The sequence below is a fragment of the Paenarthrobacter sp. NPDC089675 genome, assembly GCF_044749185.1.
Classification (GTDB): Bacteria; Actinomycetota; Actinomycetes; order Actinomycetales; family Micrococcaceae; genus Arthrobacter.
Window position 1 is genome coordinate 57672 of the sequence record NZ_JBIVHM010000002.1, and the last position, 55919, is coordinate 113590.

Annotated in this window: 50 protein-coding genes and 1 tRNA gene (2 of these 51 cut by a window edge); 24 read left to right on the forward strand and 27 right to left on the reverse strand. The window is 63.2% G+C overall.

What is annotated here, in order from left to right:
* Window positions 1–98: the end of a DUF5703 family protein gene (locus ACIPY2_RS04385; RefSeq protein WP_400265161.1), read on the forward strand. The gene continues 136 nt to the left of window position 1, outside the view; only the last 98 of its 234 coding nucleotides appear in the window; the start codon falls outside the window, past its left edge; the stop codon is at window positions 96–98.
* A 16-nt stretch (window positions 99–114) separates the two neighbouring features.
* Here the strand turns inward: ACIPY2_RS04385 and ACIPY2_RS04390 are convergent, their stop codons facing one another.
* Together ACIPY2_RS04390 and ACIPY2_RS04395 are read right to left on the reverse strand one after the other, a co-directional pair.
* Window positions 115–1275, reverse strand: a complete 1161-nt coding sequence (locus ACIPY2_RS04390; RefSeq protein ID WP_400265162.1) for an acyl-CoA dehydrogenase family protein — start codon at window positions 1273–1275, stop codon at window positions 115–117.
* A gap of 25 nt (window positions 1276–1300) precedes the next feature.
* Complete coding sequence (locus tag ACIPY2_RS04395; RefSeq protein ID WP_400265163.1) at window positions 1301–2605, reverse strand: M20/M25/M40 family metallo-hydrolase; 1305 nt, start codon at window positions 2603–2605, stop codon at window positions 1301–1303.
* Between the two features lie 264 nt (window positions 2606–2869).
* On the opposite strand from ACIPY2_RS04395, the gene ACIPY2_RS04400 reads away from it, so the two are divergent.
* Window positions 2870–2955, forward strand: a tRNA-Leu gene (locus tag ACIPY2_RS04400).
* 184 nt (window positions 2956–3139) lie between these two features.
* Here ACIPY2_RS04400 and ACIPY2_RS04405 read toward each other — a convergent pair.
* Genes ACIPY2_RS04405 through ACIPY2_RS04415 form a run of 3 tightly spaced genes read right to left on the reverse strand, consistent with a single transcriptional unit; the run spans window position 3140 to window position 6749 of the window.
* Entirely contained in the window at window positions 3140–4063 is a 924-nt protein-coding gene (locus ACIPY2_RS04405; protein ID WP_400265164.1) for a MaoC family dehydratase, read from the reverse strand.
* Window positions 4060–5400: a 3-oxoacyl-ACP reductase gene (locus tag ACIPY2_RS04410; RefSeq protein ID WP_400265165.1), complete on the reverse strand. Its 1341-nt coding sequence runs from the start codon at window positions 5398–5400 to the stop codon at window positions 4060–4062. The genes ACIPY2_RS04405 and ACIPY2_RS04410 overlap by 4 nt, the downstream gene beginning before the upstream one ends.
* Window positions 5401–5408: 8 nt before the next feature.
* Window positions 5409–6749: an acetyl-CoA C-acetyltransferase gene (locus tag ACIPY2_RS04415; RefSeq protein ID WP_400265166.1), complete on the reverse strand. Its 1341-nt coding sequence runs from the start codon at window positions 6747–6749 to the stop codon at window positions 5409–5411.
* Between ACIPY2_RS04415 and ACIPY2_RS04420 the strand changes: the two genes are divergently transcribed.
* Together ACIPY2_RS04420 and ACIPY2_RS04425 are read left to right on the forward strand one after the other, a co-directional pair.
* The gene (locus tag ACIPY2_RS04420) at window positions 6748–7569 is read left to right on the forward strand and encodes a TetR family transcriptional regulator (protein WP_400265167.1); all 822 of its coding nucleotides are present in this window, start codon (window positions 6748–6750) and stop codon (window positions 7567–7569) included. The genes ACIPY2_RS04415 and ACIPY2_RS04420 overlap by 2 nt on opposite strands.
* A 47-nt stretch (window positions 7570–7616) precedes the next feature.
* Window positions 7617–9725, forward strand: coding sequence for an acyl-CoA dehydrogenase (locus tag ACIPY2_RS04425; protein ID WP_400265168.1), 2109 nt, complete (start codon window positions 7617–7619; stop codon window positions 9723–9725).
* 130 nt (window positions 9726–9855) lie between these two features.
* Here ACIPY2_RS04425 and glgA read toward each other — a convergent pair whose 3' ends face one another.
* Window positions 9856–11052 carry a glycogen synthase gene (glgA, locus tag ACIPY2_RS04430; protein ID WP_400265169.1) on the reverse strand — a complete coding sequence of 399 codons (1197 nt, stop codon included), beginning with the start codon at window positions 11050–11052 and terminating at the stop codon, window positions 9856–9858.
* Between the two features lie 99 nt (window positions 11053–11151).
* Between glgA and glgC the strand changes: the two genes are divergently transcribed.
* Both glgC and ACIPY2_RS04440 read left to right on the forward strand, forming a co-directional pair.
* Complete coding sequence (glgC, locus tag ACIPY2_RS04435; protein WP_400265170.1) at window positions 11152–12558, forward strand: glucose-1-phosphate adenylyltransferase; 1407 nt, start codon at window positions 11152–11154, stop codon at window positions 12556–12558.
* A 66-nt stretch (window positions 12559–12624) separates the two neighbouring features.
* Window positions 12625–14076, forward strand: coding sequence for an SDR family NAD(P)-dependent oxidoreductase (locus ACIPY2_RS04440; RefSeq protein WP_400265171.1), 1452 nt, complete (start codon window positions 12625–12627; stop codon window positions 14074–14076).
* A gap of 15 nt (window positions 14077–14091) precedes the next feature.
* On the opposite strand, the gene ACIPY2_RS04445 is transcribed toward ACIPY2_RS04440, so the two are convergent.
* From ACIPY2_RS04445 to ACIPY2_RS04455, 3 genes are all read right to left on the reverse strand, one after another.
* Window positions 14092–14943, reverse strand: coding sequence for a transglutaminase N-terminal domain-containing protein (locus ACIPY2_RS04445; RefSeq protein ID WP_400265172.1), 852 nt, complete (start codon window positions 14941–14943; stop codon window positions 14092–14094).
* The gene (locus ACIPY2_RS04450) at window positions 14940–15866 is read right to left on the reverse strand and encodes an alpha-E domain-containing protein (RefSeq protein WP_400265173.1); all 927 of its coding nucleotides are present in this window, start codon (window positions 15864–15866) and stop codon (window positions 14940–14942) included. Before ACIPY2_RS04450 ends, ACIPY2_RS04445 begins: the two co-directional genes overlap by 4 nt.
* A 64-nt stretch (window positions 15867–15930) precedes the next feature.
* Window positions 15931–17487: a circularly permuted type 2 ATP-grasp protein gene (locus ACIPY2_RS04455; RefSeq protein ID WP_400265174.1), complete on the reverse strand. Its 1557-nt coding sequence runs from the start codon at window positions 17485–17487 to the stop codon at window positions 15931–15933.
* 111 nt (window positions 17488–17598) lie between these two features.
* Here ACIPY2_RS04455 and pepN point away from each other — a divergent pair, with 111 nt between their 5' ends.
* Window positions 17599–20214 (forward strand): aminopeptidase N, encoded by a 2616-nt coding sequence (gene pepN, locus ACIPY2_RS04460; RefSeq protein WP_400265175.1) that lies wholly within the window; start codon window positions 17599–17601, stop codon window positions 20212–20214.
* 7 nt (window positions 20215–20221) lie between these two features.
* Here pepN and ACIPY2_RS04465 read toward each other — a convergent pair whose 3' ends face one another.
* The 5 genes from ACIPY2_RS04465 to ACIPY2_RS04485 form a co-directional block, all read right to left on the reverse strand.
* A complete protein-coding gene (locus tag ACIPY2_RS04465; protein ID WP_400265176.1) occupies window positions 20222–21316 on the reverse strand; it encodes a biotin/lipoate A/B protein ligase family protein in 1095 nt (364 codons plus the stop codon).
* Window positions 21317–21402: 86 nt separating this feature from the next.
* Complete coding sequence (locus tag ACIPY2_RS04470; RefSeq protein WP_009358283.1) at window positions 21403–21660, reverse strand: type B 50S ribosomal protein L31; 258 nt, start codon at window positions 21658–21660, stop codon at window positions 21403–21405.
* 137 nt (window positions 21661–21797) lie between these two features.
* Entirely contained in the window at window positions 21798–22607 is an 810-nt protein-coding gene (locus tag ACIPY2_RS04475) for a TrmH family RNA methyltransferase (protein ID WP_400265177.1), read from the reverse strand.
* Window positions 22608–22613: 6 nt separating this feature from the next.
* A complete protein-coding gene (locus ACIPY2_RS04480) occupies window positions 22614–23399 on the reverse strand; it encodes a sulfite exporter TauE/SafE family protein (RefSeq protein ID WP_400265178.1) in 786 nt (261 codons plus the stop codon).
* Window positions 23400–23414: 15 nt separating this feature from the next.
* Window positions 23415–24200: an ABC transporter ATP-binding protein gene (locus ACIPY2_RS04485; protein ID WP_400265179.1), complete on the reverse strand. Its 786-nt coding sequence runs from the start codon at window positions 24198–24200 to the stop codon at window positions 23415–23417.
* A 111-nt stretch (window positions 24201–24311) separates the two neighbouring features.
* Here ACIPY2_RS04485 and serB point away from each other — a divergent pair, with 111 nt between their 5' ends.
* Both serB and ACIPY2_RS04495 read left to right on the forward strand, forming a co-directional pair.
* A complete protein-coding gene (serB, locus tag ACIPY2_RS04490; protein ID WP_400265180.1) occupies window positions 24312–25205 on the forward strand; it encodes a phosphoserine phosphatase SerB in 894 nt (297 codons plus the stop codon).
* 492 nt (window positions 25206–25697) lie between these two features.
* On the forward strand, window positions 25698–26285 hold the full coding sequence (locus tag ACIPY2_RS04495; protein WP_400265181.1) for a hypothetical protein: 588 nt from the start codon (window positions 25698–25700) through the stop codon (window positions 26283–26285).
* A 92-nt stretch (window positions 26286–26377) separates the two neighbouring features.
* On the opposite strand, the gene ACIPY2_RS04500 is transcribed toward ACIPY2_RS04495, so the two are convergent.
* The 3 genes from ACIPY2_RS04500 to ACIPY2_RS04510 form a co-directional block, all read right to left on the reverse strand.
* The gene (locus ACIPY2_RS04500) at window positions 26378–27880 is read right to left on the reverse strand and encodes a sugar ABC transporter ATP-binding protein (RefSeq protein WP_400265182.1); all 1503 of its coding nucleotides are present in this window, start codon (window positions 27878–27880) and stop codon (window positions 26378–26380) included.
* Window positions 27881–28164: 284 nt separating this feature from the next.
* A complete protein-coding gene (locus ACIPY2_RS04505) occupies window positions 28165–28917 on the reverse strand; it encodes an SDR family oxidoreductase (protein ID WP_400265183.1) in 753 nt (250 codons plus the stop codon).
* Between the two features lie 131 nt (window positions 28918–29048).
* Entirely contained in the window at window positions 29049–29774 is a 726-nt protein-coding gene (locus ACIPY2_RS04510; protein WP_400265184.1) for a beta-ketoacyl-ACP reductase, read from the reverse strand.
* A gap of 155 nt (window positions 29775–29929) precedes the next feature.
* Between ACIPY2_RS04510 and ACIPY2_RS04515 the strand changes: the two genes are divergently transcribed.
* From ACIPY2_RS04515 to ACIPY2_RS04525, 3 genes are read left to right on the forward strand one after another with little or no spacing between them, the layout of a single operon-like run.
* Window positions 29930–30445 carry a DUF3099 domain-containing protein gene (locus tag ACIPY2_RS04515; protein WP_400265185.1) on the forward strand — a complete coding sequence of 172 codons (516 nt, stop codon included), beginning with the start codon at window positions 29930–29932 and terminating at the stop codon, window positions 30443–30445.
* On the forward strand, window positions 30442–30705 hold the full coding sequence (locus ACIPY2_RS04520; protein ID WP_400265186.1) for a hypothetical protein: 264 nt from the start codon (window positions 30442–30444) through the stop codon (window positions 30703–30705). The genes ACIPY2_RS04515 and ACIPY2_RS04520 overlap by 4 nt, the downstream gene beginning before the upstream one ends.
* The gene (locus ACIPY2_RS04525) at window positions 30706–31572 is read left to right on the forward strand and encodes an SURF1 family protein (RefSeq protein ID WP_400265187.1); all 867 of its coding nucleotides are present in this window, start codon (window positions 30706–30708) and stop codon (window positions 31570–31572) included.
* A gap of 3 nt (window positions 31573–31575) precedes the next feature.
* On the opposite strand, the gene ACIPY2_RS04530 is transcribed toward ACIPY2_RS04525, so the two are convergent.
* Window positions 31576–33174 (reverse strand): ABC-F family ATP-binding cassette domain-containing protein, encoded by a 1599-nt coding sequence (locus ACIPY2_RS04530; RefSeq protein ID WP_400265188.1) that lies wholly within the window; start codon window positions 33172–33174, stop codon window positions 31576–31578.
* Window positions 33175–33434: 260 nt separating this feature from the next.
* Between ACIPY2_RS04530 and ACIPY2_RS04535 the strand changes: the two genes are divergently transcribed.
* Genes ACIPY2_RS04535 through ACIPY2_RS04545 form a run of 3 tightly spaced genes read left to right on the forward strand, consistent with a single transcriptional unit; the run spans window position 33435 to window position 35420 of the window.
* Entirely contained in the window at window positions 33435–34049 is a 615-nt protein-coding gene (locus ACIPY2_RS04535) for a biotin transporter BioY (protein ID WP_400265189.1), read from the forward strand.
* Window positions 34050–34065: 16 nt separating this feature from the next.
* Window positions 34066–34785: an energy-coupling factor ABC transporter ATP-binding protein gene (locus tag ACIPY2_RS04540; protein WP_400265190.1), complete on the forward strand. Its 720-nt coding sequence runs from the start codon at window positions 34066–34068 to the stop codon at window positions 34783–34785.
* On the forward strand, window positions 34782–35420 hold the full coding sequence (locus ACIPY2_RS04545) for an energy-coupling factor transporter transmembrane component T family protein (RefSeq protein ID WP_400265191.1): 639 nt from the start codon (window positions 34782–34784) through the stop codon (window positions 35418–35420). Before ACIPY2_RS04540 ends, ACIPY2_RS04545 begins: the two co-directional genes overlap by 4 nt.
* Here the strand turns inward: ACIPY2_RS04545 and ACIPY2_RS04550 are convergent.
* Window positions 35417–36619, reverse strand: coding sequence for a thiolase family protein (locus ACIPY2_RS04550; RefSeq protein ID WP_400265192.1), 1203 nt, complete (start codon window positions 36617–36619; stop codon window positions 35417–35419). The two genes, ACIPY2_RS04545 and ACIPY2_RS04550, sit on opposite strands and share 4 nt — an antisense overlap.
* Complete coding sequence (locus ACIPY2_RS04555; protein ID WP_400265193.1) at window positions 36612–38003, reverse strand: class I adenylate-forming enzyme family protein; 1392 nt, start codon at window positions 38001–38003, stop codon at window positions 36612–36614. The genes ACIPY2_RS04550 and ACIPY2_RS04555 overlap by 8 nt, the downstream gene beginning before the upstream one ends.
* A gap of 61 nt (window positions 38004–38064) precedes the next feature.
* Between ACIPY2_RS04555 and ACIPY2_RS04560 the strand changes: the two genes are divergently transcribed.
* Entirely contained in the window at window positions 38065–38967 is a 903-nt protein-coding gene (locus tag ACIPY2_RS04560; RefSeq protein WP_400265194.1) for a neutral zinc metallopeptidase, read from the forward strand.
* 85 nt (window positions 38968–39052) lie between these two features.
* Here ACIPY2_RS04560 and ACIPY2_RS04565 read toward each other — a convergent pair whose 3' ends face one another.
* The 6 genes from ACIPY2_RS04565 to ACIPY2_RS04590 are packed head-to-tail and all read right to left on the reverse strand — an operon-like array spanning window position 39053 to window position 44206.
* Complete coding sequence (locus ACIPY2_RS04565) at window positions 39053–39385, reverse strand: metal-sulfur cluster assembly factor (RefSeq protein WP_144658786.1); 333 nt, start codon at window positions 39383–39385, stop codon at window positions 39053–39055.
* 13 nt (window positions 39386–39398) lie between these two features.
* Window positions 39399–40184 (reverse strand): Fe-S cluster assembly ATPase SufC, encoded by a 786-nt coding sequence (gene sufC / locus ACIPY2_RS04570; RefSeq protein ID WP_400265195.1) that lies wholly within the window; start codon window positions 40182–40184, stop codon window positions 39399–39401.
* Between the two features lie 43 nt (window positions 40185–40227).
* Entirely contained in the window at window positions 40228–40584 is a 357-nt protein-coding gene (locus ACIPY2_RS04575) for a non-heme iron oxygenase ferredoxin subunit (RefSeq protein ID WP_400265196.1), read from the reverse strand.
* 36 nt (window positions 40585–40620) lie between these two features.
* Window positions 40621–41925, reverse strand: coding sequence for a Fe-S cluster assembly protein SufD (gene sufD, locus ACIPY2_RS04580; protein ID WP_400265197.1), 1305 nt, complete (start codon window positions 41923–41925; stop codon window positions 40621–40623).
* Window positions 41926–41927: 2 nt separating this feature from the next.
* Window positions 41928–43403: a Fe-S cluster assembly protein SufB gene (gene sufB, locus ACIPY2_RS04585; protein ID WP_144658782.1), complete on the reverse strand. Its 1476-nt coding sequence runs from the start codon at window positions 43401–43403 to the stop codon at window positions 41928–41930.
* Window positions 43403–44206 carry a helix-turn-helix transcriptional regulator gene (locus ACIPY2_RS04590; RefSeq protein WP_400265737.1) on the reverse strand — a complete coding sequence of 268 codons (804 nt, stop codon included), beginning with the start codon at window positions 44204–44206 and terminating at the stop codon, window positions 43403–43405. Before ACIPY2_RS04590 ends, sufB begins: the two co-directional genes overlap by 1 nt.
* 128 nt (window positions 44207–44334) lie before the next feature.
* Between ACIPY2_RS04590 and ACIPY2_RS04595 the strand changes: the two genes are divergently transcribed.
* Genes ACIPY2_RS04595 through ACIPY2_RS04605 form a run of 3 tightly spaced genes read left to right on the forward strand, consistent with a single transcriptional unit; the run spans window position 44335 to window position 47031 of the window.
* The gene (locus tag ACIPY2_RS04595) at window positions 44335–45294 is read left to right on the forward strand and encodes an ABC transporter ATP-binding protein (RefSeq protein ID WP_400265198.1); all 960 of its coding nucleotides are present in this window, start codon (window positions 44335–44337) and stop codon (window positions 45292–45294) included.
* A complete protein-coding gene (locus ACIPY2_RS04600; protein WP_400265199.1) occupies window positions 45291–46055 on the forward strand; it encodes an ABC transporter permease in 765 nt (254 codons plus the stop codon). The genes ACIPY2_RS04595 and ACIPY2_RS04600 overlap by 4 nt, the downstream gene beginning before the upstream one ends.
* Before the next feature lie 31 nt (window positions 46056–46086).
* The gene (locus ACIPY2_RS04605; RefSeq protein ID WP_400265200.1) at window positions 46087–47031 is read left to right on the forward strand and encodes a heme A synthase; all 945 of its coding nucleotides are present in this window, start codon (window positions 46087–46089) and stop codon (window positions 47029–47031) included.
* A 269-nt stretch (window positions 47032–47300) separates the two neighbouring features.
* Here the strand turns inward: ACIPY2_RS04605 and ACIPY2_RS04610 are convergent, their stop codons facing one another.
* Window positions 47301–48260 (reverse strand): heme o synthase, encoded by a 960-nt coding sequence (locus tag ACIPY2_RS04610; RefSeq protein WP_400265201.1) that lies wholly within the window; start codon window positions 48258–48260, stop codon window positions 47301–47303.
* A gap of 439 nt (window positions 48261–48699) precedes the next feature.
* Between ACIPY2_RS04610 and tkt the strand changes: the two genes are divergently transcribed.
* The 5 genes in view from tkt to ACIPY2_RS04635 are tightly spaced (at most 30 nt apart) and all read left to right on the forward strand, a layout consistent with a single transcriptional unit that may run on beyond the window.
* Window positions 48700–50817, forward strand: coding sequence for a transketolase (tkt, locus tag ACIPY2_RS04615; protein ID WP_400265738.1), 2118 nt, complete (start codon window positions 48700–48702; stop codon window positions 50815–50817).
* Between the two features lie 30 nt (window positions 50818–50847).
* Entirely contained in the window at window positions 50848–51966 is a 1119-nt protein-coding gene (gene tal, locus ACIPY2_RS04620; protein ID WP_400265202.1) for a transaldolase, read from the forward strand.
* A 6-nt stretch (window positions 51967–51972) separates the two neighbouring features.
* Window positions 51973–53604 carry a glucose-6-phosphate isomerase gene (locus ACIPY2_RS04625; RefSeq protein ID WP_400265203.1) on the forward strand — a complete coding sequence of 544 codons (1632 nt, stop codon included), beginning with the start codon at window positions 51973–51975 and terminating at the stop codon, window positions 53602–53604.
* Window positions 53605–53619: 15 nt separating this feature from the next.
* On the forward strand, window positions 53620–55176 hold the full coding sequence (zwf, locus tag ACIPY2_RS04630; protein ID WP_400265204.1) for a glucose-6-phosphate dehydrogenase: 1557 nt from the start codon (window positions 53620–53622) through the stop codon (window positions 55174–55176).
* A protein-coding gene (locus tag ACIPY2_RS04635; protein WP_400265205.1) for a glucose-6-phosphate dehydrogenase assembly protein OpcA crosses the window boundary here: on the forward strand, window positions 55173–55919 show its 5' portion. 195 nt of this gene lie beyond the right edge of the window; only the first 747 of its 942 coding nucleotides appear in the window; its start codon is at window positions 55173–55175; the stop codon falls past the right edge of the window. Before zwf ends, ACIPY2_RS04635 begins: the two co-directional genes overlap by 4 nt.

Genomic DNA, 55919 nt, shown 5'->3' on the forward strand with positions numbered 1-55919 from the left:
ACGGGAAGTGGGAACTCGAGCGCAGCAGGCTGTACGTGGGCGGTGGCAGGCGGTTCTGGTTGCGCCGCAAGGTGTACTCCGTCCAGCGCACAGTCTGACCTCGCCTGCGACCCCTCAGTTCTCCAACGGCCCCAGCCAGGCGCTGGCAACTGTGTTGTGCGCAGACTCGTCATTGGAGGGATGGAACATCCCGGCAAGCACATCGCGGTAGAGCCGCTCCAGCTCAGAACCGCGGAAGTAGCTCGAGCCTCCCGAGACCCGGATAGCCAGATCCACCACGTACCGTGCATTCTCGGTGGCACGGGACTTCAAGCCCACCAGCTGGGGAAACCACTGGGATCCGTGATCCACCAGGTTGTCCACGTCGCGCGCCAACCCGGCGAGCTGGGGACGGATCCCGTCCAGGGCCATGGCCGCGTCGGCGATCTTCCATCGGATATCGGGATCCTGGGCAAAACTGCGTCCGCCGTACTTGGCTGAAATCCTGCGCTGGACGGACTCCACGCCCAGGGCGAAGGCCCGTTCCGCCAAACCTGTATAGACGGCGGCCAGGAGGGTTTCAAAACAGGCAAAGATCGCGAAGATCAGCAGGTCCCTGTTTGGCCCTACAGGAAGTTTCCGGAAAATGCGTTCGGCAGGGACCACGGCTCCGTGAAGCAACGTGGTGTTCGAAGCGCTGGCACGCATGCCGAGCGTGTTCCAGTCGTCGAGGGTCTCATGCCCGGGATCGTCCCTGTGCACCCAACCGAAGACGAGTTCACCTTCACCATCCCTGGCCGAAGCGTCCTTGCCGAAAGTCCCCAGCCGGGTCCATCCGCGCGACAGGCTCGTGAAGATCTTGCGGCCGGTGAAGCTGTATCCGCCGTCGCCCAACGGCTGCGCAACGGTGCCGGAATCGAAGAGCATCGAATCGTTGCCGGGTTCTGATATCCCGAAAGCAAAGATCTCGCCCTGTCCCGCCTCCTTCAGGACTGTGGCCAGGGAGTCGTCGCCGCGGGCGGCAAGGACACGTGCGACGCCGGTCCACACCAGGTGCATGTTGACCGCCAGGGCTGTGGCCGGGGCCGCTGTGGCGAGCCGGCGCTGCAGCGCCGCTACCGCTTCGAGGCCAAGTCCGGATCCGCCGTCGTTCTCCGGGACGAAGACCTTGAGGTAACCGGCTGCTGCAAGCTCCTCGAGGTCTTCGTGGAAGAACTGGTTCTCCTGGTCGTAGCGGGCCGCGCGGCCACGGAGCCGCTCCAGCAGTTCGTCCGGAAGGATGCGCTCGGCGTCCATGGAGATCCTCTTCCTCCGGGCAGTCTCAGTAGTTGGTGAGCAGGCGGTTCAGGACGCGGGCGCCGAACTTCAGCGATTCCGCGGGGACGCGCTCGTCCACTCCGTGGAACATGCCCGTAAAGTCCAACTCGTCCGGCAGCATGAGCGGCGCGAAGCCGTAGCCGGTGATGCCGATCTTGCTCAGGGACTTGTTGTCCGTACCGCCTGAGAGCGTGTACGGCAGTACCTTGGCGCCCGGATCTTCCGAATGCAGGGCATCAATCATGGAGTCCACGAGGTTACCCGCGAAAGGCACCTCAAGTGACACATCCTTGTTCACATAGCTGATATCGATGCCCTCGCCGGCGAGTTCCTTGATGGTTTCGAACACCAGTTCCTGCTGGCCGGGCAGGGTACGGCAGTCAACGAACGCCTCAGCCGATTCGGGGATGACGTTGTGCTTGTAGCCCGAACGCAGCAGGGTGGGATTGGAGGTGTTCTGCAGGGTTGCGCCGACAAACCGGGCCACCGTTCCGAGCTCCTTGAGCAGGATGTCCGGGTTGTCGGCATCGAATTCGACGCCGGTCAGCTCGGTGACACCGTCCAGGAACTGCCGCGTGGTGGGGGTCAGTTCGATGGGCCACTTGTATTCGCCTATGCGCGTCACGGCGGCGGCGAGCCGGGTCACGGCGTTGTCGGTGTTGATTTGCGAGCCGTGGCCGGCGCGGCCGTGCGCCACGAGACGGAGCCACGAAATTCCCTTTTCCGCCGTCTGGAGCAAGTAGGTCCGTTGTCCCCCGATGGTCGCGGAGAAACCGCCCACCTCGGAGATCGCCTCCGTTGCGCCCTCGAAGAGTTCACGACGGTGCTCCACTGCGTAGCGCGCGCCGTAGGTGCCGCCTGCTTCCTCGTCGGCGAAGAAAGCAAAGATGATGTCGCGCTTGGGCTTCCTGCCCGTCCTGGCGAAATCACGGAGGACCGACAGGATCATGGCGTCCATGTCCTTCATATCCACGGCCCCGCGGCCCCAGATCAGGCCGTCCTTCAATTCGCCGCTGAACGGGTCCACTGACCACTGGTCCTTCAATGCCGGCACCACGTCCAGGTGGCCATGCACCACGAGGGCGTCCGCCGAGGGGTTTTCGCCCGCCATCCGGGTCACCACGCTGGCCCGGCCCGGTTCGGACTCGAAGATCTCCACGTCCAGGCCGACTTCGCTGATCAACCCGGCGGTGTACTCGGCGGCGGCCCGTTCCCCCGGTCCGCTGCCATCGCCGAAGTTGGAGGAATCGATGCGGATGAGCTCCTGGCAGATCCGGACAACTTCGTCCTCGGGACGGATGACAGACATTGATTCTCCTTGCGTCGCTGGGCTGCAGGTGCCGGTGACGTTCAGCGCGGATGCCGCAGCTGCACTGTCCCGTATTCCCTTCAGCCTACTCACAGCCACGCCCGGGAAGGGAGCAATCATGCCGCGGTGCCGTTCCTGGTTCAGCGGTCCGACACCCGCCGTCGTCCGATTTTTCCGCAGCTTGAAACCGTGTTAGAGTTTTTCTCGCTGCTTCGGAGGGAACTGAAGTGCGGTATAGCACCAAAATCCTCCGAAATACCACCTGCGCGGGTGGCGGAATGGCAGACGCGCTAGCTTGAGGTGCTAGTCCTCGAAAGGGGGTGGGGGTTCAAGTCCCCCTCCGCGCACCAATGCAAAGGCCTGGAATCATGATTCCAGGCCTTTGCTGTTTTGGCTGAAGCCTGCCAATGCGTAGTGCGAGCTTTCTCACACTTATTCCGTAACAGTTCATGCCGCGACACGTGCGGGCCTGAAACTGACGACGGCGGCGGTCTCCACGCGTGGAAACTGCCGCCGTCGTCGTCGGATACCCCTTTAGTCCAATGCCGCCACGCTGCCGGTGAAGTGCCGCCGCCCTCCGCGGGGATTCCAAGCGACGTACTCTGAGCGCTCCCAGGCCCCTGAATCGGCCTGCACGTTGGAGATATCCAGTGCCACCCTCGCCGGCAGGAACACGGGCGCCTCGAAAACGACGTCCCAAGTGAACGCGTCGGCCTTGACGGCCCCGACGTCGGCCAGCGCACGGGATGCAAGGTACATGCCGTGCGCAATGGATCCCCGCAAGCCGAGGGCCTTGGCCGAGAGGGCGCTTAGATGGATCGGGTTGAAGTCGCCGGAAACAGCCGCGTAGGTCCGGCCGGTGTCCACGCCGAGTTGCCAAAGTGCAGTGGGAAACGGCGGGGAGAAATCGGCGCCGGTTGTTCCGTTGGGGCTTCCCGGCTTATCGATTCCGGGCAGGAACACCCCCTTGGCCAGGTAGCTGGAGACTCCACGCCACAACAGCGCACCTGTATTGCCCGAGCGGGCCTCGGCGACCAAATCCACCTGCGTGCCCGCGCGGTGCCCGGAGAGGTTCTCCGCCCACGACCGGATATCCAGAACTTCCTGGAAGTGGATGGGTGCGTACTGTTCCACATGGTTGCGCAGGTGGATCATTCCGAGCAGCGGCAAGGGGAAATCGTCGCGGTTCATGACGCTCATTGCCACGGGAAAGGCCAGTGCGTGCACAAACCCGGCGGGCAGGACATCGCTTGCGGACTCGCCGATCAGGTGCTGGTAGGCAGTCAGGTTTTCGACGTCGGCAGTGATGCCCCGTACTTCGTGGCTGGCCTTCGGCAACTTCGAGCCGCCGGGACCGCTGCCAAGGACCCGGCGCCTGGCAGCGTTGGCGGCCGCATTGACGTACAGCTTGGACAGCGAGGGCAGTTCCCCGAGGACCACCGGCTGGGTGCTGATCATGCGCCCACCAGTTGCTGTCCGCAGACGCGCAATACTTCACCCGAGATCCCGCCGGCGGCATCGCTGGCCAGGAACGCTATTGCTTCGGCCACGTCACCGGGCTGGCCGCCCTGCTTGAGGGAGTTCAAGCGGCGGGCCGTTTCCCGGATGGCCAGGGGCATCCTTGCCGTCATTTCCGTCTCGATGAATCCGGGGGCAACAGCATTGATTGTGCCGCCGAAAGACTCCATGAGGGGCGCAGTGGAGCGGACCATGCCGATCACGCCGCCCTTGGAAGCTCCGTAGTTGGTCTGGCCCCTGTTTCCCGCGATCCCGCTGGTGGAAGCAACGGAAACGATCCGGGGTGAATCCTTGAAGTGCGGCGAGCCCAACAGTGCCTCATTGATCCGCAGTTGCGCCGCAATGTTGACGGCGATTACGGACTGCCAGCGGCCCGGGTCCATGTTGGCCAGAAGGCGGTCGCGGGTGATGCCCGCGTTGTGGACCACGATATCCAGCCTTCCGTGGCGCTCCACGGCGTGGTCGATGATCCGCTGGCCGGCGTCACCGTGGCTGATGTCCAGTTGCAAGGCGGTGCCATGGATCTCGTTGGCCACAGCCGCCAGGTGGTCTCCCGCTGCGGGTATGTCCACGAGCACCACCTTGGCACCGTCGCGATGAAGGGTGCGGGCGATTGCTGCTCCAATCCCCCGCGCAGCTCCGGTCACCACTGCCACCTTGCCCTCGAGCGGCTTTTCCACGTCGGCGGGCAGTGCCCCGGCCTCCGTGCCGACCGTGAGGAATTGGCCATCGACGTACGCGGAACGGCCTGAGAGGAAGAAGCGCAGGGCGCCCAGGGCCGAAGGGCTGGTGGTGGCAAGGTCCTCTGCGAGCAGGATGCCGTTTGCTGTGGCACCGGAGCGGAGTTCCTTGGCCAGCGAACGCAACAGCCCGTCAATTCCCTGACGGACAGCCGCAACGGCCGGAGACGGGGCTGAACGCGGGGCGCGGGAGACGGTGATGACGCGGCCGTTAGGTGCCAGGTCGCGCAGTGAGGCGCTGATGGTCAGGACCGGCTTGCTGAGGTCTTCGGGGTGCTGGACGGCATCGAGGACAAGGATGATCGCACCCAGCTTTTCCTTGGGGAGCGCATTACGGCGTACGTCCAGGCCCCAGCCCAGGAGCGTGGTGGCGAGGTCGTCCGCTCCTACGCTGTCGCCGTTGACCAAGACAGGCCCGGTGATGAGCGGATCGCCGGGCTGGTAGCGGCGGAGGATCACAGGCTGCGGCAAGCCGAGCCTCTTGGCCACATCCTTGCCCAGCCCGCGGCTGACGAGTTGTGTGTACTTGTCTGTCATCGGTCCTCCTATGCTCCTTCCAGGATGGCCACAACGCCCTGGCCGCCGGCCGCGCACACCGAGATCAAGCCCCGCGCGGGACGGCCGTCGACGCTTCCCTTTTCATGAAGCATCTTGGCCAGTGACGCCACGATCCTGCCACCTGTGGCGGCGAAGGGATGACCTGCGGCGAGCGAGGACCCGTTGACGTTGAGCTTGGCGCGGTCCACCTTGCCAAGTGCACCGTCGAGGCCCAGTCGCGTACGTCCGAACTCCTCGTCCTCCCAGGCAGCCAGGGTGCTCAGTACGGTGCCGGCGAATGCTTCGTGGATTTCGAAGAAGTCAATGTCCTCGAAGGTGAGGCCGTGGCGTGCCAGGAGCCGCGGTACCGCAAAGACGGGCGCCATGAGCAGTCCGTCCTTGCCGTGGACAAAGTCGACGGCGGCAGCCTCACCATCCAGGACGGTGGCAAGCTTGGGAAGGGCATGGGCATCTGCCCACTCGCTGCTGGCGAGCAGCACCGTGGACGCGCCATCGGTCAGCGGCGTCGAATTGCCTGCGGTCATGGTCGCCTCGGAGCCCAGGTTCTTGCCGAAGACCGGCTTGAGGGTGGCCAACTTCTCAAGGCTGGTATCCGGACGCAGGTTGGAATCACGGTTGAGGCCCCGGTACGGCGTGAGGAGGTCATCGAAGAAGCCGCGTTCGTAGGCTGCCGCCAGGTTTCGATGGCTATTGAACGCGAGCTCGTCCTGGGCTTCCCGGCTGATGTTCCATTGGGCCGTGGTCAGTGCCTGGTGTTCACCCATGGAAAGCCCTGTCCGGGGCTCCCCCGTGTTCGGCGCATCCGGTGCCAGGTCCTTGGGCCGCAGCTTTCCGAGGACGCGAAGCTTCTGGACGGTTGACTTTGCCCGGTTCAGGTCCAGGAGGACTTCGCGCAGCCCTTCACTGACGGCGATGGGGGCGTCCGAGGCGGAGTCGACGCCGCCGGCGATGGCCGAATCGATCTGACCCAGTTTGATCTTGTTGGCCAGCCCCAGGACTGTTTCCAGTCCGGTGGCGCAGGCCTGCTGGAGATCGTAGGCGGGGGTCTCCGGCGAGAGCGCCGATCCAAGGACAGCCTCGCGGGTGAGGTTGAAGTCGCGCGAGTGCTTCAGGACCGCTCCCGCAGCAACTTCCCCGATCCGTTCGTCCTGCAGTCCGAAGCGCGCAATCAATCCGTCCAGGGCGGCAGTAAGCATGTCTTGGTTGGAGGACTTGACGTAGGCGCCGCCGGTACGGGCGAACGGGATCCGGTTCCCGCCGACAATCACTGCCGGACGTACCTGCTGGGAATTCCGGCGTGCGTCCGGGGTTGCGTCTGCTGCAGCCATGCTCGTCTCCTTTGAAAAGTGCCAGTTACTGATACCCAGCGTACCTGATACGCTGGGTATCGTGAATAACCGCCACGCAGATTTACCGCGCTCCGGCGCGGACCGGCGCCCCGCCCAGCCAACCGCCGTCGAAGGCTCCCCGTCCGCCGACGGGGAAGCTGCCGCCGACGCGGAAGCCGCCGTCGTCGATGGCAGGGCCGCACGCTGGCAGTCCCATCGGGAAGAGCGGCGCCGCGCACTGATCAAGACCGCGCGCAAGGCCGTGCACGCCCTTGGCAGCGAGGCGTCCATGGAGGACATCGCCGGCGCCGCCGGCACCTCGAAATCGGTGTATTACCGGTACTTCGGGGACAAGGCAGGCCTTCAGCAGGCCATGGGCGAAGTTGTCCTGAGCCAGATGCAGCGCCGGATGAAAGAAGCCGCCCAATCGGCCGGGACGCCACGGGAGGGTCTCTACGCCATGGTGTCCGCGTACCTCCAAATGGCGGAGTCCAGCCCCAACGTCTACGCCTTCGTCACACGGCTAACGCCCGGTGAAGCTTCGGCCCAGGACGCCATCGCAGCCTCCGGAGCCCTTGGCCACTTCTTTGAGCAGATCACCGGAATGATTGCCACTCCCATGCGCCAATATCTGGGCGGCGAGCAGGAAGCGGTGATCGACTACTGGCCCACGGCCGCGATCGGGCTGGTGCGGAACGCCGGCGAGATGTGGCTGGGTAGTCCCCCTGGGCCCGGCAAGCCTGACCAGGCCACCATGGCTGCCAACATCACGGACTGGCTCTGCCTGGGCATAGCTCCGCAACTAAAGACCATTACCTGACACCAGCAATGACGCACCAGTTGTCCGGAACCACAAGAAGGAAGAACATGACAGACGTAGTGGACCACGCAGGATCGGCCGCGGCATCACAGGGAGCACGGGTCGCCGGCAGTTTCGGAAACGCTCCCGAACCCGAAGTGAATGTAGAGGCCCTGGGCAGGCAACTTCTCGGGAAATGGTCCGCCGTGCGCCGCCAGGCCAGGGAGCTGGCCGGGCGTCCCGAAGTGCGGAAAATCGAGGGATTGACGCACACTGACCACCGCGAGCGGGTTTTCGACCAGCTGAAGTACCTGGTGGACAACAACGCCGTGCACCGCGCTTTTCCGGTCCGCCTGGGGGGATCGGATGACCACGGTGGAAACATCGCCGGCTTCGAGGAACTTGTGACGGCCGACCCTTCCCTCCAGATCAAGGCGGGCGTCCAGTGGGGGCTCTTCGGCTCGGCGGTGATGCACCTCGGCACCAAGGAACACCACGACCAGTGGCTGCCCGGGATCATGAGCCTGGACATTCCGGGTTGCTTCGCCATGACGGAAACCGGGCACGGGTCGGATGTGGCCAGCATCGCAACGACGGCCACCTATGACGAGGCGAGCCAGGAGTTCGTCATCAACACGCCTTTCCGGGCCGCCTGGAAGGACTACATCGGCAACGCGGCCAACGATGGCCTGGCCGCCGTGGTCTTCGCCCAACTCGTTACCCGCAAGGTCAACCACGGTGTGCATGCCTTCTACGTCGAACTCCGGGATCCGGACACCAAGCAGTTCCTGCCCGGTATCGGTGGCGAGGACGACGGGATCAAGGGTGGACTCAACGGCATCGACAACGGCCGGCTCCACTTCGACGGCGTCCGCATCCCCCGAACCAACCTCTTGAACCGTTACGGGGACGTCGCAGAGGACGGCACCTACTCCTCCCCCATCGAAAGCCCGGGACGCCGGTTCTTCACCATGCTCGGGACCTTGGTCCAAGGCAGGGTTTCGCTCGACGGCGCCGCCGTGGCAGCGAGCAAGGTGGCACTCCAGGCCGCCGTTCGGTACGCCACGGAACGGCGCCAGTTCAACGCCTCCTCGCCAACGGATGAAGAAGTTTTGCTGGACTACCAGCGCCACCAGCGGAGGCTCTTTACGCGCCTGGCCACAACTTACGCGGCTTCCTTCGCCCACGAGCAGCTGCTGCAGAAATTCGATGACGTCTTCTCCGGCGCCCACGATACCGACGCCGACCGGCAGGATCTGGAAACCCTTGCCGCTGCGTTGAAACCACTCAGCACATGGCACGCACTGGACACCCTCCAGGAGTGCCGTGAGGCTTGCGGCGGTGCCGGGTTCCTGATTGAAAACCGGTTCGCTTCCCTCCGGGCCGACCTGGACGTCTACGTTACTTTCGAGGGTGACAACACGGTTTTGCTCCAACTGGTAGCCAAAAGGCTGCTTGCCGACTACGCCAAGGAATTCCGCGGGGCCGACTTCGGCGTCCTGGCACGTTATGTGGTGGACCAGGCGACCGACGTGGCATTCCACAGGACAGGCCTGCGGCAGGTGGCCCAGTTCGTTGCGGACTCAGGATCGGTCCAGAAAGCCGCCCTTGCCTTGCGCGACGAGGCGGGCCAGCGCACCCTGCTCACGGACCGAGTGCAGTCCATGGTGGCCGAGGTGGGAGCTGCCCTCAAGGGAGCCAACAAACTTCCCCAGCACCAGGGAGCCGCGCTGTTCAACCAGCACCAGCATGAACTCATTGAAGCTGCCCAAGCCCATGCCGAACTCCTCCAGTGGGAAGCTTTCACGGAAGCCCTGGGCAGGGTGGACGATTCCGGCACCAAGCAAGTCCTGACGTGGCTGCGTGACCTGTTCGGGCTTTCCCTTATTGAAAAGCACCTTTCGTGGTACCTCATGAACGGCCGGCTTTCCATGCAGCGCGGGCGCACGGTGGGCACTTACATCAACCGGCTGCTCGTGAAAATCCGACCCCACGCGCTGGACCTCGTGGACGCGTTCGGATACGGTCCGGAGCATCTGCGTGCATCGATCGCCACCGGTGCCGAAGCAACGCGCCAGGACGAGGCCCGGACCTACTTCCGCCAGGAACGCGCCAGCGGCAGCGCTCCCGCTGACGAGAAGTCCCTGCCGGCGCTGAAAGCGTCCAAGGCGCGCTAAGCCTGCGGACGCACCTACCACGTGCTGTTGTCCGCGAGGTGAATACTTTCGGAAGCTTCACCAACGCACGACGGCGCCGTCCCCACCAAAGGGGGCGGCGCCGTCGTAGTTTGGGCTGCCTCAGCGACGTTTAGGCAAGCACCGAGCGGTAGACCTCCAAGGTGGTCTCAGTGATCGATTCCCAGGAGAAATGTTGCTCGGCGCGGCGGCGTCCAGCTGCGCCCATTTCGCGGGCACGGGCCGGGTCCGAAACCACGTCATTGAGGGCCGCGGCAAAGTCGCTGACGAATTTTTCCGGATCCAGCGGTGTTCCCGTTCCGTCCGTGACCTGTTCCAATTCCACCAGCAGACCTGTCTTACCGTGATCCACAACCTCGGGAATTCCACCGGTAGCGCTGGCTACGACTGCTGCCCCGCATGCCATGGCTTCCAGGTTCACGATGCCCAGCGGTTCGTAAATGGACGGGCACGCGAAGGCCGTGGCGTGGCTCAGGACCTGGATCAGTTCACGGCGGGGAAGCATACGCTCGATCAGGATGACGCCTTCGCGCTTGCTCTGCAGCTCGCCGATCAGTTGAGCCGTTTCGGCGGCCAGTTCCGGGGTATCGGCAGCGCCAAGGCAAAGAACCAGCTGGACATCCGCAGGCAGGCTCGAGGCGGCGCGAAGCAGGTACGGGACGCCCTTCTGGCGGGTATTGCGGCCCACGAACACCACGCTCGGCTTGGCGGGGTCGATGCCGAGGGCGCGGACTGCGTCCTCCTCTTCGTCTCTTTCCCACAGGGAGACATCGATGCCGTTGTGGACCACTTTGACCTTGTCCGGATCGACGTCGGGATAGCTGCGCAGGATGTCCTGGCGCATGCCGTCCGATACGGCGATGATTGCCGCAGCCGCCTCGTAGGCGGTCTTCTCAACCCAGGAGGACAGGGCATATCCGCCGCCGAGCTGCTCAGCCTTCCACGGACGGAGCGGCTCGAGGCTGTGTGCGCTGAGCACGTGGGGAATGCCGTGCAGCAGGGAGGCGAGATGGCCCGCCATGTTGGCATACCAGGTGTGCGAGTGGACGAGGTCCGCCCCCGCGATGTCGGGAACGATCCGAAGATCGACGCCCAGGGTCTGCACCGCGGCGTTTGCTCCGTCGAGGTCCGACGGGGTTGCGTAGGACTCCACCTTGGCCCCGTGGTAGTCGGCATCGCGCGGCGCGCCGAAGGCACGGACGCGGAGGTCCACGTGCTTTGCCAGCACCCGGCTGAGCTCGGCCACGTGCACACCGGCACCGCCATAAATTTCCGGAGGGAATTCTTTAGTCACAATGTCTATTCGCACGCTAACCAACGTAGTCGTTCCGGCGTATGTGTTCTAGTGTGAAAGAGTCCGGAAAATCGGACTTTTGGGGGCTACGAAGACGTACGGGGAGCTGTAACCATGGCGTTGAAGAAAGTATTGGCAATCGTGCTGGCAGGCGGGGAAGGCAACCGCCTGATGCCGTTGACGGCGGATCGTGCCAAGCCGGCTGTACCGTTTGCCGGCGGATACCGGCTCATTGACTTTGCACTATCGAATCTGGTCAATTCGGGATATTTGCGAATTGTTGTGCTTACCCAGTACAAATCGCATAGCCTTGACCGCCATATCTCCGAGACTTGGCGGATGTCCACACAGCTGGGCCGCTATGTGGCCTCCGTTCCCGCCCAGCAACGCGTAGGCAAGAGCTGGTTCCTCGGCAGCGCCAACGCCATCTACCAGTCCTTGAACCTTATCCATGACGACGCTCCGGACATCGTGGTGGTGGTCGGTGCGGACCACGTTTACCGCATGGATTTCTCCCAAATGGTGGAACAGCACATCGCCAGCGGCGCAAAGGCAACTGTTGCAGCGGTCAGGCAGCCGTTGAACATGGCCAACCAGTTCGGCGTCATCGAGGTGGACCAGAACGATCCCCAGAAGATCGCGGCCTTCGTTGAGAAGCCGGCCAGCACTCCAGGCCTGGCCGCCGATCCCAACCAGTTCCTCGCCTCCATGGGCAACTACGTCTTCAACGCCGACGCACTGGTGGAAGCTTTGCATGTGGACGCCGAGCGGCTCGACACCAAGCACGACATGGGCGGCGACATCATCCCCTACTTCGTGGACGAAGGCGAAGCGGGAGTCTATGACTTCACGCTCAACGACATTCCCGGCGCCACGGAGCGGGACCGTACCTACTGGCGCGACGTCGGTACCATCGACTCATTCTTCGACGCCCACATGGACCTGATCTCCCCAGTGCCGGTCTTCAACCTCTACAACTCCGAGTGGCCGATCTACACCCGCCAGAGCATCTCCCCGCCCGCAAAGTTTGTCCGCGGCGGAAACAGCACGGTCGGTACGGCCCTCGACTCCATCGTGGCCAGCGGCGTAGTCATCTCCGGCGGTATCGTCGAGGGTTCCGTGCTGGCGAACGACGTCTTTGTGGAAGCCGGCAGCCGTATCCAGGACTCAGTCCTTATGGACAAGGTGCGCGTCGGTGAAGGCGCTGTGATCAAGCGGGCCATCGTGGACAAAAATGTCAAGGTTCCCGCAGGGGCTGCCATCGGCCTTGACCCCGCCTTGGATAAAGCCCGTGGATTCAAGGTGACGGAATCCGGCATCACTGTATTGGCCAAGGGCCAGGTTGTCCCTGACCCGGACGAGGCCGAACTGGCGCTTTCCGCGAATTTCCGGGGCAGTTTGCCCCAGGCACTGAAAGCCGCGACCCAGGATGACCCGGAGATCAGGGATTCGGCGGAGAAGGTTGCCGCCGGCATCCAGGCCCGAGTGGTGGATGCCGCTTCACAGGGGGCAACACGCTAGCCCACGCACCCGCGACGCCATAACCAGAGGCAGGCCGCAAGGTCCCAAGGCTGTAAAATCAGGTCAATGAGCTCCACCGACCTGACGCCTGAGGAGATCCAGGCCTGCCTCAAGGTTTTAACCACCATCCATGCCTATGACGAGGAGCACCCGGATTACGTCGCGGTGCGCCGCGCCACGGGCAAGATGTTCAAGGCCGTCAAACGGCACCGCCGCGTTACCAAGCGTGACCAAATCGCAGAGGCCGATCGTGCCGTCATTGCCCTGACGGCTACTGCGGCTCCGGACCGCATCGACGACGAAACCCGCGGCAACAAGCTCGCGACGTCGGCCACAGGCGAGATTGCCGGACACCTGATCCGTTCGCGCCCTTGCTACATCTGCAAGCAGCACTACACGCAGGTGGACGCCTTCTACCACCAGCTCTGCCCGGAATGCGCAGCGTTCAGCCACGGCAAGCGCGATGCCCGTACAGACTTGACCGGGCGAAGGGCCTTGCTGACGGGCGGGCGTGCCAAGATCGGCATGTACATCGCACTGCGACTGCTTCGCGACGGTGCCCACACAACAATCACCACGCGCTTTCCAAAGGATGCCGCCCGCCGCTTCGCTGCCATGGAGGACAGCGCGGAGTGGTTGCACCGGCTCAAGATCGTCGGAATCGACCTGCGGGACCCGGCACAGGTCATGGCCCTCACGGACTCCTTGGACGAGGCCGGCCCGTTGGACATCATCATCAACAACGCCGCACAGACCGTCCGCCGGTCCGGAAATGCCTATAAGCCACTTGTTGACGCCGAGGACGAGCCCTTGCCGGCGGCGCTGGACGCAGCCAACGGCGGTCCGGAACTGGTGACGTTCGGCCATGCCCATGACAAGCATCCGCTGGCCCTGGCAAGCAGCGTAACGGAACACCCGGTCCTTGCCGGAGATGCGATTACCTCCCTGGCATTGTCCACGGGATCGGCATCACTGGAACGGATCGAGTCCGGCACGGCAATCGACGCCGGCGGCCTTGTCCCCGATCTCGCCACGATCAACAGTTGGACGCAGGTAGTGGACGAAGTGGATCCATTGGAGATGCTCGAGGTGCAGTTGTGCAATGTCACAGCGCCGTTCCTCCTGGTGAGCCGGCTCCGGAACGCCATGAAGCGGTCCACCGCCCGACGCAAATACATCGTGAACGTCTCCGCGATGGAAGGCCAGTTCTCGCGCGCCTACAAGGGCCCCGGCCATCCTCACACGAACATGGCCAAAGCGGCGCTCAACATGATGACCAGGACCAGTGCCCAGGAAATGCTTGACTCCGACGGCATCCTGATGACTGCCGTGGACACGGGGTGGATCACGGACGAGCGTCCGCACTACACCAAGGTCCGCCTCATGGAGGAGGGCTTCCACGCTCCCTTGGACCTCGTGGATGGTGCGGCCCGCGTCTACGACCCGATCGTGATGGGCGAGCAGGGCGAGGACCAATACGGAGTATTCCTCAAGGATTACAAGCCCTCGCCCTGGTAGACCCCTGCCGGGGTTTTACGCCAGGCGCGTGATCTCCACTGACACGGCCAAACCGGAACCGCCGCCGCCGGAGAGGATGCCCTTCAGCGGCGGCACATCCCGGTAGTCCCGGCCCTTGGCAACCGTCACATGGTAGTCACCGGCCGGCTTGTGGTTGGTTGGATCCCAACTCCGCCATTCACCGTCCCACCATTCCAGCCAGGCATGGGACTGCCCGGCCACGGTTTCGCCGATGTCAGCAGACGAACGCGGGTGGATGTAGCCGGAGACGTAACGAGCCGGGATACCCGAGCTGCGGAGGGCGCCAATGGCAAGGTGGGCAAGGTCCTGGCAAACCCCTTGCCGCTGGCTCCAGGCCTGTTCGGCGTTGGTGGTAACCCCTGTGGTCCCCTTCATGTAGGTCATTTCCCCGGCCATCCAGGCGAAGACCGCCAAAGCGGCCTCGTGGGGGTTCTTGCCGTCCACGACGCCCGGAATGATGCCCAGGACTTCTTCTCCGGGACCGCTGAGGCGCGACTGGGGCAACCAGTCGCTGAATTCGTCCTGGATCTTTGCCGAGCGGATGACATCCCAGTTAACAATGTCGTCCTCGTTTGCCACCCGCTCGGTCCGGTGCACCTCAACCGTGGCCGTAGCGAGGACCTCGAGGTTTTCATGCGGCATCTGCATGTCGAACGCGGTCACCCGGGTTCCCCAGTAGTCACGGTACGTGCTGACGGAGGCCTGGCTCGGTGAAACCTTGAGCGAGGACTCCAGCACCACCTGCTGGCCGTCGGTCAGGGGGGTCATCCTGGCCTCGTTGTAGCTCAGCGTCACGCGGCGGTTGTATTTGTAGGCCGTCTTGTGGACGATGCTCAGCCGGGTCATGAAACTTCTCCCACCCAGGCATGCTCATCAGCCTGATTGAAGTACTTACGGGAAATCGCGTCCGAAGCCTGCGTCACTGCCTTCTGCACGCGCTCCATGTGCTCGGGCAGTTCGGACATCAGGTCATCGGTACGGTGGAACTCGAGGAAGGTCCGGGCCTGCCCGACGATCCGCCGGGCGTCGTTGATGAAACCGACACGCTGGGCGGACGGGTCCAGCTTTGCGAGGCATTCATCCGCATCACGGAGCGCGTAGACGATGGAACGCGGGAACAACCGGTCCAGCAAGAGGAATTCGGCCGCGTGCTGGTCACCAAAGGCAGCCCTGCGCGTCCGGATAAAAGACTCGTAGGCGCCGGCGCAACGCAGCATGTTCACCCATGACATCCCTGCGGACTGAACGTCCCGGGTGGACAGCATGCGGGCGGTCATGTCCGCGCGTTCCAGGGACCTGCCCAGGACCATGAACAGCCAGCTCTCGTCGTGGCTCACTGTGGTGTCCGCGAGGCCGCGGACCATGGCGGTCCGTTCGAGGACCCAGTTGCAGAAGCGGTATGTGCCCACAACGTCCTTACGGTGCTGGTTCAGCCCGTAGTAGGTGGTATTGAGGCTTTCCCATAACGACTGTGAGACGGTTTCGCGTGCCCTGCGGGCGTTCTCGCGGGCGGCACCCAGGGAGCCTGCAATCGAGGAAGCGCTTTGTTTGTCGTAGGCGAGGCTGAGGAGCAGTTCCGGGAGGCCGAAGTCTTCGTTTTGCGGCTTGGCGCCCATGACCGCCAACAGGTCCCGGGCAACCGCGCGCTGCTCGTCCAACGGCAGATGGTTCAACCGTTCAAGGTGGACGTCCAGGATCCTTGCGGTGCCATCGGCGCGTTCTACGTAGCGGCCAATCCAGAAGAGTGATTCGGCAATACGGCTCAGCATGGGACTGCGCCTCCTTCGCATGGTGCAGGCAGAAGTTCGAGGGTCTGTGGCGGCAAGGTATGTCTCACTGCTGTTGTTCCGTCTGGCGGTCCCGCCAGTTGCTCTCAACGGGCCACACGGAGACCTGTTCACGGACGGTGACTGATTCCCGCGGAAGGAACTCAGCCGGCATCTGGGGCGAATTGGCCAGGACCCAGGTGTCCTTCGAACCGCCGCCCTGGCTTGAGTTCACGATCAGGGAGCCTTCCTTAAGGGCCACGCGGGTGAGTCCGCCGGGCAGGACCCATACGTCGTCGCCGTCGTTCACTGCGAAGGGGCGCAAGTCCACGTGCCGCGGCCCGAACTTGTCCCCGGACAAGGTTGGCACCGTGGAAAGCTGCAGCACGGGCTGGGCGATCCAGCCACGCGGGTCCGCAATCACCCGCTTGCGCAAAGCATCAAGCTCATCCTTTGAAGCATCCGGGCCGATCACCAAGCCCTTGCCGCCGGAACCATCCACGGGCTTGACCACCAGTTCCTCAAGGCGGTCCAGAACATGTTCCCTGGCTTCCTTTTCCTCGAGCCGGAAAGTGTCGACATTGGCGATGATCGGCTCTTCGTGAAGGTAGTAGCGGATCAGGTCAGGGACGTAACTGTACACGAGCTTGTCGTCGGCTACGCCGTTGCCTACGGCATTGGCGATCGTGACTCCGCCGGCACGCGCTGCGTTGACCAGGCCCGGGCAGCCCAGCATCGAATCCGAGCGGAACTGCAGCGGATCAAGGAAGTCGTCATCGATGCGCTTGTAGATGACGTCCACCCGCTGCTCTCCGGCCGTGGTGCGCATGTACACGCGGTTTCCGCGGCAGATGAGGTCGCGGCCTTCCACGAGCTCAACACCCATCAAACCAGCCAGCAGTGTGTGCTCAAAGTACGCGCTGTTGAAGACGCCAGGCGTCAGGACCACCACGGTGGGATCGTCCACTCCGGCGGGAGCGGTCTTGCGGAGGGCCGAGAGGAGTCGGCGAGGATACTCCTCCACGGGACGGATGTTCTGCTGGCCGAACGCCTCCGGCAGGCCTTTGGCCATTGCCTGGCGGTTCTCCAGGACGTAGCTCACGCCGGAGGGAACACGGACGTTGTCCTCAAGGACCCTGAATGTACCGGCTGCGTCGCGGACCACGTCGATGCCGGAGACGTGCACACGGACTCCGCCGGATGGCTCGAAGCCGTGCACGGCCCTGTGGAAGTGTGCACTTGTGGTCACCAGCTGGCGCGGGATCACACCGTCCGCCACCACGGCCATTCGTCCATATACATCGTTGAGGAACGCTTCAAGGGCCTTCACGCGCTGTGCGACGCCACGTTCCAGGACGTCCCACTCGTCGGCGGGAATGACGCGGGGAACGATGTCCAGGGGGAACGGCCGCTCCTCCCCCGCGTAATCGAACGTGACGCCACGGTCGAGGAAGCTGCGGGCCATCGAGTCGGCCCGCGCGGTGACGTCCGCCAAGGAAAGCTCCTGGAGTGCACCTGCAACCTGGCCGTACGACCTTCTGGCAATGTGGTCGCTGGTAAACATCTCGTCGTAGGCTCCGCTGCGTGCGGCGGCCTCGGAGTAATCCTGGAAGAGGTCAGACATGGGAAATAGACAATCACCTTTTTGGGTCCAGCGCATTTCGGCCTCATTGTGTCGCGGTTTCCGGCGGGTGCCCCGGGCAGTCGATGTCCGGGATCGTGATTAGATGGCTGTGTGTCCAATCACAATCTGTCACGCGATGAAGCCGCAGCCCGTTCAGCCCTGATCACCACCCACAGCTATGACGTCACCCTCGATGTCCGCGACGCGGCAGATCCCGCCGTCGCCGGATATCCGAGTACCAGTACCATCAACTTCTCGGCCGAGCCCGGTGCTGCCACCTTCCTGGACTTTATTGGTGCCGGTGTCCAGTCCGTTGTCCTGAACGGCCGCGCCCTGGATGTCGGTTCCGTGGTGGACCAGGACAGAATCAAACTGGCGGACCTCGAGGCGGAAAATGCCGTCACCGTCAGCGGGACAGCCCTGTACAGCAGGTCCGGGGAAGGCATGCACCGTTTCGTGGATCCCGCTGACGGCCAGTGCTACCTCTACACACAGTACGAACCGGCAGACAGCCGGCGCGTCTTCGCAAACTTCGAACAGCCGGACCTCAAAGCCGGCTTCACCTTCCATGTCATCGCGCCCGTCGGCTGGGAAGTCGCCTCCAACGAAGCAGAGACCGCTTGCACACCCCTCATCGATGACTCCTCGGCACAGTTGTGGGACTTTGCCGCAACAAAGCGGATGTCCACCTACATCACCACGGTCCTGGCCGGACCATACTTCAAGGCGGTTGACCACTGGGCAGCAACGCTCGACGACGGTACGCGGCTTGAAGTACCGCTGGCACTCTACTGCCGCGCATCATTGTCCGGGTCCTTCGATACGGACGAGTTGTTCAAGCTCACCAAGAGCGGACTCGACTTCTTTAACCAGCTGTTCGACTACCCGTATCCATGGGGGAAGTACAGCCAGGCGTTCGTGCCCGAGTACAACCTCGGAGCCATGGAGAACCCGGGTTTGGTCACCTTCACGGAAAAGTACATTTACGCGTCCCGGGCCACCGAAGCGCAGTACCAGGCCCGCGCCAATACCCTCATGCACGAGATGGCACACATGTGGTTCGGTGATCTCGTGACCATGACCTGGTGGGACGACCTTTGGTTGAAGGAATCCTTCGCCGATTACATGGGCACGTTGGGAGTTGACCGAGCCACCGACTGGGACACAGCCTGGGTGAACTTCGCCAACAAGCGGAAGGCATGGGCCTACGTCCAGGACCAGCTTCCGACCACGCACCCCATCGTTGCCGACATCCCCGACCTTGAAGCGGCGAAGCAGAACTTCGACGGCATCACGTATGCCAAAGGCGCGTCCGTACTCAAGCAACTCGTGGCCTATGTCGGCTTCGATGCCTTCATTGCGGGCTCCCGCCGGTACTTCCGGGACAATGCGTTCGGAAACACCACCCTGCAGGACCTCCTGGAGGCACTCAGCGCCGCTTCGGGCCGCGACCTCACAGCTTGGGCCGGGCGATGGCTGCAGACCTCAGGCATTTCAACCATCAGCGCCGAGATCGCCGAGGATGACGGCGTCATGGGCGCGGTTATCCTTCAGCAGGATGCCGTGGATCCGCTTTCGGGCGACCAGGAGCTGCGGCCACATCGGCTGAGGCTGGGCTTGTACGACCCCGATGATGAAGGCAACTTGAGTCGCCGGGAAAGTGTTGAGGTGGATGTTGCCGGGCCAAGGACCTTGGTAGGGGAACTCGCCGGACAGCGCCGCCCGGCCCTCCTCCTCGTCAACGACGACGACCTCAGCTACGCAAAAGTACGGCTCGACGCGGTGTCCGAGCAGACCGTACGGACTTCCTTGGACAGGATCCAGGATCCGATGGCACGGGCTTTGTGCTGGACGGCGTTATGGGACTCCGCACGCGATGCAGTCTCGCCGGCCACCAAGTATGTCGCCGCCGTGGAGCGATTTGCTCCGGCCGAGACCGGTATCGGGGTGCTCCTAAACGTCCTGGCGAATGCCGCATATGCCATTGAGCGCTACGTTCCGGCGGCAACCCGGGAAACGGTGCGCTCCACGTTCCTAGAGGTGGCGGCGGGCCAATTGTCCTCAACCGGGCCAGGATCAGACCAGCAGTTGGCTTGGGCCCGTACCCTCGCCGACGTCTCGCGAAGCGGTGGCAACCACCTGCACTTGGTCAGGGCGCTCCTGGACGGAAGCGCGGTGGTGGAGGGCTTGTCCGTGGATGCCGAGCTCCGCTGGAGCCTCTTGCAGGCACTGGCAGCGCACGGGCAGGCCTCCCAAGCGGAACTGGATGCCGAGCTGGCAAAGGACAACACGGCGTCCGGCGCCGCGGCACACGCCCTTGCCATGGCCGCCCGGCCGGATGCGGAGGTGAAGTCCTCCGCCTGGAAGTCAGCCGTCCTTGGGTTCGGCCTGTCCAATGAGATCCTCAGCGCAACGATCGCCGGATTCATGACAGCTTCCCCTGCCCTCCTGGAACCATACATCGAACCGTATTTCGAGAGCCTGGAAAAGGTCTGGGAGGATCGTTCCATCGAGATCGCCGGAAGGATCGTTCGGGGGCTGTTCCCGGCTGCGCAGGATCTGCCGGAGGGGACCGCTCCGCTTGACCACCCGGTGCTTGTCCGGACCGATCGATGGCTCAACGAGCACGCGGAGGCGCCACGGGCCTTGCGCCGCATTGTCGTCGAGCAGCGCAGCCACTTGTTCCGGGCGTTGTCGGCGCAGGCTGCGGGCAGCAATCAGCTCTGATTGGCGGCTATGGGACCCGGTTGAGCCATTCGTCCGTGCCGAACTTTGATCCGACCCGCTTTCCGGCTTCTTCCAGTTCTTCGGCAGTCAGTTCCGAGACGGTAGCGCCATAGCGTTCCGCAAAGACGTCCTGCATGGCCGTGATGATTGCTGCCCGGCTCAGTCCGGTCTGTCTCCGCAAGGGGTCAACGCGCTTCTTGGCGCTGCGCGTACCCTTGTCCGAGAGTTTTTCCTTGCCGATGCGCAACACCTCAACCATCTTGTCGGCGTCGATGTCATAGCTCATGGTGACGTGGTGCAGCATGCCGCCGTTGGCCAGGCGCTTCTGGGCGGCTCCCCCGATCTTGCCCTGGTCCGTGGCGATGTCGTTCAGCGGTACGTAGAACGCTGAGATGCCAAGTTTTTCCAACGCCGCCATGACCCATGAATCAAGGAAGGCATAGGAGTCGGCAAAGCTGATTCCATCCACCAAGGTCTGGGGCAGATACAGGGAGTACGTGATGCAGTTGCCTGCCTCCATGAACATTGCTCCCCCGCCGCTGATCCGCCGGACCACGGTGACGCCGTGCCTGGCAACACCCTCCGGATCCACCTCGTTGCGGACCGACTGGAAGCTGCCGATCACCACGGAAGGTTCTTCCCAGTCCCAGAACCTCAAGGTAGGGTTCCTGCGTCCGGCACCGACTTCCTCGGTGAGGACCTCATCCAGGGCAACGTTCACCCTGGTTGGCAGCACCGACGGCGGAATGACGTCCCATTGGTGGTCGGCCCAGCCGGTCGCCCTGGAGAGCGCACGCCTGACAGCTACAGCGACGGCCTCCGCGGAGAACCCGAACAGGACCGCATCCTTGGGAAGGCGGGCGGTGATTGCGGCAGCAAGGTCCGGTGCCCCCGTAGCTGCGTCCAAACCCGTCAGGGCTGCGTTGATGTCCAAGAGGGCCTCGTCAGGCTCCAGGAAGAAGTCGCCGCTTACCGATACGTTGGTGAACTTTCCTCCGGCGACTTCCAGGTCAACCACCACGAGTTTGCCGCCGGGGACTTTGTATTCGCCGTGGAGGCGCGTGCCGTCGTCGTATGTTTCCTGGGCGGGGTGGGAAGTCATGGTTCCCATCTTGCCGGAAAACGCAAAGGCCCGCATCGCCGGAAACCGGTGATGCGGGCCTTCGAAAAGACTTGGGGACGAAGTGGTTACTTCTTGCCGCCGAAGCCCTTGAAGCGGGCGTTGAAGCGCTCGACGCGGCCGGCGGAGTCCATGATGCGCTGCTTGCCCGTGTAGAACGGGTGCGACTCCGAGGAGATTTCGACGTCGATGACCGGGTAGGTGTTGCCGTCTTCCCACTCGATGGTCTTGGAAGAAGACACGGTGGACTTGGTCAGGAACTTGACGCCGGAAGCGAGGTCGTTGAAGACAACAGCTTCGTACTTCGGGTGGATATCAGACTTCATAATTGGACCTTTGTTCGCGCAACTGGATTTTGCCAGCTGCCAGGTATGAATGGAGTGGTCCTTGGAAGGAGAACTTATTTCAACGTCCGGACCAACAAACAATCATACCGGAAACCAGGCAGTGCCACGAACCGGCGCTAAGTCCGGGGACGAAGTTCCCAAAAGGCAACAGCCGACGCCGCGGCAACGTTGAGGGAATCGACGCCGGGACGCATGGGGATCTTGACGGCGAGGTCGACGGCGGCAAGCGTGTCGGCGCTCATGCCCGCGCCTTCGGTACCAAGCACCAGGGCCAATTTGGGTAGCTGGCGACCTGCCAGTTCGTCCAGGTCCAGGGCATCATCCGTCAACTCCATCGCAGCGACCGTGAAGCCCTGCTCCTGGAGCTCTGCCAGGCCGCCCGGCCAACTCTCCAGGCGCGCCCAAGGAACCTGGAACACCGTGCCCATGCTGACGCGGACGCTGCGACGGTACAGGGGGTCGCCGCACCGTGGCGAGACGAGTACGGCGTCAACACCCAGCGCCGCGGCTGAACGGAAGATGGCGCCAACATTCGTGTGGTCAACAATGTCCTCGAGCACGGCAACCCGTTGGGCATTGGCCAGCAACTCCTCCAAGGGGACGGGGGCAGGCCTGTGCATGGCTGCCATGGCCCCGCGATGGAGGTGGAAGCCGGTGATTTCTTCGAGCAAGGAAGCCTTGCCCACAAACACCGGGACTTCAGGATAGGCCTCGAAGACGTCGCGGAGGTCCTCGATCCACTTCTCGGCCAGGAAGAAGGAACGTGGCTGATGCCCTGCTGCGAGAGCCCTGCGCAGGACCCTGCTGGACTCCGCGATGTACATGCCTTCCTCCGGTTCGCGAAGCTTGCGAAGGTGCACATCCGTCAGTGTGGTGTAGTCGGACACCCGGGGGTCGTCGGCTGATTCAAGGTAATGGAACGCCACTGGCCATCACTTCAGCAGGTTGGCGATCATGAAGCCGAGGGCCACGATGCCGAGGGTGAAGATGACGCTGCGGAGGACCTTCGGAGAGAGTTTGCGGCCCACTTTGGAGCCAACCAGTCCACCAATGGTGGAGCTGACGGCAATCAGCAGGACCACCAGCCAGTTGATGCGGTCGAAGGCAAAGATGAGGTAGGACACCGCGGCCACCATGTTCACCGTCAACGTCAGGATGTTCTTCATCGCGTTGGCGTTCTGCATTGTCCCTGACATAAACACCCCGAGGATGCCTACCAGAAGGATTCCCTGGGCCGCGACAAAGTAGCCGCCGTAGACTCCGGCGAGGTAGATGAGGACCACCAGGAGGATACCGTGGCTCTTGTCTTTGAGTGCGTGTTCCGGGTTCTGCTCCCGGTTCCGGATCCACGCCTGCAGCTTGGGCTGGAACAGCACCATCAACAGGGCCGCCACCAGCAGTACGGGTGCAACGTAGCCGAACACCTTTTCGGGCAGATGCAAGAGCAGCCATGCGCCGGTGATGCCGCCCAGCAGTGAAGCGGGCATAAGCTTCAACAGTTGCCTGCCGCGGCCTGCCAACTCGCGCCGATAACCCCATGCACCGGCTGCTGTGCCCGCCACGAGGCCCATGGCGTTGCTCATGGAGGCCACCACAGGAACGACTCCCAGGGCAATCAGCACCGGGAACGTGACCAGGGTGCCGGAGCCGACCACCGCGTTGATGGTGCCGGCCCACAGGCCGGCAAAAAAGATCAGGATGCTGCTAATAATCTCCACAGTGACGCGTCTACCCTATCGGCGTGCGGTGGCCGTGTACCGGCCGGCGTTTTCGGTGACGTCCAGGGCAAGGCCGAAAGTGTCACCGAGGTGCTCGTCGGTAAGGACTTCCTTGATGGGGCCTGCGGCCACCACTTCACCCTCCCGCAGCAGCATGGCGTGGGTGAAGCCCGGCGGTACTTCTTCGAGGTGGTGGGTCACCAGCACCATGGCCGGGGCGTCCTCGTCCTGGGCGAGCTCGCCCAGCTTGTGGACCAGCTCTTCACGGCCGCCCAGGTCCAAGCCTGCTGCCGGCTCGTCCAGGAGCAGGAGTTCGGGATCAGTCATCAGGGCGCGTGCGATCTGTACGCGCTTGCGTTCGCCCTCGGAAAGAGTGGCGAAGGTCCGGTTCAGGAGCGGTCCCATCCCCCAGTCGTTCAGGAGTGCAAAGGCGCGGCGTTCGTCATCACGCTCGTAGCCTTCGCGCCAGCGGCCCGTGACGCCGTAGGCAGCGGTAACGACCACGTTCAGCACATTCTCGTGTTCGGGGATCTGCGTAGCCAGTGCTGCTGAGGACAGGCCGATCCGCGGGCGCAGTTCAAAAACATCTACCCGCCCCATGGTCTCGTCAAGGATGCCGGCAGTGCCGCTGCTGGGGTGGAGCCGTGCGGCCGCAACTTGCAACAGCGTGGTCTTGCCGGCGCCGTTGGGTCCGAGGATGACCCAGCGTTCGCCTTCGTTGACTTGCCAGTCCACTTTGTCCAGCAGGGTCTTCTTGCCTCGGACAACGCTGACGGAAGACAAATCCAGAACATCACTCATAGGAGTAGACACTAGGACAAAAATGAAGATGACTGATAACCGGTCGTAGCCCTGGTTTTGTGCGGCGAAATGAATTCGGGAGCGCAGGGCTCCCTCGATAGGATTGAGGCCATGACTTCGAACTTGGCTGCCGTCAGCTATGGCGTGAATCTGTCCCCCGAATCATGGGACGAGGTGACCGGTGTACTGGCAGCCGCCGGCATTGCTGTGTCGGCAGAATCACACGCGGGCGACGAGCGCTACGGCGTCCGCATCGCCGAACTCAATCTTCCTTCTTCAACGGCGGATGAGCTGGCGGGCCTTCGACGAAGCATCGCAGACGCGGAGATTGCAGGCGTGGACACGGCAATCGTGCCGTCGTCCCTGCGACGGGCCCCGCGAAAACTGCTCATCATGGACGTTGATTCAACGCTTATCCAGCAGGAAGTGATTGAGCTGCTGGCCGCTTATGCGGGCAAGCGGGAAGAAGTCGCAGCGGTCACCGAATCGGCCATGCGCGGCGAACTTGATTTCGCCCAGAGCCTTCATGCTCGCGTCGCCGTACTTGCGGGCCTGCCTGCCGCCGTCGTGGATTCGGTGCGCGAGGAAGTGCGCCTGAGCTTGGGCGCGGCAGAGTTGGTTGCCGCGTTCAAGGCAGCAGGGCACGTCGTCGCCGTGGTTTCAGGTGGCTTCAACCAGATCCTTGGTCCGATTGCTTCGGAACTTGGCATGGACTATTGGATCGCCAACGAGCTTGAAATCGTCGACGGCGCGCTGACAGGCAAGGTGCTGGGCGCGGTGATCGACCGTGCCGCGAAGGAAAAGTACCTGCGGGAGTGGGCCGCGGCCGAGGGTATCGACCTTGAACACACCATCGCCGTGGGCGACGGCGCGAACGACCTCGATATGCTCGGGGCGGCCGGCATCGGTGTGGCATTCAACGCGAAGCCCGCTGTGCGTGCCGTAGCGGATGCAGCCATCAACATGCCGTACCTCGACGCCGTAAGGCATATCGCCAACGTCTGAACCTGCTGGAGGCCGGTGCCCGCCGACGCCGGTTCTGACGACGTCCCCATTTTGTGAGCGCAATCACAACAGCACAGGGTCATTGCCGCAACACGGAATGCCTGCAACGGCTACCAGTTAGATGCGTGGCGAAATCGTTCGCATCGCCATGCAGCGCCCCAAGCCGGCCGGCTACCTTCGTTGCCGGTTCGGCGGGCGCGTAGTGCCCGACCCGGCATTGCTACCCCATGGCGCCGGGCCGGAGGTGGTGTGTCCGGCCTGCGGCGGCCGGACACACTGCCCGATGACGCTACCCTGCTGACCGATGCCACCGAGCCGTTCGCCCCCGTGCCTTTATCCCAGCGGTTCGAAACCGCGTCATGATCCGGGGATTCGCGCCACTGAATATCGTAAGTGGCCGGTACGTCAGGTTTTGCGGGCGATAACCGGCCACCCCCGGAAGTAGATCCCAAAGTTTTCTCTGCCTGGGTGGCTTTGGTGCAAAGGATGACAATGAGTATTTCCCAAGGCACTTGGAAATGGTGGAAGCGTCGCGACGAAAATGCGCTTGATCAGCCGGAATTTGCTGAGGAACAATCATCCATTCTTGATTCCATGTTTGATGCCGAACACCCGATGTCCGGCCCGGATGACGCGGCTTTGTCACGGGAGCATGGTTCCGCCGGCTTTGCGGATCTCTTCGGCGATACAACAGAAAAGGAAGAACTAAACATGAGCTCACTTGATGAAGCTGTCAAGCAATTGCTGTCCATCGAAGGTGCCACCGGCGCCGCGGTAGTCGACTACACCAGTGGAATGGCGCTGGCACAGGGCGGCAGCCCGGGCTTCGATCTTGGGGTCGCGGCCGCGGGAAACTCGAACGTGGTCAGCGCAAAACTCCGCACCATGAAGGACCTCAACCTCGAGAGCGATATCGAGGACATCCTGATCACTTTGGATAGCCAATACCACCTGATCAACGTCCTCAATTCCGCAGGCTCCAAGGGCCTCTTCGTGTATTTGGTCCTCGATCGAACCTACGCGGACCTGGCGCTTGCACGCCACAAACTGAAGACCCTTGCCGCGGGGATCACCATCTGAGTCGAGCCAACGGCAAGAAGGGGTGGTGGCGCCAACGCGCCACCACCCCTTGGACGTTCACCGGGCGTGGATCCAGTTTGCAGGACACTTCACTACTCCTTGGCCCGACGCGCGTCTCCCCGTCCTGTCCCGAACTTACTCCCGAGCATGTGGTGGACCAGCACGTCCTCATTGGTGTTGGCGTTGGCTTCAATGGAGACCATTTCGCCATCCCGCATCACGCCTATTCGATGGCACCAGGTGACGAGCTCGGACAAATCCGAAGACAAGAGGATGATTGCTACCCCGGTGTTACTCAGCTCATGGAGCATCTTGTAGACGATTTCCTTGGCGCCGATGTCTATGCCGCGGCTTGGATGGCTCAGGATCAGCACGTCGCAGTCCGTGGTCATCCATTTGGCCAACTGCACTTTTTGGCGGTCGCCGCCTGAAAGAGTGGTGATGGTTCCGTGGATGTTCGTGGTGTTGATACGCATCCGCCTGACGAGCTCAATCACGCCGCGAAGCTGCACGATCTCGTCCTGCAGGCTCACGTCCGGCGCTTCATTTGGTTGCTGCAGGCCATCTACGATGGTGTCGCCGGTTTCGAAGTTGTCATCGCTCTCCGACAGGTAACCGATCCTCAATTGCTGTGCGTCCTGCTGGCTGCGGATCTCCACGGGCTCTCCGTGCATGAAGATCTGTCCGGAGCTGCTTGGCTGGGCGCCCACCAAGGCACCGATGAGGGGGTAGATGCCGGAACGGTGTGTTCCGACCAGGCCGAAGACCTCTCCTTTCGCAACGCTGAAGCTGACGTCGCGTACGCCCTGTCCTGCACTCAGCCCAACAACACGCAAAGCTTCATCGCCCGTGGGCAAGTTTGTGGGGCGAGGGTTGCTTTCGGGTTTTTGCTGGAGCAGCAGGAAGGCGAGTTCGTCCACGTCGGTCTGTCCCGCCGCGAGAACCCGGTGGACCCGTCCGTCCCGGAGCACGGCGATACGGTGGGCGATCGACCGAACCTCATCCAGGCGATGCGTAATGTAGATGATCGCCCGGCCCTGCTTCGTGAGCATCCTGAGCACTTCGTGGAGAACGGCTACGTCGTGGTCCGGAAGTGATGCGGCCACCTCGTCCATGATCACCAGTTGGGCCTCTTCGGCGACCATCCTCAAGACTTCCACGAGGGTCTGTTCGGCGCGGATCAACGTTCGGACCTTGGCATCCGGATCCAGGTTGACTCCGATGTCCTGCAACAGCTTCGCCGCTTGGTCCCGGAGCTCCTCGTGGGGCTTGGAAGCCTGGAAGGTTCCGCGAAAGATGGCCTTGGCTATTGTCAGGTCGGGGTCGATTCGGAAGTTCTGCGGAATCAGCCCGACTCCGCAGGCTTGGGCCTCCTCCAGTGAGGCCGGCGTGTAGATTTCGCCGGCAAGCGTCATTCGGCCGCCGTCATGCTTGTGGGAGCCGGCCAGGACGGCCATGAGCGTTGTCTTTCCGGCGCCGTTGGTTCCGATCAAACCCAGGATTTCGCCTCGGTGCAGCGAAAAACCGACTCCCTTGAGAATGCGCCTTTGATCGTAGGACGCACGAAGATCATCGGCGTGCAATAGCAGGTCCAAGAATGCTCCTAGTTCGCAGATATGCGTATGTGGCTGGGGCAGGATGTCCGGGCGTTGCGCGCAGCCCGGAACACACTACGCACACGACCACGGACAAAGGGCGCGTTGCCGAGTCAACCAGACCAAAGGAATTAATGCAAAACAAATTGGATGAAACAGAAACAGCAAATTCGTGACGCAAAACTGCGGGAATTTATGAAATTGTCATCTTCTCGGGTGATGCTGCCGTTTAAAAACCAAAAGGACCCGGGTTGAAACCCCGGGTCCTTTTATGGATCAGTCGGCTACTTTTCGGACTTGCCGAAGTAGTCGGCTCCCCCAACATATTCCGTGTGGCCGGATTCCACGTCGGCGGTGACCATCCTGGCCACCTCGGCAGCGAACTCTTCCACGGAGTAGAGCTTGCCCGCCTCGGCGCGGCGTGCCTCGATGGCGCCGGGGTTCGAGCGGTCCAGGAGGGTGGCCGTGACCGTCCCTTCGATCATGTCGCCGGATACGACCACCAACGAGATGCCTTTGTTGGCGAGGTCGGGCAACAGCGCGCGCAGGGCGTCTTCACCTGCGCGCTTGCTCTTGGCGACCGGCTCGTATTCCGGCATGGTGGGTACGGTCTCCACGAAGTGGGCCTGGTGGCTGGTCACGAAGACCACCCGCGAGCCTTCCGGCATCAGCGGAACGGCGGCGTTGAGCATGTTGATCTGGGCGTCGCGGTTCAGCTTGAGTGCGTACCCCTCCTCCATGCCGGTTTCCATGCCGCCCGAGGCGTTAAGGACGAGTATGTCCAGGGAGCCGAATTCCTCCATGGCAGTGCTGGCCAGGGCGTGAACGCCCTCGTCGGTGGTGAGGTCGGCACCAACAGCCGCGGCGCGACCACCCGCTGCCTGGATGTCGGCCACAACCTTGTTGGCGCGCGGCGCCTTCTGGCGGTAGTTGACAACGACGGCGGCGCCCTCGCCTGCGAGGATCTTTGCAACTTCGGCGCCGATGCCGCGGGAAGACCCCGTGACGATCGCAGTCTTGTTATCCAGCGTTCCCATTCAAACTCCTTTTGTTCACTTCATCCAAAAACTGCGGGCTCGGATTCCATCATGCCAGCGGTGCAAGCGAAAACGGCTTGTAGAGCCCGCACAAAAACCGGGTGTTCGGCTAGTTCGTGCCGGACCGGCGGCTAGTGACCCATTCCGAGGCCGCCATCCACCGGGATGACCGCGCCCGAGATATAGGCGGCTTCATCACTGGCGACCCAACGCACCACGTTGGCAACTTCCGAGGCCTCCGCGAAGCGCCCCGCCGGAACGTTGGCGAGATACGACTTTTGGGTCTCTTCCGGGAGTTCGGCGGTCATGTCCGTGTTGATGAAGCCCGGAGCGACGACGTTCGCGGTGATGCCCCGGCTGCCAAGCTCCCTGGTGAGTGACCTCGCGATACCCACCATCCCGGCCTTCGACGCCGAATAGTTGATCTGGCCCGGGGCGCCATAGAGGCCGGACACTGAAGAGATCAGGACCACGCGGCCTTTCCGGAGCCGGATCATGCCTTTGGACGCGCGCTTGATGACGCGGAAAGCCCCTGTGAGGTTCGTATCCAAGACCGAGGTGAAGTCGTCCTCGCTCATGCGCAGGAGCAGGGTGTCCTTGGTGATGCCGGCATTCGCAACCAGTACCTCAACGGGCCCGTGCGCGGCTTCGACGGTCTTGAAGGCTTCGTCGATCGAGGCTTCGTCCGTAACGTCCGCCTTGACTCCCAGAATTCCCTCAGGCAGTTCTGATTCGCTACGGAAGGTCACCGCAACCTTGTCGCCATTGGCCAGGAACGATTCCGCGATTGCCAGGCCGATGCCGCGGTTCCCTCCCGTGATGAGGACGCTGCGACCGGTGGATACTGCTTCAGACATACGTTGGCTCCAGTTTCTGCGGCACGGCCGTACCGCGGTGAAGAGGGGATTTCCTGCTTTGATCTTATCCGCGATGCCGGGCAACGCGCGGGTAACCGGCCGGCCCCCAGCGGTTTGGGCGAGTACCCCGATGGTGAGAGAATTGGTAGGAGCCTTTGGAGCGTGATGATTCAGCTGTGACAAGAGAGAACAGTCCACTGCAGCAGGTGCCCGGGGATCCGGACGCTTACTCCAGCGACCCCGAAGTCCACAGCATCACCGATGCCGCGGCAGCCCATTCCGAGGACATGCGGCAGCGCATGATCAAGTACTCGCTGGCCATGGGCATCCGCATGGTTTGCATCATCCTGATCTTCGTTGTGGATGGGTGGTTCAAGATCATCGCCGTGGCGGGCGCGGTCTTCCTGCCCTGGATTGCCGTCGTCATCGCCAACGGAAGTGACAAGGCCGAAGTGCACAGCGACTCCCTGCTCGATGACGTCCCCGTGGCCGAGCTGGAAGGTTCCCGGGAACCTTTGCAGGAGGACACTGCCGAGCCCGTGACGGTCCTGCAGGGCGAACTGGTGGACGAGGAACAAGCCGGGGACGGGACGCAGGCGACTTCTGGCCGCAATAACGGAACATCATCGACGAACACCGGGAACGCCGGCGACGAACGGGCAGCTTCATGAACATCTTCAACCTCGGCGGCCTGGAACAGGGCAAGCCGGACACCGCCCCGGCGCTCTGTTCGCGGAAGGGCTGCCGCGAGGGCGCCCGGTGGCAGCTGCTCTGGAACAATCCCCGGATACACACGCCGGAGCGGCGGAAGGTCTGGTTGTCCTGCGACGAGCATCGCGGCTGGTTGGAGGATTACCTGCAAACCCGTGGCCTCTGGAAAGAGACACTCCCGTTCGAAGCGGACGATGCCCCGGTAGGCGGGGCGCGCTGAATGTACCGCTTCCTCTTTTCCAGCAAGTGGCTGGGTTACTTCGTCCTGGCCGTGATCTTCGCAACGGCTTGCGTTTTCCTCGGCCGTTGGCAGATGGACCGTCGCGCCGAGACACTTGCCGAGATCAATCGCGTGGTCAGTAACTATTCGGCCACCCCTGTGCCCTTCGCGCAGATCAAGAACGAGTTTCGGCAGCTCGATCCCGAGCGTGAGTGGACCCAGGTTGAGCTGCGGGGCACGTACGACCTCGACGGGCAGCGGGTGGTCCGCAACCGGCCGCTCAATGGCCAGCCAGGCTACGACGTCGTTGTTCCTTTGCGTTTGACCACCGGTGAAGCGGTGGTGATTGACCGCGGCTGGTTGCCGATCGGCAACAACACGCCCGGTAGGCCCGACGTCGTCCCGCCGCCCCCCGCGGGCGAGGTCACCGTGGTGGCCCGCCTCAAACCGTCCGAACCGAAACTGGACCGCGGGGCCGTTGAAGGGCAACTGGCTTCCATAGACCTGCCGGGATTCGCCAGTGAGCTGCCCTACTCCATCGAGACCGGGGCCTACGGCCAGTTGGCCGGCGAGACGCCCTCCGTCCAGCCGATGCCGACGCCGTTCCCCAAACCGTCCACCGACGAGGGAACACACCTTTCCTACTCGCTGCAGTGGTTCGCCTTCGGTGTCCTCATGTTCATCGGCTTTGGATATGCGGCGCGCCAACAAGCCCGAAATGCCGCCATTGATGCGGAGGACGAAGACGACGACGAGTTCATTTCCGCGGCGGGGCCCCGCAAGCGTCCGGCTCCGAGCCCGAGGAAGAACAAACGGCGTACGTCAGAAGAAGAGGAAGACGCAATCCTGGACGCCCAGGGGTACTGAGGCTTAGGCCAGCGTGATGAGGTCCAGGTAGTCCTCGTTCCAGTGGTCCTCAACGCCGTCGGGCAGCAAAACCACCCGCTCAGGGTTCAGGGCCGCAACGGCACCTTCGTCGTGGCTGACCATGACCACTGCCCCGGTGTAGTTCTTCAGGGCCCCGAGGATTTCCGCGCGGCTGGCAGGATCCAGGTTGTTGGTGGGCTCGTCCAGGAGCAGCACGTTCGCGCTGGATGCAACGATCGTGGCGAGGGCCAGCCGGGTCTTCTCACCGCCGGACAATACGCCGGCGGGCTTGTCCACGTCGTCACCGGAAAAGAGGAACGACCCCAGGATGCCGCGCACCTCTGCGTCCTTCATGTCCGGAGCGGACGAGCGCATGTTTTCGAGAACGGTGCGGTCGTGGTCCAGGGTTTCGTGTTCCTGGGCGTAATAGCCCACCTTCAAGCCATGCCCGGGAATGATTTCACCGGTATCGGGTGCGTCCACGCCGGCGAGCATGCGCAGCAGCGTCGTCTTGCCGGCACCGTTGAGGCCCAGGATGACAACCTTGGAGCCGCGGTCGATGGCAAGGTCAACGTCCGTAAAGATCTCCAGCGAACCGTAGGACTTGCTGAGGCCTTCCGCGGTCAGCGGAGTCTTTCCGCAGGGCGATGGCTCAGGGAACCGGAGTGCGGCTACGCGGTCTTGCTCGCGTACGGCTTCAAGCCCGCTGAGGAGGCGTTCGGCGCGCTTGGCCATGTTCTGGGCGGCAACTGCCTTGGTGGCTTTGGCGCGCATCTTGTTCGCCTGGTCCAGGAGGACCTGTGCCTTCTTCTCGGCGTTCGCCCGTTCGCGGCGGCGGGCACGCTCATCGGTCTCGCGCTGCTGGAGATAGCGCTTCCAACCCATGTTGTAGTAGTCGATTTGCGCGCGGTTGGCATCAAGGTGGTAGACCTTGTTCACCGTGGCCTCAAGCAGTTCAACGTCGTGGCTGATCACGATCAGCCCGCCCTGGTGGTTCTTCAGGAAGTCACGGAGCCAGCTGATGGAATCGGCGTCAAGGTGGTTGGTGGGCTCGTCAAGGAGCAGGGTTTCTGCAGAAGAGTAGAGAATCCGGGCAAGCTCCACGCGCCTGCGTTGTCCGCCCGAGAGTGTCTTCAGCGGCTGGTTGAGGATGCGCTCAGGCAAGGCGAGGTTGGACGAAATCGCGGCAGCTTCCGCTTCCGCCGCGTACCCGCCACCGGCGAGGAACTCAGCCTCCAAGCGGTCGTAGCGGTTCATGGCCTTGCGCTGCACAGCGGCGTCATCGCTGGACATCTCGGCCTGTGCCTTCTTCAGCTTGCCCACAACGACGTCCAGGCCGCGGGCGGACAGGATACGGTCCCGGGCGAGTTGTTCCATGTCCGGGGTTCGCGGGTCCTGCGGAAGGTAGCCGATTTCGCCGCTGCGCGTCACCTTGCCGCCTGCCGGGAGCCCTTCACCTGCCAGCACCCGGGTCAACGTGGTCTTTCCTGCACCGTTACGGCCCACAAGTCCGATCTTGTCGCCCTTGTCCACCCTGAAGTTGACCTGGTCCATCAGCAGGCGTGCGCCGGCGCGAAGTTCGAGTTCCTGGACGGTAATCAATTCGGGTGATGCCTTTCAATGGGGGACGCCTGGGGACCGGAGTGCCGGAACCTTGCGGCGGAAGAGCCGTGAGAACAGCCTGTCCAAGTCTACCGGCCCCATGTCTGCCCGCGGACACGGAGAAAAGGTGTGCCATGTCTCCAAAGGTTTGCGCGGCCCCGTTGTGGACAGGCTCCAAAATCCCGACTCCGGAGGCTGCGTATTCTCGAATTGCGGGCACCCACCCGCCATCCCGCATCAGCATTTCGATAGGACCCGCCATGACCCAGACCCACTCCCCCAAGGTTGCAGCCAGTGCCAGGCGCAAACGATGGACTCCCACGGACCTGGGCCTGATCGCCGTCTTCGCGGCGCTCGTGGCGGCGTCGTCGATCGTTCCCGGCATCCCCGTGGGTGCCCTTGGGGTGCCGATCACCCTGGTCACCTTGACTGTCATGCTCAGCGGCCTGGTTCTTGGAGCAGGGCGCGGTTTTGCCGCCGTCGGGCTTTATGTCCTTTTGGGGCTTGCGGGCCTGCCGATCTTCAGCGGTGGCCGCAGTGGCCTCGGCATACTCGCCACGCCGTCCGCAGGTTACATCATCGCGTTCCCGCTGGCCGCGGCCGCGACGGGATTCCTGGCTTCGCTCATTATCCGCAAGACCGTTCGCTTCCGCTCATGGTTGCTCTTTGCTGCCACCATGGCCGCCAGCATTGTGATCATCCACGGCCTTGGTGTCCTGGGCATGATGGTCAATGGCAAGCTCGACTTCACCAAGGCATTCATCGCGGATTTGCCCTACTACCCGGGCGATATCCTGAAGAACGTCCTCGCGGTGCTCATCGCCGTGTCACTCCACAAGGCATTCCCGGACGTTTTGGTGCGGCGGGTCAAGTAAGGGGCAACGCTTCTTTATGCATTCCATTAACTTCAGCAAGGTCTCCGTGCGCGTGCCCGTAGACGGCACTGATACGCACAAGACCCTGCTGCGGGATGTGTCCCTGGACCTGCGTGAGCGGCGCATCGGTGTCATTGGGGCAAACGGCTCCGGCAAGTCGACCCTGCTGCGGCTGGTGAACGGCCTGGTTGAGCCGAGCGAAGGCTCTGTCAACGTCTACGGTGACGACACTGTGGCGGCGGTACGGAAGGTCCGGGCCAACGTGGGGTTCGTCTTCACCGATCCCCTGTCGCAGCTTGTCATGCCTACCGGGCGCGAAGACGTGGAATTATCGCTGCGCAGGTCAATCCGGAACACCCGGGAGCGCTCGGCACGGGCCGAGCAAGTGCTGTTGCGCTTCGGCATTCTGCACCTGGCGGACCAGAGCATCTATGAACTTTCCGGTGGAGAGCGCCAGTTGCTTGCCCTGGCAGCGGTCCTCGCCGTGGAACCCCGGGTGTTGGTCCTCGATGAGCCATCGACGCTCCTGGACCTGCGGAACCGTGAACTCCTGCGCCGCACGGTCGCCGGACTGGACCAGCAGGTCATCATGTCAACCCATGACCTCGACCTCGCCCAGGACATGGACAGGGTCCTGGTGGTGGAGGCCGGTCGGATAGTGTTCGACGGCGGCGCGTCAGAGGCGGTTTCGCGGTACCGTGCGCTGTGTGCGGCCGGCGTGGATGGCAAGAGATGAGGGGGCACGGCTTCCTGATCGCGAATTACGTCCGGGGCAATTCAGTGATCCACCGGACTCCCCTGTGGATCAAGTTCCTTGTGGTCGCCGCTTGCGGAACAGCATCGTTCCTCATTGTCGACTGGGCTGTCTCGCTGGTTGTTCTTGTGGTGATGTGTGGCCTGTTCCTCCTGAGCGGGGCCGGTCTCCGCAGGCTTGCCGCAGCCATCTGGACGGTCGCGCCCATCCTGGCCGTCATCGGGGCATTCCAATGGTGGCAGTTGGGCGGACCCACTGCCGCCCGAATTGTGCTGAACGTCCTGGTGTGCGTCGTGGCGGCATCCGTGCTGACGGCCACCACTGAAATGCAGGCACTGCTCGACGGCGTTGCCCGCCTCGCTGTTCCGTTCCAGCGGTGGGGCGCCGACCCCGAACGGTTTGCCCTCACGATTGCCGTAATGCTCCGAAGCATTCCTTTCATCGCAGGAGCGTTTTCCGATGTCCGCGATGCCGCACGCGCCCGCGGCTTGGAACGCAATCCCCGGGCGTTGGTGCTGCCGGTGTTCATCACCACCGTTGCCTATGCCCGCCAAACCGGAGACGCGCTGGCTGCAAGAGGTTTGGGGGAACCCGAAGATGAGCCGGGATCCGGCTAGAGCCGCGCGTATTTGAGAAGGGCGGCGGTTCCCATTCCTCCGGCGATGCTGATCATTGCAAGCCCCAGTGTTTCCCGGCCGCCGTTGGCATGGAGATCGCGGGCTTGGGCCATCAACCGCGTCACCAAAACGGCGCCTGAGGCTCCATAGGCGTGTCCCAAGGCCAAGGCCCCGCCATCGCGGTTGGCCCGGGCCGGGTCCACGCCAAGGTGGTCAAGGCACGCCAGGGTTTGGGATGCGAAGGCCTCGTTGAATTCCACCAAGTCAACGTCGTCGGCCGCGATACCTTGACGTGCCAGCATCCGTGCAGCGGCCACCGCCGCGCCGATCCCAAGCAGCCCGGGGTCGACGCCTGCCGTGTCGCAATCCAGTACCAGGAGCGCGTCGTCGAGGCCCATGGCCCGAGCCCGGCTGAGGGACGTGACGACGACGGCGGATGCTGCGTCAGCGTCGAAGCATGAGTTCGCGGCCGTGACAGTTCCGTCGGGCACGAAAGCTGCGGGAAAGCGGGCCATCAATGAAGGTTTGAGCGACGCCTTGGGGCCGTCATCGAGAGTGACCGGGGAGGTGCTGGTGCCGAGTGGGACGATCTCATCCCTGAACCGGCCCGCCGCTGATGACTCGATGACGCGTCGATGGCTTTCAAGGGCGTAAGAATCCTGGCGCTCCCTGCTGATACCAAAATGGCGCGCCACGTTCTCTGCGGCCACGCCCATATCGGGATCGCCGAAGGCTTGGGGTACAAAGCGGGCCCTGGAATAGAAGTCCAGCCCGCCGTCGTCGTTCCTGTCGGCACGCGCCGGCGCGGTACTGATGCTTTCCACACCGCCGGCGAGGAAAACGGGATCGCCGCCCGCCCCGACCAAGCGCGCCGCCAAGGCGATGGCGTCCAGCCCGGAGCCGCACTGCCGGTCCACGGTGATGCCAGGAACAGAGATTGGCAAACCGGCTTGCAACGCAGCGAAGCGTGCCACGTTTCCCCCGCCGCCAACGGCGTTGCCGATGACGACGTCGTCCACGTCCGCCGGGTCCAGGCCCGTGGCTTCCACCAGGGACGTCAACACCGGGGCGAGAAGGTCCGGAGCCCGAAACCGCTTTAGCTGTCCGTTGGCGCGGCAAATCGGAGTCCGCAGGGCAGCAACGATGACAGGTTGGCGCCCTGCGTCCCTTCCGAATGGTCGCAGGTCCTTCTCAACCAAGTGGTTGCACCCGCGGATCGTGGTTCTTGATCCAATCAAGGAGGAGTGTCCGGCTGATCTTTCCGCGGTCTGTCAACGGCAGCTCGGCCAGGACGTAGTACTGCAGTGGCCACTTGTCCCGTGCCAGCAGCCCGTCCAAACCGGTACGGACCTGGGTGGCGGTGACGGCACCGCAAGCAGGAACGATGCCGGCCACCACTCGTTCTCCCCTGATGTCATCGGGCGCGCCGGCGGCCACAGCGGCTTCGACGCCAGGCACCGAAGCAAGCGCCAGTTCTACCTCGTGTGGGTAGACGTTCTTGCCAGAGGTCAGAATCATGTCGGAGCGGCGGCCGAGAATGTGGAGGACGCCGTCCCGGAGGAAACCCTGGTCCCCCACGGTGTACCAGCCGTCGAGGCAACGCAGTGCATGTCCGTCATCACCCCAGAGGTACCCATTGCTGACCATGCCGCTTTGGACGCCGATGTTGCCATACTGCCCGTCAGCAAGGATCCGGCCGTCGTCATCGAGGATCCGCACATCGACGCCGGGGAATGGCCGGCCGATGCCGGTTCCTCCGATGTCGAGCGGCGCTCCAGCCGTCAAGCGGGTCCCGGAAACGAAACTAAGTTCAGAGGCACCGTAGTACTCGTAGATGACAGCGTGGGGTGCCCAGCGCCGGGCAGCTTCCAACGTGCGGGCGTCCAGTTTGGATCCTGCACAGACAATGCTGCGGATACCCGAAGCGTCCACTGCGCCGGCGAGGCCGCGCTCACTCAGGAGGCGCAGCATGGTGGGGGCAAGCACCAGGCGGGTGATGCCGTCGTGGGCGATGGCGGCATGGGCATCACCGACGTCGAAAGACTCCAAGGTGTGGAACGTGGAGCCCGCGTAGAGGCACTCTGACAAAGCATAGAGGTTCAGCGAGGCCGATAGCGGCCCGGGAGCCAGGGTCCGGTCATCCCTGGACAACCCGAAGAACTCGATGGACGCTTCGAAAGAAACCTGCCATGACCGCCGGGACCGCGTGAAGGCCTTGGGGATAGAGGTTGTTCCCGAAGTCAGGCCGATAAGGAAGGTACTGGCCGGATCGCCGTCGGCCAGGACGCCACCGGAAACGGTGGAACCTTCGCCAAGCCGTGCGGAAAGCTCCCCGATCATCGCTTCCGGCCACTGCGGGTCAAGGACGGCGCAACGCCGGACTCCCGCAACCGCTGCGGCATAGCGTGCAACAAACGCGACCGAATTCGGCTCCGCTAAAACGGTGGTTGCTGGGGCACGGTCCAGCAGGTGCGTGGCGGCGTCGCGCAGTTCCGCCCAGTTGAACCGGCCGCTGCCCACAACGACCGCGGTGTCGTGGGGGCGCTCATCGGCCCAGAGCTGAAGTCTGTCCAGGAAAGGCATCCCCGCAATTTTACGGCAGCGTCCGCCCCGGGCAGCAAAAGTGACGTCTATTGTGGGCTTTATGAGTTTCAACGACGGCGCACAGCTTGACCCATCACAGGTAGAGGACAGGCGCGGCAGCGGGATTGGCCGTGGAACCAAGATCGGCGGTGGAATCGGCGGCGGGATCGTGGTGCTTTTGTTGGCACTGTTTGGCATCAATCCGAATATCCTGGGCGACCTTGGGGGCGGCTCCCAACCTCCTGCCGTCCAAAGCGGTACGGGCAGCGGCGGCGTGCAGGAGTGCAAAACCGGAGCCGACGCAGACAAACGGCTTGACTGCCGGATCACCGGCACAGTCAACAGCCTGAACGCCTTCTGGCCCCAGTACCTGGCCCAGTACAACGTGAAGTACTCCAAGCCAGGCACCGTGATCTTCGACCAGGTGACGAGCACGGGATGCGGCCAGGCCACCACGGAGGTTGGTCCCTTTTATTGCCCGGCAGACGTCAAGGCATACTTCGATCCGGGCTTCTTTGACGAGCTGGTCACGCGCTTTGGATCCTCCGGCGGTCCCCTGGCCCAGGAATATGTCGTAGCCCACGAATTCGGCCACCACATCCAGAACATCCTCGGGGACCTCGATCGGGCCCAGCAGGATCCACAGGGACCCCAGTCAGGCGGCGTACGGGTGGAGCTGCAGGCCGACTGCTACGCAGGCCTCTGGGTCCGTTACGCTTCCACCCAGGCGGACCCGGCGACAGGCAAGCCCTTCCTTGATCCCATCACGCAGCAGGATCTGCAGGACGCGTTGTCCGCTGCTTCCGCGGTGGGCGACGACAGGATCCAGAAGGCCGCCACAGGGCGCGTTTCGCCCGAGTCCTGGACCCATGGTTCCAGCGCGCAGCGTCAAAAGTGGTTCTCGCAGGGCTACAGCACCGGCGACATCAACAAGTGCGACACTTTCGGGGTGGCCACACCTTAGGCTGTTCTCCTTAAACGCAGGAAGGGTTCCGGGCGAATTGCCCGGAACCCTTCCTTATGCCCACATCAGTGTGCTGAATTCCTGATCAGATGTTGAAGCCGAGGGCCCTCATCTGGTCTTTGCCGTCGTCGGTGATCCGCTCCGGACCCCAAGGCGGCATCCATACCCAGTTCAGGCGCCAGTCATCGACGATGCCGTCCAAGGACTTGCCAACCTGCTCTTCCAACACATCCGTGAGCGGACAAGCCGCCGTGGTGAGTGTCATGTCGATCAGGAGGGCGCCGTCGTCGTCGGAATACTTCAGGCCGTACAGCAGGCCCAGGTCGACGACGTTGACCCCAAGCTCGGGGTCGATGACGTCCTTGAGCGCTTCCTCGACGTCTTCGAGGCTGGTGCGCGCAGCGTTGATTTCGGTCATAAGGTGATCCTAACTAGGCCTGTGCGGCAGGAGCAACAGCGACGCCGGCACCTGCGGCGTAACGGTCGTAACCCTCTTCTTCGAGTCGGTCGGCGAGCTCCGGGCCGCCTTCTTCGACAACCTTGCCGTCAACGAACACGTGCACGAAGTCCGGCTTGATGTAGCGCAGGATACGGGTGTAGTGCGTGATCAGCAGGGTACCCATGTTGCCCTCTGCATGTGCACGGTTGACACCTTCGGAAACGATCTTCAAGGCATCGACGTCCAGGCCGGAGTCGGTCTCGTCAAGGACAGCGAACTTCGGCTTGAAGAGCTCGAGCTGGAGGATCTCCACGCGCTTCTTCTCGCCGCCCGAGAAGCCCTCGTTGACGTTGCGCTGCGCGAAGTCGGCGTCGATGCGCAGCTGTTCCATGGCAGCCTTGACGTCCTTGGTCCACGTACGAAGCGCAGGAGCCTCGCCGTCGATGGCCGTCTTGGCGGTGCGCAGGAAGTTGGTCATGGTGACGCCGGGAACCTCTACCGGGTACTGCATGGCCAGGAAGACGCCTGCACGGGCACGCTCGTCGACGCTCATCTCCAGGACATCTTCACCGTCCAGGGTGATGCTGCCGCTGGTCACCGCGTAGCGCGGGTGGCCGGCAATGGTGGAGGCGAGGGTGGACTTGCCCGAGCCGTTGGGGCCCATGATCGCGTGGGTCTCGCCGGTCCTGATGGTCAGGCTGACGCCCTTCAGGATCTCCTTGGTGCCCTGCTCCGTCTCGATGCTGACGTGCAGGTCCTTGATCTCAAGAGTAGACATGCTCTTCTTTCTTTCCGTTCGTAAGTCTGGCGGTACTTGGCGCTCAGTAGTTGTTGACAGGAGCGCCGTTCACAACGTTGGTCACGTCCACGTACACGTCGTCGCCATCGATGGTGACGGCGAAAACGGGAACGGGATCGTAGGCAGGCAACTGGAGGGGCTGGCCGCTGCGCAGGTCGAACTGGGAACCGTGTCCCCAGCATTCGATCGCGCAGCCCTCGACCTCTCCTTCGGACAACGAGATGTCAGCGTGCGAGCAGGTGTCTCCGACGGCGTGGATTTCGCCCATCGAGTCCTTCACGATGGCTACGGGGTAGTCATCGATCAGGACGCGCAACGCCTGCTTGACCTTGATGTCATTGGCGTTGCACACCAGTTCGCCCTTGTTGTGATCACTCATGGTTGTCCTGTTGGCCTGTCCTGTTGTCGGTGGACGTTAGTTGTCGGTTGCGGCGAGCTCGCGCTCGACGGCTTCGGTGAGTCGTTCCTCGATCGCGGGAACCTTGATCTTCTGGATGATCTCGTTCAGGAAGCCACGGACTACGAGCCTTCGGGCAACGTCTTCCGGAATACCGCGGGCCATCAGGTAGAACAGGTGCTCGTCGTCGAAACGACCCGTGGCGCTGGCGTGGCCGGCACCTTCGATGAGGCCTGTTTCGATTTCCAGGTTGGGCACGGAGTCGGCCCGGCAGCCATCGGTCAGCACCAGGTTCTGGTTCTTCTCGTAGCTGTCGGTGCCTTCGGCGTTCTTCTGGATGAGGACATCGCCAACCCAGACGGTGTGCGCTCCCTTGCCCTGGAGGGCGCCCTTGTACAGAACGTTGGACACGCAGTTGGGCTGCCCGTGGTCAACGTAGGTGCGGTGCTCAAGGTGCTGGCCGGCGTCGGCGAAGTACAGGCCAAAGAGCTCTACTTCTCCGCCCGGGGCCGCGAAGCGGGCCGTCGGCGTGACGCGGACAAGGTCGCCACCGAGGCTGACCACGATGTGCTTGAACTTGGCATCGCGACCGATCTTCGCCTGCTGCGAAGACGCGTGGACGGAATCGTCGTTCCATTCCTGCAGGGAGACGACGGTAAGGTCCGCGCCATCCTCAAGGATGATCTCGACGTTCTCAGAAACAACGGCGCTACCCTCATGGCCCAGGACCAGGACGGCCTTGGAGAACTTTTCGGCCACTACGACGACGTGCTGGGCGGCGGCGTCCGTGCCGGTGCCCGCAAGGGTCACGGTGATTTCCTGCTCAAGGGACGTCTCCGAGGGAACCGTGATGACGGTGGCTTCCTTGAAGTTGGCCCAGGCGTTCGCGGAGACGCGGTCCTCCGGAATGCCTGCCTGGCCGATGCGCAGGTCGTCGCGACCGACGGTCTCGACCGTGACACCTGCAGGAGCGTTCACTGACACGGACGGTGCAGCACCGGTCAAGGGCTCATTGTGCAGGCCGCGGAGGCGGCGCAGCGGGGTGAAGCGCCAGTCCTCTTCCAGGCCGGTCAGTGCCTTGAAGTCCTCCACGTTGTACGAAGTGAGGCGGCCGGCACGGGAGCTGTCGGGGACGCCAACGCCGCCACCGTGCGAGTGTCCCTTCGCCGAAGCGCCGGCGAGGGGACCGCTGGAGGGCTGTGCCGCCGTCGAGCTGTCAGCGTTGATGGGCGAGAGGTTCTCGCCTTCTTCGGTGAAGCCGTCGATAAAGGGCTGCGCTGAGGGCGCGCCGATGCGTGCCTTTTCAGTAGTGATATCAGTCATTGTTAACCGACGGATCCTTCCATCTGAAGTTCAATCAAGCGGTTGAGCTCGAGGGCGTATTCCATGGGCAGTTCACGGGCGATCGGCTCGATGAAGCCGCGCACGATCATGGCCATTGCCTCGTCCTCCGGCATGCCGCGGGACATCAGATAGAAGAGCTGTTCTTCGCTGACGCGGGAAACGGTTGCCTCGTGGCCCAGTACGACGTCGTCCTCGCGGATGTCGATGTACGGGTAGGTGTCCGAACGCGAGATGGTGTCCACCAGGAGCGCGTCACAACGGACCGTGTTGGCCGAGTGCTTGGCGCCTTCACGGACCTGGACCAGGCCGCGGTACGCTGCACGGCCGCCACCACGGGCCACCGACTTGGAAATGATGGAGCTCTTGGTGTTCGGTGCGATGTGGACCATCTTGGAGCCCGTGTCCTGGTGCTGGCCTTCGCCGGCGAACGCGATGGACAGGGTCTCGCCCTTGGCGTGCTCACCAACGAGGTAGACAGCCGGGTACTTCATGGTGACCTTGGAGCCGATGTTGCCGTCGACCCATTCCATGGTGGCGCCCTCTTCGCAGATGGCGCGCTTGGTGACCAGGTTGTACACGTTGTTGGACCAGTTCTGGATGGTCGTGTAACGGACGCGGGCGCCCTTTTTCACGATGATTTCCACAACTGCCGAGTGCAGCGAGTCCGAGGTGTAGATCGGAGCCGTGCAGCCTTCGATGTAGTGCACGTAGGAGTCTTCGTCCGCAATGATCAGCGTGCGCTCGAACTGGCCCATGTTTTCCGTGTTGATGCGGAAGTAGGCCTGCAGCGGGATGTCCACGTGGACGCCCTTGGGCACGTACACGAACGAGCCACCGGACCAGACGGCCGTGTTCAGGGAAGCGAACTTGTTATCGCCCACGGGGATGACCGTGCCGAAGTACTCCTGGAAGATTTCCGGGTGTTCCTTCAGGGCGGTGTCGGTGTCCAGGAAGATCACGCCCTGGGCTTCAAGGTCCTCGCGGATCTGGTGGTAGACAACCTCTGACTCGTACTGGGCTGCGACACCCGATACCAGGCGGCTGCGCTCAGCTTCCGGGATACCCAGCTTTTCGTAGGTGTTCCGGATGTCCTCGGGAAGGTCTTCCCACGTGGCTGCCTGCTTCTCGGTGGAGCGCACGAAGTACTTGATGTTGTCGAAGTCGATGCCCGAGAGGTCTGCACCCCAGGTGGGCATGGGCTTGCGGTCGAAGTACTTCAGGCCCTTGAGGCGCAGATCGAGCATCCACTCGGGCTCGCTCTTCTTGTCCGAGATGTCACGGACAACCTCCTCGTCGAGGCCACGACGGGCGTTGGCGCCGACGTCGTTCTTGTCGGCCCAGCCGTACTCGTAGTTGCCGATACCGTGCAGCTCGGGATTCTTTTCCAGAATCTCCGAGATCACGGTGCCGTCAGCTACCGCCTTCTCTGCTGTTCCTTCAGCTAATTGACCCGTCATCACGGCCTTTCTTGCTGGTTGTTTGATTCCTGGGACAGGCTCGCGGTCTGCTCTACAGCGCTTGGGAGCGTTGTGGCAGCCGGTCGCCCGGTAGGTATGTGGGTGGTGCAGACATGCCCGCCTTGCGCAAGGGTGGACAGCCGACGGACGTCGACGCCGACCAGGCGGGAAAACATCTTCGTTTCCGTGTCGCAGAACACCGGAAACCGGGCTGCGAGCTGTTGGATCGGGCAATGTCCCTGGCATAGCTGGACACTTGAGAATGCGGCAGGCAAGGGAGCTTTGGCCTCGATGGAATGCGCAGAGGCGACGAAGCCGTCACGGCTGAGTGCCTTGGAAAGAGCCATGGCACGCGCCGTGATGTCCTCCCCCGCCGCGGCAACCTCGGGGGCGTAGCGGGCCTCCAACTCAGCGAACCGTTCTTCGGCGTATTCCTGTACGGCGTCGTCTCCAGCGATTTCCTGGAGTTTCAAAAGGGCCGAAGCAGCAATGTTAAGGTAATCGTCGCCGAGTTTGGACTGGCCCTGTGAGCTGAGGACATAACGGCGGGCGGGACGCCCAGCGCCCGCTCCGGCCTTGGCCACCCGCTTGACCTCGATCACACCGTTCCGCTCCAGATGGTCAAGGTGCCGACGGACGGCTGCGGGGGTGAATCCGAGGAGGTCGCCAAGTTCGGCTGCGCTGACAGGGCCGTTCTCCAGGACGGCGCTAAGGACGCGGTCGCGGGTTCGGTCTTCAGCGTCCCGCAGCGCGGGCGAAGGCACCGAGGCCTCGTTTGCTGCGACATGCCGCTTGGAGGGCATGGAAACTGGAGTGGTCACGGAATACACAACACAATCATGTCGTAATTTGTTTCCGTCCTCCAGTAAGGCAAGACTGACCTTGCCTTGCCGCCTGAATGTGACCGTACTACTTCGCGTAGAATACTTTGGTGCGATCCACCGACTCCCCTGTCCTCACCATAGACGGACTCATTAAGGATGTAGGCCCGTTGGCCTCCCTTGACGGCAAAATGCTCCGGGTAGTCAGCGATCTGTCGCTGGTGGCCGAACGGGGGCGGATTACAGCCCTTCTGGGCGCCAACGGCGCAGGCAAGACCACCACCCTCGAATGTGCCCAGGGCCTCCGGAAGCGCAGCGGAGGGAAGATCACCCTCCTGGGCGAAGATCCGGATACTGCCGGCGCGGAGTTGCGTTCCCGCGTGGGCGTCATGCTCCAGGATGGCGGGCTCCCGCCGTCGGCCCGTCCACTTCCGTTGCTGCGCCACGTGGCCGGCATGTACCGGAACCCGATGGACGTTGACCTCCTGGTGGAGCGACTCGGCATCGACCAGTTCAGCCGCACCAGCGTAAGGCGGCTTTCCGGTGGGCAGAAGCAGCGGCTGGCGCTGGCCGCCGCCTTGGTGGGCAATCCCGAGATCCTGTTCCTGGACGAGCCCAGTGCCGGTCTCGATCCGCAATCGCGCCAGATCGTCTTCGACCTCATCGCAGAATTGCGGGACTCCGGGATGGGCATCGTGCTCACCACCCACCTGATGGACGACGCCGAACGGCTCGCCGATTACGTCTACATCATCGACGCCGGTCATAACGTCGCCGAGGGAACAGTCGGCGAACTCCTGGCTCACAACCATTCCGCGGAGATCACCGACCGGACCCTCTACTTCGATGCGCCCGGCGGCCTCGACTTCAGCGCCGTGCTCCGGGCCGGCTTGGAAATCACCGAGACGCGTTCCGGCAGCTATTCGGTCAGTGGAGCGCTCATCCCGGCCGATCTCGCAACGCTTACCGCCGTGTGGGCCGAACGGAACATCATGCCGGCGTCGCTGCGGCTGGAGGCGCGCAGCCTGGAAGACGTATTCCTGGATATCTCCGGAAGGGACCTTCGATGAGCAAGCTCCTGGCACCCAATGCGGGCCCTGCCTCTCTGCCCCGCCGGATCCTCCAGCAAGGCAAGTACGAGACCGTCACCATGCTTCGGAACGGTGAGCAACTCATCCTCGCCATAGTGTTGCCACTCATGGCGCTCATCGGGCTGGCCGTGACCCCGCTGCTCGATGGGCTGGGGAGTCCGCGCGTAGATATCGCCACGCCCGGGATCCTCGCGTTGTGTGCCATGTCCACGGCATTTACCGGGCAAGGCATCGCGACGGGGTTCGATCGCCGCTACGGGGTGCTGAGGTTCCTCTCCACCACTCCCCTGGGGCGCGGTGGCCTGATCGCGGGGAAAATCCTCGCCGTTCTGGTGGTCCTCCTCCTGCAGGTGGTGGTGGTCGCTGTTGTGGCCGGCCTGCTCGGCTGGCATCCTGAGCCCGCCGGCTGGCTGCCCGGCCTGGCATTGTTGGTGCTGGGCGCGGCCTCCTTTACGGCCTTGGGACTCCTGGTGGCCGGAACCGTCCGACCGGAAGCCACCTTGGCCATCACCAATCTCCTGTGGATCCTGCTCGGAGCACTCGGCGGCATTGTGGTTCCAGCCGAGCGTTTGCCGGTCCTGGCCCAAAATATTGTCCATTTCCTTCCCTCCGGTGCCTTGGGCCAAGCGTTGCGGGACGCCTTCCTCCAGGGCACGGTTGCGTGGCCCGCTGTCTTGGTCCTCCTGCTGTGGACACTGGTAGCAGGTGGCGCGGCCATCCGCTGGTTCAAGTGGAACTGATTACCGACGAGAACTGAGAATTGAGAAACCTGTGAGTACGGCATCGCGCCTTCCCAAGACCGTCCAGCGGTTCACCGCCAAACTCCCTACGGACGTCAACAAGACCATCCGACGTTTAGCCGTCCTCTCACTGATCGGGCAGACGGTCCTTGTGGTGACCGGTGGTGCTGTCCGGTTGACGGCCTCGGGCCTAGGCTGCCCTACATGGCCGCGGTGCACCAACAACTCGCTCGTCAACACCCCGGAAATGGGCATCCACGGATTCATCGAATTCGGCAACCGCTTGCTCACCTTCGTGCTTGCCGCAGTTGCCGTCCTCATGCTGGTGTACCTGTGGAACCTACGCAAGCAGCGGCGCGACCTCTTCCTGCTGGCCCTGGGTCTGCTGGCCAGCATTCCGGCGCAGGCGGTCATCGGCGGTATCACGGTACTTTCAGGCCTTAACCCCTGGGTTGTCGGGCTGCACTTCCTTGTCTCGATGGCGCTGGTGGTTTTCGCAACGCTGCTGGTAAACCGGGCCTACGGGCGCACCGGACGTTTCATGAACCGGACGCTCCATCAGCTGCCGCCTGTTCTGCGTCCGGCAATGCTTGCGGTTGCCGTATTCTCGGCCATCGCTGTGATGCTCGGAGTGGTGGTTACCGGTGCCGGGCCGCACGCGGGGGATGCCGATGCGCCGCGGAACGACCTCGACTGGGACCTCTTTTCCCACATCCACGCCGTTCCGGCCTACCTGATCACCGCCGGATCCCTTTTTGCGGTCTACATGGTCGTCCGGCGCAAGATCACCGGCCCCTTCCGCACGGCCGCATTCCTGATGCTCGGCGTCACTGTGCTGCAGGCGATCATCGGCTTCACCCAGTATTACAACGGCATTCCGGCGCTCCTTGTTGGTGCCCACATGCTGGGAGCGGCCCTGTTGATGAGCGCCTCGACCAACGCCGCGGACCTGGCAAAGGCAAGCCCGGCGGAGTAACCGATCCGGCAGGTTGCCGTCCAGCCAGGTTGGCTAAAGGCCCGACGTCGTCACTCACTTGAGTGCCGGCGTCGGGCCTTTTCGTTGTGGCGCCAAGGAACGGACTCCGGCGCTACCGGTGGGGTGTGAGAGAGGATCCGTCGGGAAGGGGTGGGGTGTGAGAGAGGATCCGTCGGGAAGGGGTGGGAGGTGAGAGAGGATCCGGGGAAGAAAAAAGCCCGGCTCCGGCTCCCAGGTGAGTGCCGGCGTCGGGCCTTAGGCCGGAGGTGTTAGCCGATAAGGGGCGAACCGACGAAGGGGTCAACGGCCAACGCGATGAACAGCAGAGTCAGGTAGCTGATGGAGCCGTGGAAGACCTTCATCGCCCCCTTGTTGGAGACGTCGCCTCCCTGTGCCCGCTTGTAGAGGGCGTGGCTTTCGTACAGGAACCAAGCCCCAGCCGCGACGGCAGCGATGGTGTAGACCCAGCCGGCCCCGCCCACGGGGACCATCAGTAGGGAACACGCCACCATGGCCCACGCGTAGAGGACCACCTGGACGGATACCACCTTTGCTCCGGCAATGGCCCCAAGCATGGGAACCTTGGCGTTCCGGTAGTCCTCGCCGTAGCGCATGGAAAGGGGCCAGTAGTGCGGGGGCGTCCACAGGAAAATGACCATGAACAAGACAATGGCCGGCCATTCGACAGTATTGGTGACCGCGGACCACGCGATCAGGACAGGGAAGCAGCCCGCCGCGCCGCCCCAGACGATGTTCTGGGCCGTGCGGCGCTTCAGGATCATGGTGTAGATGACCACGTAGAAGACGATCGCGCCCAGCCCCAGCCAGGCAGACAACGGGTTGGCGCCGAACCAAAGGATGGCAATGGAGGCGGCGCCAAGGATCCACGCGAAGACGAGGGCCTCGCGGGGGCTCACCTCGCCGGTCACCAGTGGCCTCTTCTCCGTGCGGTGCATCAACTTGTCGATGTCCCGGTCGATGTAGCAGTTGAAGACACCTGCGCTGCCGGCGGCAAAGGCGCCGCCAACGAGGGTCGCCAGGATGAGCCCGATGGAAGGGAAGCCGCGCTGGGCGAAGATCATGGTGGGCAGCGTGCTGACCAGAAGCAGTTCGATGACGCGGGGTTTGGTGAGAGCCAGATACGCCTTGAGCTTGCGGGAGATTCCAATGCTTCCCCGGGCCGGGGACGCGTTGAGGGGCGTATCAGTTGTGCTCACGGCGGCAGTCACTCTGTTCTATGCTCTGGGGTTCTCACAGCGGCGTTGTCCGCGTTCCCGGGACGAAACCGGGGGCACGCCGGCCGCTGGTGGCCTCCGAATATCATACCGTGGCCGCAAGTGGACCAATGTCCGCAAAATACGTCAATGTTTCCGAATCTTCACGCGTTGGTGGCGCCTTGGTGATTCATATAAGCGAATTTCTGTCCAGTTAGTGGGATTTCCTGAGTCCCATGCCACGTTTAGGGCTAAGCTGTGAAACAGATCAGCACACGTCGACACTCCGGGAAACCGTATTCTCGGATTCTCCGTGCGTCTGGATGAGAGATCAACGTTTCAATGGTGAACGGCTGGTAAACACATTGCAGCGGGCGCCATCCTGAGCTTCCTGCGTGCCGTGTAATCAGAACCTGCCGTCAGCACAGAGAGGGGCTCGGTTTTCGTGCCACATTTGGAAGAGCAAGAACTGTCCTGGACCGATCTGGACCAGAAGGCTGTTGACACCATTCGGGTGTTGGCTGCCGACGCTGTGGAGAAGGTCGGGAACGGCCACCCGGGCACGGCCATGAGCCTCGCTCCGGCTGCCTACCTGCTGTTCCAGAAGCTGATGCGCCACGACCCGAAGAACCCTGAGTGGATTGGCCGCGACCGGTTCGTCCTCTCCCCCGGCCACACGTCGCTGACGCTGTACATCCAGCTGTTCCTGTCCGGTTACGGCCTTGAGCTGAAGGACCTCGAGGCCCTCCGTACGTGGGGTTCCCTGACCCCGGGCCACCCGGAGTACAAGCACACCGCCGGTGTTGAAATCACCACCGGCCCCTTGGGCCAGGGCTTGGCTTCGTCGGTTGGCTTCGCCTACTCGCAGCGCCGCCAGCGCGGCCTGTTCGATGCCGATGCGCCCGCCGGCGAGTCGCCGTTCGACCACACCATCTGGGTTATCGCTTCCGACGGCGACCTGCAGGAAGGCGTCACGTCCGAGGCTTCCTCGCTCGCCGGACACCAGGAACTGGGCAACCTCGTTGTTGTGTACGACGAGAACCACATCTCCATCGAAGACGACACCGACATCGCCTTCACCGAAGACGTCTTGAAGCGTTATGAGGCCTACGGTTGGCACACCCAGCGAGTGGACTGGACAAAGACCGGCGAATACGTCGAAGACGTCCAGGAACTCTACTCCGCACTGCTGGCTGCCAAGGCTGAAACCACCAAGCCGTCCATCATCTCGCTGCGGACGATCATCGGTTACCCGGCTCCGAAGAAGCAGAACACCGGCAAGATCCACGGCTCCGCCCTCGGTGCCGAAGAAGTAGCTGCCCTGAAGTCCGTTCTGGGATTCGACCCCGCAAAGTCTTTCCAGGTTGACGAGGAAGTCCTCGCCCACGCCCGCAAGGTCGTTGAGCGCGGCTCCGAAGAACGTGCCGCGTGGCAGACCAAGTTCGAGGCATGGCAGGCCTCCAACCCGGACGGCGCCGCCCTCCTGGAGCGCATCGAAGCCAAGAAGCTTCCGGTTGGCATCGACGCTGCCCTTCCCGTATTCGAGGCCGGCAAGGACGTTTCCACCCGTGCTGCTTCGGGCAAGGTCCTCAACGCCATTGGCCCGGTGCTTCCGGAACTTTGGGGCGGTTCGGCCGACCTGGCCGAGTCCAACAACACCACGATCGAAGGCTCGCCGTCGTTCATCCCGGCTTCGCGCTCCACGGAAGCCTGGAAGGGCAACCCCTACGGTCGCGTGCTGCACTTCGGTATCCGCGAGCACGCTGCCGCCTCGATCGTGAACGGCATCTCGCTGGCCGGACGGACCCGTGCGTTCTCTGGCACGTTCCTGATCTTCTCGGACTACCAGCGCCCGGCGATCCGCCTCGGCGCACTCATGGGTGTCCCCTCGCTGTACGTCTGGACGCACGACTCGATCGGCCTCGGCGAAGACGGCCCGACGCACCAGCCTGTGGAACAGCTCGCTTCCCTGCGCGCCATCCCCGGCCTGGACGTGGTCCGCCCAGGTGACGCAAACGAGGTCTCCGCTGCATGGAAGGCCATGCTCGAGAACCATGAAAACCCGGCCGGTATTGTCCTGACCCGCCAGAACATCCCCACCTACGCCCGCGGTGAAGGTGCAGCCAACGGCGACACCTTCGCCTCCACCGCAGGTGTTGCAAAGGGCGGCTACGTCCTGGCCGAAGCCTCCAAGGACGGCGAAACCGTCGACGCACAGGTCATCCTGATCGGCACCGGCTCCGAAGTCCAGCTCGCTGTCCAGGCCCGCGAGGCACTCCAGGCCGAGGGCATCGCCACCCGCGTGGTGTCCATGCCGTGTGTCGAGTGGTTCAAGAAGCAGGACGAGGCGTACCGCGAATCGGTCCTGCCGGCCTATGTCAAGGCCCGAGTATCCGTCGAAGCCGGCCTTGCGCTTGGTTGGCAGGAATTCGTCGGCGATGCCGGCCGCTCCATCAGCCTCGAGCACTTCGGCGCGTCCGCCGACTACAAGCGCCTGTTCAACGAATTCGGCATCACCGCCGAAGCCGTGGCAGCCGCTGCCAAGGACTCCCTCGCAGACGTCAACGCATAATCGTCTGAGATCCCACCAAGGAGAAAACCAATGACCAGCACTCCCACGCAGCAGCTGTCCGACGCCGGCGTTTCCATCTGGCTCGACGACCTCTCCCGCAACCGCCTGGAGACCGGCACACTGCAGAAGCTCATCGACGAAAAGAACGTCGTCGGCGTAACCACCAACCCGTCGATCTTCCACGCGGCGATCACCGCCGGCACGGACTACGACGCCACCATTGCAGCCAAGGCTGCCGAGGGCGCAACCGTTGAGGAGACGATCTTCGAGATCACCACCACGGACGTCGCCGACGCCTGCGACCTCTTTGCTCCGATCGCCAAGGCCACCAACGGTGTTGACGGCCGCGTCTCCATTGAGGTCGACCCGCGTCTCGCCTGGGACACGGCAGGCACCATCGCCGAAGCCAAGCACCTGTACGCCAAGGTCAACAAGGACAATGTCCACATCAAGATTCCGGCCACGCTCGAAGGCCTGGAGGCGATCACCGCAACGCTTGCAGAGGGTATCAGCGTCAATGTGACCCTGATCTTCTCCCTGCAGCGCTACCGCGCCGTCATCAATGCCTTCCAGAGCGGCCTGGAGCAGGCTAAGGAGAACGGCCACGATCTGTCCAAGATCCATTCGGTTGCTTCCTTCTTTGTCTCCCGCGTGGACACCGAAATCGACAAGCGCCTGGACGCCATCGGTACTGATGAAGCCAAGGCACTGAAGGGCAAGGCAGGCGTAGCCAATGCACGCTTGGCCTACCAGGTTTACGAGGAACTGTTCTCCACCGAACGCTGGAACGTCCTTGCCGAAGCCGGTGCCCTGCCCCAGCGCCCCCTGTGGGCATCAACCGGCGTGAAGGACCCGGCCTACCCGGACACCCTTTACGTCACCGAACTGGTTGCCGCAGGCGTAGTGAACACCATGCCGGAGAAGACTCTTGATGCCACCTTCGACCACGGCGTGGTCACCGGCGACACCATCAGCGGCACGTATGAAGAAGCCAACGGTGTCCTCGACGCCCTCGAGAAGCTCGGCGTTTCCTACAACGACGTCGTGGCCCTCCTCGAGTCCGAGGGCCTGGAGAAGTTCGTGGCCAGCTGGAAGGAACTGCTGGCCGACGTTGAAGGCGCACTTGCTACCGCACGGAAGGCTTCCTAACCAACAATGAGCACAATCAGCTTTGACGCCAGCGGTGCCGCCCAGCAGGCAATCGCCCAGCATATTGACAGCCTGGTCGAAGACAGGATCGCCACGCGGATTTTTGCCAAGGACCACACGTTGTGGGGTCCTGAGGCGGAGTCGGAATCCGCAATCCGCCTCGGCTGGGTGGAGGCTCCTGCAGTCTCCCAGCCGTTGGTGGGCCGGATCTTGGAACTGCGCGATGCACTGCGCGCTGAAGGCGTCACCCACATTGTCCTCTGTGGCATGGGCGGCTCGTCTTTGGCGCCGGAGGTCATTGCCGGCACTGCCGGCGTCGAGCTGACTGTGCTGGACAGCACTGATCCCGAACAGGTCAGTGCCGCCCTTGCCGACCGACTGGCCGAAACGGCAATCGTCGTTTCGTCCAAGTCCGGCTCCACGGTGGAAACGGATTCCCAGCGCCGCGTGTTCGAGAAGGCGTTCAACGACGCCGGCATCGACGCCAAGAGCCGGATCATCATCGTTACCGATCCCGGTTCCCCGCTGGATAAGGCGTCGCGTGAGGCCGGCTACCGGGCCGTATTCAACGCCGACCCGAATGTGGGCGGCCGCTTCTCTGCGCTGACTGCCTTCGGCCTGGTTCCCTGCGGCCTGGCCGGCGTAGACATCCAGGCCTTCCTCGATGAGGCCGAGGAAGCCGGCGAAATCCTCAACGAGGACTCGGCCGACAACATCGGCCTTTCCCTGGGCGTTGCCTTGGGAGGAACCAGCCCCCTGCGCAATAAAATCGTCATCGCCGAGGACGGATCGGGAATCGTCGGCTTCGCTGACTGGGCCGAACAGCTCATTGCCGAATCCACCGGCAAGCTCGGCACAGGTGTGCTGCCCGTGGTCGCGGGTCCGGATTCTCCCGAAGCCCGCGGCGGCGCGGAGGACGTGCTGGTGGTCCGCCTGGTCGGTGCGGACGCCGACGTCGAACTTCGCAAGAATGAGGTGGCGATCGCCGGCGGCTTGGCCACGCAGATGTTCGTCTGGGAATTTGCCACCGCCGTTGCCGGTCGACTGCTGGGCATCAACCCGTTCGACCAGCCTGACGTCGAGGCTGCCAAGGTCGCTGCGCGCGGCCTTCTCGATGCCCGCCCGGAGCCTACGCCAGCTGCCTTCACCGATGGCGCCGTAGAGGTCCGCGGCGGTGAGTGGCTGGGCTCGGCAGACACCGTTACCGACGCCGTGCAGGCCCTGCTCGGTCAACTCGGTTCCGACGGATACCTCAGTGTCCAGGCATACCTGGACCGCATCTCCCATGCCCCGCTCGAAGGTATCCGGGACGAACTCGCAGCAGTCAGCGGGCGTCCGGTGACGTTCGGCTGGGGCCCGCGGTTCCTGCACTCCACCGGGCAGTTCCATAAGGGTGGCCCGGCAATCGGTGTGTTCCTGCAGATCACGGCTGCCGCTTCCACCGACCTGGAGATCCCGGACCGCCCGTTCACGTTCGGCCAGCTCATCGCAGCCCAGGCTTCGGGCGACGCCCAGGTCCTCGAAAGCCACGGCCGCCCTGTCCTGCGCCTGCACCTTACAGACCGGGCAGCAGGCGTGGCCCAGCTCCAGGATGTCGTCGCTGCGTTGGCCGGCCGGTCAAGCGCACTCGAAAGCTAAGGCACAGAACCAAACATGCCAGATACTGAAAACGGCAGGAAGAACTCCGGCCTGCGGAATCCGTTGCGTGATCCGCGGGACCGGCGCCTGAACCGTATTGCCGGGCCGTCGTCGTTGGTGTTCTTCGGAGTCACTGGCGACCTCGCCCGAAAGAAATTGATGCCGGCGGTCTACGACTTGGCGAACCGCGGCCTGCTGCCTCCCAGCTTTGCATTGGTGGGCTTTGGCCGCCGCGATTGGGATAATGCAGACTTCGCGGCCGAGGTCCGGGAAAATGTGAAAGCCCATGCGCGGACGAAGTTCGACGAAGCGGTGTGGGAACAGCTGGCCTCCGGCATCCGGTTCGTCCAGGGCGAGTTCGACGACGACGACGCTTTCGAGCGTCTCGGAGACGTGCTTGAAGAGCTGGACCAGACGCGTGGTACGCGAGGCAACCACGGGTTCTACCTGTCCATCCCGCCCAAGGCGTTCGAGCAGGTCTGCCGTCAGCTGTCCAAGCACGGGCTCGCCCAGGCCAAACCGGGCCAGTGGCGCCGTGTGGTCATCGAAAAACCGTTCGGCCACGACCTCGAGTCGGCACGGCAGCTGAACGATATCGTGGAGTCCGTGTTCCCGCCGGATGCGGTGTTCCGGATTGACCACTACCTCGGCAAGGAAACGGTCCAGAACATCCTGGCGCTGCGTTTCGCGAACCAGCTCTTCGAACCCTTGTGGAACGCCAACTACGTTGACCACGTGCAGATCACCATGGCCGAGGACATCGGCACCGGCGGGCGTGCGGGGTACTACGACGGCGTGGGTGCAGCCCGGGACGTGATCCAGAACCACCTCCTCCAGTTGCTCGCGCTGACGGCGATGGAAGAACCGATCTCGTTCAACGCCGATGATCTTCGGGCGGAGAAGGAGAAGGTCCTCGCCGCCGTCAAGCTCCCGGAGGACCTCTCGACGCATTCTGCCCGTGGCCAGTTCACCGGCGGATGGCAGGGTGGCGAAGAAGTCCTCGGTTACTTGGACGAGGAAGGTATCCCCGCCGACAGCAAGACGGAGACGTACGCAGCCATCCGCGTGGACATCAACACCCGCCGCTGGGCCGGTGTTCCGTTCTACCTCCGGGCGGGCAAGCGTTTGGGCCGCCGCGTCACGGAGATCGCCGTGGTGTTCAAGCGTGCACCCAACCTGCTGTTCCGTGACCACGGTGAGGACGACTTCGGCCAGAACGCCGTGGTGATCCGGGTCCAGCCCGACGAAGGTGCCACGATCCGGTTCGGTTCCAAGGTTCCGGGCACGCAGATGGAAGTACGCGACGTCACCATGGACTTCGGGTACGGGCACTCGTTCACTGAATCGTCCCCGGAGGCGTACGAGCGACTGATCCTGGATGTGCTGCTGGGTGAGCCGCCGTTGTTCCCGCGACATCAGGAAGTGGAGCTGTCCTGGAAGATCCTCGATCCCTTCGAGGAATACTGGGCCGGTTTGGACGAACAACCGCAACCGTATGCTCCGGGCAGTTGGGGACCGGCTTCCGCCGATGAGCTCCTGGCCCGTGACGGACGAACCTGGAGAAGGCCATGATCGTAGATCTTCCCGATACCACCACGTCAAAGATTTCCAAGAAGATCACCTCCTTGCGAGAGCAGGGTGGCGTGATCGCGCTGGGCCGGGTATTGACCCTGGTGGTCGTGACCAAGTCAGGGCAGGAAGAGGAAGCCATCGAGGCCGCCAACGAGGCCAGCCGGGAACACCCGTGCCGGATCATCGTTCTGGCCGACGCCGGCGCCGAAAAGCCGGACCGGCTGGATGCCCAGATCCGCGTTGGCGGAGATGCCGGCGCCTCGGAGGTCATCGTCCTGCGGGGCTACGGACACATGGCCCACGAAAGCGAGTCGTTGGTAGCGGCGCTGCTGCTGCCTGACGCCCCCATTGTGGCGTGGTGGCCGCATGGTGCCCCTGAGAGTGCATGTGATACCTCCATTGGAGCCATCGCGCACCGCCGCATCACAGATTCCGCCAACGAACCGGATCCCGCCCAGGCGTTGGAGAACATCCGTCGGACCTACAAGGCCGGAGACACCGACCTCGCCTGGACACGCCTGACCAACTGGCGCATCCAACTCGCCGCAGTCCTGGACCAGGTGGACGGTGACCCGGTCTCCGCGATAGCGGTGGAAGGTGCCTCGGACTCCCCCAGCACGCTGTTGCTTGCCGCTTGGCTTACGTTGGCACTGCAGGCACCGGTGACGATCGTCGCTGATCCTGCCGGGACCGGCATCCGCCGTGTTCGGCTGACGCGGGCCAGCGGGGACGTCCAGTTGTTC

What these genes read in the sequence shown, in the direction of transcription:
- ACIPY2_RS04465 (WP_400265176.1), bottom strand. Translation starts at nt 21,316, where the DNA reads ATGACTTCCCACCCCGCCCAGGAAACATACGACGACGGCACGCGCCTC.
- ACIPY2_RS04440 (WP_400265171.1), top strand. Translation starts at nt 12,625, where the DNA reads ATGAGCTCCACCGACCTGACGCCTGAGGAGATCCAGGCCTGCCTCAAG.
- ACIPY2_RS04455 (WP_400265174.1), bottom strand. Translation starts at nt 17,487, where the DNA reads ATGTCTGACCTCTTCCAGGATTACTCCGAGGCCGCCGCACGCAGCGGA.
- ACIPY2_RS04445 (WP_400265172.1), bottom strand. Translation starts at nt 14,943, where the DNA reads ATGACCCGGCTGAGCATCGTCCACAAGACGGCCTACAAATACAACCGC.
- ACIPY2_RS04495 (WP_400265181.1), top strand. Translation starts at nt 25,698, where the DNA reads ATGAGTATTTCCCAAGGCACTTGGAAATGGTGGAAGCGTCGCGACGAA.
- ACIPY2_RS04560 (WP_400265194.1), top strand. Translation starts at nt 38,065, where the DNA reads ATGAGTTTCAACGACGGCGCACAGCTTGACCCATCACAGGTAGAGGAC.
- ACIPY2_RS04565 (WP_144658786.1), bottom strand. Translation starts at nt 39,385, where the DNA reads ATGACCGAAATCAACGCTGCGCGCACCAGCCTCGAAGACGTCGAGGAA.
- ACIPY2_RS04525 (WP_400265187.1), top strand. Translation starts at nt 30,706, where the DNA reads ATGTACCGCTTCCTCTTTTCCAGCAAGTGGCTGGGTTACTTCGTCCTG.
- ACIPY2_RS04545 (WP_400265191.1), top strand. Translation starts at nt 34,782, where the DNA reads ATGAGGGGGCACGGCTTCCTGATCGCGAATTACGTCCGGGGCAATTCA.
- glgC (WP_400265170.1), top strand. Translation starts at nt 11,152, where the DNA reads ATGGCGTTGAAGAAAGTATTGGCAATCGTGCTGGCAGGCGGGGAAGGC.
- ACIPY2_RS04405 (WP_400265164.1), bottom strand. Translation starts at nt 4,063, where the DNA reads ATGATCAGCACCCAGCCGGTGGTCCTCGGGGAACTGCCCTCGCTGTCC.
- ACIPY2_RS04555 (WP_400265193.1), bottom strand. Translation starts at nt 38,003, where the DNA reads ATGCCTTTCCTGGACAGACTTCAGCTCTGGGCCGATGAGCGCCCCCAC.
- ACIPY2_RS04415 (WP_400265166.1), bottom strand. Translation starts at nt 6,749, where the DNA reads ATGGCTGCAGCAGACGCAACCCCGGACGCACGCCGGAATTCCCAGCAG.
- ACIPY2_RS04520 (WP_400265186.1), top strand. Translation starts at nt 30,442, where the DNA reads ATGAACATCTTCAACCTCGGCGGCCTGGAACAGGGCAAGCCGGACACC.
- ACIPY2_RS04505 (WP_400265183.1), bottom strand. Translation starts at nt 28,917, where the DNA reads ATGGGAACGCTGGATAACAAGACTGCGATCGTCACGGGGTCTTCCCGC.
- ACIPY2_RS04395 (WP_400265163.1), bottom strand. Translation starts at nt 2,605, where the DNA reads ATGTCTGTCATCCGTCCCGAGGACGAAGTTGTCCGGATCTGCCAGGAG.
- ACIPY2_RS04625 (WP_400265203.1), top strand. Translation starts at nt 51,973, where the DNA reads ATGAGCACAATCAGCTTTGACGCCAGCGGTGCCGCCCAGCAGGCAATC.
- serB (WP_400265180.1), top strand. Translation starts at nt 24,312, where the DNA reads ATGACTTCGAACTTGGCTGCCGTCAGCTATGGCGTGAATCTGTCCCCC.
- ACIPY2_RS04470 (WP_009358283.1), bottom strand. Translation starts at nt 21,660, where the DNA reads ATGAAGTCTGATATCCACCCGAAGTACGAAGCTGTTGTCTTCAACGAC.
- ACIPY2_RS04535 (WP_400265189.1), top strand. Translation starts at nt 33,435, where the DNA reads ATGACCCAGACCCACTCCCCCAAGGTTGCAGCCAGTGCCAGGCGCAAA.
- ACIPY2_RS04510 (WP_400265184.1), bottom strand. Translation starts at nt 29,774, where the DNA reads ATGTCTGAAGCAGTATCCACCGGTCGCAGCGTCCTCATCACGGGAGGG.
- ACIPY2_RS04425 (WP_400265168.1), top strand. Translation starts at nt 7,617, where the DNA reads ATGACAGACGTAGTGGACCACGCAGGATCGGCCGCGGCATCACAGGGA.
- tal (WP_400265202.1), top strand. Translation starts at nt 50,848, where the DNA reads ATGACCAGCACTCCCACGCAGCAGCTGTCCGACGCCGGCGTTTCCATC.
- sufB (WP_144658782.1), bottom strand. Translation starts at nt 43,403, where the DNA reads ATGACGGGTCAATTAGCTGAAGGAACAGCAGAGAAGGCGGTAGCTGAC.
- ACIPY2_RS04540 (WP_400265190.1), top strand. Translation starts at nt 34,066, where the DNA reads ATGCATTCCATTAACTTCAGCAAGGTCTCCGTGCGCGTGCCCGTAGAC.
- ACIPY2_RS04410 (WP_400265165.1), bottom strand. Translation starts at nt 5,400, where the DNA reads ATGACAGACAAGTACACACAACTCGTCAGCCGCGGGCTGGGCAAGGAT.
- ACIPY2_RS04420 (WP_400265167.1), top strand. Translation starts at nt 6,748, where the DNA reads ATGCTCGTCTCCTTTGAAAAGTGCCAGTTACTGATACCCAGCGTACCT.
- ACIPY2_RS04590 (WP_400265737.1), bottom strand. Translation starts at nt 44,206, where the DNA reads ATGCCCTCCAAGCGGCATGTCGCAGCAAACGAGGCCTCGGTGCCTTCG.
- sufC (WP_400265195.1), bottom strand. Translation starts at nt 40,184, where the DNA reads ATGTCTACTCTTGAGATCAAGGACCTGCACGTCAGCATCGAGACGGAG.
- ACIPY2_RS04575 (WP_400265196.1), bottom strand. Translation starts at nt 40,584, where the DNA reads ATGAGTGATCACAACAAGGGCGAACTGGTGTGCAACGCCAATGACATC.
- sufD (WP_400265197.1), bottom strand. Translation starts at nt 41,925, where the DNA reads ATGACTGATATCACTACTGAAAAGGCACGCATCGGCGCGCCCTCAGCG.
- ACIPY2_RS04600 (WP_400265199.1), top strand. Translation starts at nt 45,291, where the DNA reads ATGAGCAAGCTCCTGGCACCCAATGCGGGCCCTGCCTCTCTGCCCCGC.
- ACIPY2_RS04485 (WP_400265179.1), bottom strand. Translation starts at nt 24,200, where the DNA reads ATGAGTGATGTTCTGGATTTGTCTTCCGTCAGCGTTGTCCGAGGCAAG.
- zwf (WP_400265204.1), top strand. Translation starts at nt 53,620, where the DNA reads ATGCCAGATACTGAAAACGGCAGGAAGAACTCCGGCCTGCGGAATCCG.
- ACIPY2_RS04390 (WP_400265162.1), bottom strand. Translation starts at nt 1,275, where the DNA reads ATGGACGCCGAGCGCATCCTTCCGGACGAACTGCTGGAGCGGCTCCGT.
- ACIPY2_RS04450 (WP_400265173.1), bottom strand. Translation starts at nt 15,866, where the DNA reads ATGCTGAGCCGTATTGCCGAATCACTCTTCTGGATTGGCCGCTACGTA.